Annotated in this window: 57 protein-coding genes, 3 tRNA genes and 1 riboswitch (1 of these 61 running past the window's edge); of the genes, 27 read left to right on the forward strand and 33 right to left on the reverse strand. The window is 72.1% G+C overall.

All coding sequences use genetic code 11. The features are described 5' to 3' along the window. The 3 genes from HG542_RS16530 to HG542_RS16540 form a co-directional block, all read right to left on the reverse strand. On the reverse strand, positions 1–400 hold a 400-nt coding region (locus HG542_RS16530), incomplete at its 3' end, for a TerD family protein (RefSeq protein ID WP_171082121.1). Positions 401–545: 145 nt separating this feature from the next. Further along, entirely contained in the window at positions 546–1004 is a 459-nt protein-coding gene (locus HG542_RS16535; protein ID WP_171082123.1) for a peroxiredoxin, read from the reverse strand. A 214-nt stretch (positions 1005–1218) separates the two neighbouring features. Next, positions 1219–1641 (reverse strand): DUF3052 domain-containing protein, encoded by a 423-nt coding sequence (locus tag HG542_RS16540; protein ID WP_171082124.1) that lies wholly within the window; start codon positions 1639–1641, stop codon positions 1219–1221. A gap of 455 nt (positions 1642–2096) precedes the next feature. On the opposite strand from HG542_RS16540, the gene aceE reads away from it, so the two are divergent. Next, on the forward strand, positions 2097–4829 hold the full coding sequence (aceE, locus tag HG542_RS16545; RefSeq protein WP_171082126.1) for a pyruvate dehydrogenase (acetyl-transferring), homodimeric type: 2733 nt from the start codon (positions 2097–2099) through the stop codon (positions 4827–4829). A 55-nt stretch (positions 4830–4884) separates the two neighbouring features. Here aceE and HG542_RS16550 read toward each other — a convergent pair whose 3' ends face one another. Then, entirely contained in the window at positions 4885–6471 is a 1587-nt protein-coding gene (locus HG542_RS16550; protein ID WP_373313194.1) for an MFS transporter, read from the reverse strand. A gap of 99 nt (positions 6472–6570) precedes the next feature. Here HG542_RS16550 and HG542_RS16555 point away from each other — a divergent pair, with 99 nt between their 5' ends. The 5 genes from HG542_RS16555 to HG542_RS16575 all read left to right on the forward strand — a co-directional run bounded on the left by HG542_RS16555 (position 6571) and on the right by HG542_RS16575 (position 11663). Beyond that, positions 6571–7248, forward strand: coding sequence for a TetR/AcrR family transcriptional regulator (locus HG542_RS16555; protein ID WP_373313193.1), 678 nt, complete (start codon positions 6571–6573; stop codon positions 7246–7248). Between the two features lie 96 nt (positions 7249–7344). Continuing rightward, positions 7345–8592 (forward strand): alpha/beta hydrolase, encoded by a 1248-nt coding sequence (locus tag HG542_RS16560; RefSeq protein WP_227725257.1) that lies wholly within the window; start codon positions 7345–7347, stop codon positions 8590–8592. 64 nt (positions 8593–8656) lie between these two features. Continuing rightward, complete coding sequence (locus HG542_RS16565) at positions 8657–9511, forward strand: DUF4429 domain-containing protein (RefSeq protein WP_171082130.1); 855 nt, start codon at positions 8657–8659, stop codon at positions 9509–9511. Positions 9512–9729: 218 nt separating this feature from the next. Continuing rightward, positions 9730–10989, forward strand: a complete 1260-nt coding sequence (locus tag HG542_RS16570) for a sensor histidine kinase (RefSeq protein WP_171082132.1) — start codon at positions 9730–9732, stop codon at positions 10987–10989. Next, positions 10986–11663, forward strand: coding sequence for a response regulator (locus HG542_RS16575; RefSeq protein WP_171082134.1), 678 nt, complete (start codon positions 10986–10988; stop codon positions 11661–11663). Before HG542_RS16570 ends, HG542_RS16575 begins: the two co-directional genes overlap by 4 nt. Positions 11664–11671: 8 nt before the next feature. Here the strand turns inward: HG542_RS16575 and HG542_RS16580 are convergent, their stop codons facing one another. Then, positions 11672–12688 carry an aldo/keto reductase gene (locus tag HG542_RS16580; RefSeq protein ID WP_171082136.1) on the reverse strand — a complete coding sequence of 339 codons (1017 nt, stop codon included), beginning with the start codon at positions 12686–12688 and terminating at the stop codon, positions 11672–11674. Next, positions 12685–13155 carry a MerR family transcriptional regulator gene (locus HG542_RS16585; RefSeq protein WP_171082138.1) on the reverse strand — a complete coding sequence of 157 codons (471 nt, stop codon included), beginning with the start codon at positions 13153–13155 and terminating at the stop codon, positions 12685–12687. The genes HG542_RS16580 and HG542_RS16585 overlap by 4 nt, the downstream gene beginning before the upstream one ends. 87 nt (positions 13156–13242) lie before the next feature. Here HG542_RS16585 and HG542_RS16590 point away from each other — a divergent pair, with 87 nt between their 5' ends. Next, positions 13243–14052: a serine hydrolase domain-containing protein gene (locus tag HG542_RS16590; protein WP_171082140.1), complete on the forward strand. Its 810-nt coding sequence runs from the start codon at positions 13243–13245 to the stop codon at positions 14050–14052. A 176-nt stretch (positions 14053–14228) separates the two neighbouring features. On the opposite strand, the gene HG542_RS16595 is transcribed toward HG542_RS16590, so the two are convergent. Further along, complete coding sequence (locus HG542_RS16595; RefSeq protein ID WP_227725260.1) at positions 14229–14903, reverse strand: pirin family protein; 675 nt, start codon at positions 14901–14903, stop codon at positions 14229–14231. A gap of 69 nt (positions 14904–14972) precedes the next feature. Here HG542_RS16595 and HG542_RS16600 point away from each other — a divergent pair, with 69 nt between their 5' ends. From HG542_RS16600 to fabF, 5 genes are all read left to right on the forward strand, one after another. Then, positions 14973–16163, forward strand: a complete 1191-nt coding sequence (locus HG542_RS16600; protein WP_171082142.1) for a PucR family transcriptional regulator — start codon at positions 14973–14975, stop codon at positions 16161–16163. Between the two features lie 98 nt (positions 16164–16261). Further along, positions 16262–17221: an ACP S-malonyltransferase gene (locus tag HG542_RS16605; RefSeq protein ID WP_171082144.1), complete on the forward strand. Its 960-nt coding sequence runs from the start codon at positions 16262–16264 to the stop codon at positions 17219–17221. Continuing rightward, complete coding sequence (locus HG542_RS16610) at positions 17218–18222, forward strand: ketoacyl-ACP synthase III (RefSeq protein ID WP_171082146.1); 1005 nt, start codon at positions 17218–17220, stop codon at positions 18220–18222. The genes HG542_RS16605 and HG542_RS16610 overlap by 4 nt, the downstream gene beginning before the upstream one ends. Before the next feature lie 89 nt (positions 18223–18311). Continuing rightward, positions 18312–18560, forward strand: a complete 249-nt coding sequence (locus HG542_RS16615) for an acyl carrier protein (protein WP_171082148.1) — start codon at positions 18312–18314, stop codon at positions 18558–18560. A 65-nt stretch (positions 18561–18625) separates the two neighbouring features. After that, positions 18626–19888 carry a beta-ketoacyl-ACP synthase II gene (fabF, locus tag HG542_RS16620; protein ID WP_171082150.1) on the forward strand — a complete coding sequence of 421 codons (1263 nt, stop codon included), beginning with the start codon at positions 18626–18628 and terminating at the stop codon, positions 19886–19888. 59 nt (positions 19889–19947) lie between these two features. Here the strand turns inward: fabF and HG542_RS35130 are convergent, their stop codons facing one another. From HG542_RS35130 to HG542_RS16635, 3 genes are all read right to left on the reverse strand, one after another. Further along, positions 19948–21372, reverse strand: coding sequence for an outer membrane protein assembly factor BamB family protein (locus HG542_RS35130; protein ID WP_171082152.1), 1425 nt, complete (start codon positions 21370–21372; stop codon positions 19948–19950). Positions 21373–21394: 22 nt separating this feature from the next. Then, on the reverse strand, positions 21395–22273 hold the full coding sequence (locus tag HG542_RS16630; protein WP_171082154.1) for an NAD(P)-dependent oxidoreductase: 879 nt from the start codon (positions 22271–22273) through the stop codon (positions 21395–21397). Positions 22274–22344: 71 nt separating this feature from the next. After that, positions 22345–22839, reverse strand: coding sequence for a DUF3145 domain-containing protein (locus HG542_RS16635; RefSeq protein WP_171082155.1), 495 nt, complete (start codon positions 22837–22839; stop codon positions 22345–22347). A 321-nt stretch (positions 22840–23160) separates the two neighbouring features. Here HG542_RS16635 and HG542_RS16640 point away from each other — a divergent pair, with 321 nt between their 5' ends. Beyond that, positions 23161–24060 (forward strand): SGNH/GDSL hydrolase family protein, encoded by a 900-nt coding sequence (locus HG542_RS16640; RefSeq protein WP_171082157.1) that lies wholly within the window; start codon positions 23161–23163, stop codon positions 24058–24060. A 48-nt stretch (positions 24061–24108) separates the two neighbouring features. On the opposite strand, the gene HG542_RS16645 is transcribed toward HG542_RS16640, so the two are convergent. Both HG542_RS16645 and HG542_RS16650 read right to left on the reverse strand, forming a co-directional pair. Continuing rightward, complete coding sequence (locus tag HG542_RS16645) at positions 24109–26550, reverse strand: beta-glucosidase family protein (protein ID WP_171082159.1); 2442 nt, start codon at positions 26548–26550, stop codon at positions 24109–24111. Positions 26551–26569: 19 nt separating this feature from the next. Beyond that, on the reverse strand, positions 26570–27472 hold the full coding sequence (locus tag HG542_RS16650; RefSeq protein ID WP_171082161.1) for an NAD(P)-dependent oxidoreductase: 903 nt from the start codon (positions 27470–27472) through the stop codon (positions 26570–26572). A 92-nt stretch (positions 27473–27564) separates the two neighbouring features. Here HG542_RS16650 and HG542_RS16655 point away from each other — a divergent pair, with 92 nt between their 5' ends. Further along, a complete protein-coding gene (locus HG542_RS16655) occupies positions 27565–28167 on the forward strand; it encodes a TetR/AcrR family transcriptional regulator (protein ID WP_227725265.1) in 603 nt (200 codons plus the stop codon). A 4-nt stretch (positions 28168–28171) separates the two neighbouring features. Here the strand turns inward: HG542_RS16655 and HG542_RS16660 are convergent, their stop codons facing one another. The 3 genes from HG542_RS16660 to HG542_RS16670 are packed head-to-tail and all read right to left on the reverse strand — an operon-like array spanning position 28172 to position 30733. Beyond that, entirely contained in the window at positions 28172–29629 is a 1458-nt protein-coding gene (locus HG542_RS16660) for an MFS transporter (RefSeq protein ID WP_171082163.1), read from the reverse strand. A 34-nt stretch (positions 29630–29663) separates the two neighbouring features. Beyond that, a complete protein-coding gene (locus HG542_RS16665; RefSeq protein WP_171082165.1) occupies positions 29664–29870 on the reverse strand; it encodes a hypothetical protein in 207 nt (68 codons plus the stop codon). A gap of 11 nt (positions 29871–29881) precedes the next feature. Then, the gene (locus tag HG542_RS16670) at positions 29882–30733 is read right to left on the reverse strand and encodes a helix-turn-helix domain-containing protein (protein ID WP_171082167.1); all 852 of its coding nucleotides are present in this window, start codon (positions 30731–30733) and stop codon (positions 29882–29884) included. 267 nt (positions 30734–31000) lie between these two features. Here HG542_RS16670 and HG542_RS16675 point away from each other — a divergent pair, with 267 nt between their 5' ends. After that, positions 31001–31480, forward strand: a complete 480-nt coding sequence (locus HG542_RS16675) for an ATP-binding protein (protein WP_171082169.1) — start codon at positions 31001–31003, stop codon at positions 31478–31480. 4 nt (positions 31481–31484) lie between these two features. On the opposite strand, the gene HG542_RS16680 is transcribed toward HG542_RS16675, so the two are convergent. After that, on the reverse strand, positions 31485–32249 hold the full coding sequence (locus HG542_RS16680; RefSeq protein ID WP_171082171.1) for an MgtC/SapB family protein: 765 nt from the start codon (positions 32247–32249) through the stop codon (positions 31485–31487). A gap of 91 nt (positions 32250–32340) precedes the next feature. Here HG542_RS16680 and HG542_RS16685 point away from each other — a divergent pair, with 91 nt between their 5' ends. Together HG542_RS16685 and HG542_RS16690 are read left to right on the forward strand one after the other, a co-directional pair. Continuing rightward, a complete protein-coding gene (locus HG542_RS16685; RefSeq protein ID WP_171082173.1) occupies positions 32341–33612 on the forward strand; it encodes a PA0049 family protein in 1272 nt (423 codons plus the stop codon). 7 nt (positions 33613–33619) lie between these two features. Continuing rightward, positions 33620–34345: a carbon-nitrogen hydrolase family protein gene (locus tag HG542_RS16690; protein WP_171082175.1), complete on the forward strand. Its 726-nt coding sequence runs from the start codon at positions 33620–33622 to the stop codon at positions 34343–34345. On the opposite strand, the gene HG542_RS16695 is transcribed toward HG542_RS16690, so the two are convergent. Both HG542_RS16695 and HG542_RS16700 read right to left on the reverse strand, forming a co-directional pair. Next, on the reverse strand, positions 34342–34770 hold the full coding sequence (locus HG542_RS16695; protein WP_171082176.1) for an organic hydroperoxide resistance protein: 429 nt from the start codon (positions 34768–34770) through the stop codon (positions 34342–34344). The two genes, HG542_RS16690 and HG542_RS16695, sit on opposite strands and share 4 nt — an antisense overlap. Before the next feature lie 32 nt (positions 34771–34802). Then, the gene (locus HG542_RS16700) at positions 34803–35819 is read right to left on the reverse strand and encodes an NADP-dependent oxidoreductase (RefSeq protein WP_171082178.1); all 1017 of its coding nucleotides are present in this window, start codon (positions 35817–35819) and stop codon (positions 34803–34805) included. An 86-nt stretch (positions 35820–35905) separates the two neighbouring features. Between HG542_RS16700 and HG542_RS16705 the strand changes: the two genes are divergently transcribed. Continuing rightward, positions 35906–36352 carry a MarR family winged helix-turn-helix transcriptional regulator gene (locus HG542_RS16705; RefSeq protein WP_171082180.1) on the forward strand — a complete coding sequence of 149 codons (447 nt, stop codon included), beginning with the start codon at positions 35906–35908 and terminating at the stop codon, positions 36350–36352. 100 nt (positions 36353–36452) lie between these two features. Here the strand turns inward: HG542_RS16705 and HG542_RS16710 are convergent, their stop codons facing one another. Next, positions 36453–36971 (reverse strand): isochorismatase family protein, encoded by a 519-nt coding sequence (locus HG542_RS16710; protein WP_171082182.1) that lies wholly within the window; start codon positions 36969–36971, stop codon positions 36453–36455. 216 nt (positions 36972–37187) lie between these two features. Here HG542_RS16710 and HG542_RS16715 point away from each other — a divergent pair, with 216 nt between their 5' ends. From HG542_RS16715 to HG542_RS16725, 3 genes are all read left to right on the forward strand, one after another. Next, positions 37188–37775, forward strand: a complete 588-nt coding sequence (locus HG542_RS16715; protein WP_373313189.1) for a hypothetical protein — start codon at positions 37188–37190, stop codon at positions 37773–37775. A 63-nt stretch (positions 37776–37838) separates the two neighbouring features. Further along, positions 37839–38399, forward strand: a complete 561-nt coding sequence (locus HG542_RS16720) for a class F sortase (RefSeq protein ID WP_171082186.1) — start codon at positions 37839–37841, stop codon at positions 38397–38399. Positions 38400–38403: 4 nt separating this feature from the next. Continuing rightward, complete coding sequence (locus HG542_RS16725; protein WP_373313188.1) at positions 38404–39081, forward strand: YoaK family protein; 678 nt, start codon at positions 38404–38406, stop codon at positions 39079–39081. Here the strand turns inward: HG542_RS16725 and HG542_RS16730 are convergent. Further along, positions 39056–39481 (reverse strand): OsmC family protein, encoded by a 426-nt coding sequence (locus HG542_RS16730; RefSeq protein ID WP_171082188.1) that lies wholly within the window; start codon positions 39479–39481, stop codon positions 39056–39058. The two genes, HG542_RS16725 and HG542_RS16730, sit on opposite strands and share 26 nt — an antisense overlap. A gap of 51 nt (positions 39482–39532) precedes the next feature. Next, on the reverse strand, positions 39533–39913 hold the full coding sequence (gene trxA, locus HG542_RS16735) for a thioredoxin (RefSeq protein ID WP_171082190.1): 381 nt from the start codon (positions 39911–39913) through the stop codon (positions 39533–39535). Positions 39914–40053: 140 nt separating this feature from the next. Here trxA and HG542_RS16740 point away from each other — a divergent pair, with 140 nt between their 5' ends. Both HG542_RS16740 and HG542_RS16745 read left to right on the forward strand, forming a co-directional pair. Then, a complete protein-coding gene (locus HG542_RS16740) occupies positions 40054–40512 on the forward strand; it encodes a hypothetical protein (protein ID WP_171082192.1) in 459 nt (152 codons plus the stop codon). Between the two features lie 70 nt (positions 40513–40582). Next, on the forward strand, positions 40583–40981 hold the full coding sequence (locus HG542_RS16745; RefSeq protein ID WP_171082194.1) for an ArsR/SmtB family transcription factor: 399 nt from the start codon (positions 40583–40585) through the stop codon (positions 40979–40981). Positions 40982–41092: 111 nt separating this feature from the next. Here the strand turns inward: HG542_RS16745 and HG542_RS16750 are convergent, their stop codons facing one another. The 8 genes from HG542_RS16750 to HG542_RS16785 all read right to left on the reverse strand — a co-directional run bounded on the left by HG542_RS16750 (position 41093) and on the right by HG542_RS16785 (position 49573). Then, a complete protein-coding gene (locus tag HG542_RS16750) occupies positions 41093–42457 on the reverse strand; it encodes an ABC transporter ATP-binding protein (protein WP_171082195.1) in 1365 nt (454 codons plus the stop codon). Positions 42458–42483: 26 nt separating this feature from the next. Then, on the reverse strand, positions 42484–44238 hold the full coding sequence (locus tag HG542_RS16755; RefSeq protein WP_308699102.1) for an ABC transporter permease: 1755 nt from the start codon (positions 44236–44238) through the stop codon (positions 42484–42486). Positions 44239–44425: 187 nt separating this feature from the next. Next, positions 44426–44872: a hypothetical protein gene (locus HG542_RS16760; protein ID WP_171082199.1), complete on the reverse strand. Its 447-nt coding sequence runs from the start codon at positions 44870–44872 to the stop codon at positions 44426–44428. Further along, positions 44844–45269, reverse strand: a complete 426-nt coding sequence (locus tag HG542_RS16765) for a hypothetical protein (RefSeq protein ID WP_171082201.1) — start codon at positions 45267–45269, stop codon at positions 44844–44846. Before HG542_RS16765 ends, HG542_RS16760 begins: the two co-directional genes overlap by 29 nt. Positions 45270–45301: 32 nt before the next feature. Beyond that, positions 45302–45694 carry a winged helix-turn-helix domain-containing protein gene (locus HG542_RS35810; protein ID WP_171082203.1) on the reverse strand — a complete coding sequence of 131 codons (393 nt, stop codon included), beginning with the start codon at positions 45692–45694 and terminating at the stop codon, positions 45302–45304. A gap of 294 nt (positions 45695–45988) precedes the next feature. Continuing rightward, complete coding sequence (locus tag HG542_RS16775) at positions 45989–46288, reverse strand: hypothetical protein (protein ID WP_227725278.1); 300 nt, start codon at positions 46286–46288, stop codon at positions 45989–45991. Positions 46289–46379: 91 nt separating this feature from the next. Next, positions 46380–48029 (reverse strand): NRAMP family divalent metal transporter, encoded by a 1650-nt coding sequence (locus tag HG542_RS16780; RefSeq protein ID WP_171082205.1) that lies wholly within the window; start codon positions 48027–48029, stop codon positions 46380–46382. Between the two features lie 301 nt (positions 48030–48330). Beyond that, positions 48331–48505: riboswitch (M-box (ykoK) riboswitch) on the reverse strand. A gap of 135 nt (positions 48506–48640) precedes the next feature. Beyond that, complete coding sequence (locus HG542_RS16785; protein ID WP_171082341.1) at positions 48641–49573, reverse strand: NADP-dependent oxidoreductase; 933 nt, start codon at positions 49571–49573, stop codon at positions 48641–48643. Positions 49574–49654: 81 nt separating this feature from the next. Between HG542_RS16785 and HG542_RS16790 the strand changes: the two genes are divergently transcribed. Next, positions 49655–50611 (forward strand): GlxA family transcriptional regulator, encoded by a 957-nt coding sequence (locus tag HG542_RS16790; RefSeq protein WP_171082206.1) that lies wholly within the window; start codon positions 49655–49657, stop codon positions 50609–50611. Here HG542_RS16790 and HG542_RS16795 read toward each other — a convergent pair. Then, positions 50587–52062 (reverse strand): helix-turn-helix domain-containing protein, encoded by a 1476-nt coding sequence (locus HG542_RS16795; protein WP_171082209.1) that lies wholly within the window; start codon positions 52060–52062, stop codon positions 50587–50589. The two genes, HG542_RS16790 and HG542_RS16795, sit on opposite strands and share 25 nt — an antisense overlap. Before the next feature lie 381 nt (positions 52063–52443). Between HG542_RS16795 and HG542_RS16800 the strand changes: the two genes are divergently transcribed. Beyond that, on the forward strand, positions 52444–52794 hold the full coding sequence (locus tag HG542_RS16800) for a hypothetical protein (protein ID WP_171082211.1): 351 nt from the start codon (positions 52444–52446) through the stop codon (positions 52792–52794). 115 nt (positions 52795–52909) lie between these two features. Here HG542_RS16800 and HG542_RS16805 read toward each other — a convergent pair. The 3 genes from HG542_RS16805 to HG542_RS16815 all read right to left on the reverse strand — a co-directional run bounded on the left by HG542_RS16805 (position 52910) and on the right by HG542_RS16815 (position 53326). Further along, positions 52910–52983, reverse strand: a tRNA-Ile gene (locus tag HG542_RS16805). A gap of 192 nt (positions 52984–53175) precedes the next feature. Beyond that, positions 53176–53248: transfer RNA gene (locus tag HG542_RS16810), tRNA-Asn, on the reverse strand. Positions 53249–53253: 5 nt separating this feature from the next. Continuing rightward, positions 53254–53326, reverse strand: a tRNA-Asn gene (locus tag HG542_RS16815). Positions 53327–53517: 191 nt separating this feature from the next. Here HG542_RS16815 and HG542_RS16820 point away from each other — a divergent pair. Then, a complete protein-coding gene (locus tag HG542_RS16820) occupies positions 53518–53811 on the forward strand; it encodes a YtxH domain-containing protein (protein WP_171082214.1) in 294 nt (97 codons plus the stop codon). A 43-nt stretch (positions 53812–53854) separates the two neighbouring features. Next, positions 53855–54422, forward strand: the beginning of a protein-coding gene (locus HG542_RS16825; RefSeq protein ID WP_171082216.1) for an FGGY family carbohydrate kinase. It continues 854 nt past the right edge of the window; only the first 568 of its 1422 coding nucleotides appear in the window; the start codon lies at positions 53855–53857; its stop codon lies off the right edge, out of view.

A 54422-nucleotide genomic window follows, 5' to 3' on the forward strand; every position in this document is an offset into this window, starting at 1 on the left:
GGTTCACCACGCGGATGTAGGCGTTGCGCACCTGGCCGAAGCTCTGCTTGCGGTTTTCCGCGTCGTAGATGGACACGGGGAAGACGATCTTCGCCACGTCACCGGGCACGGCGGCCAGGTTGACCTTGATGACCTCGTCGTCGCCCTCGCCCTCACCCGTGAGGTTGTCGCCCTGGTGCTCGACGGAACCGCAGGGGCTCTTGAGGTTGTTGAAGAAGACGAAGTTCTGGTCGTTGCCGACCTTGCCCTGGTCGTTCGTCAGCAGGGCACTGGCGTCCAGGTCGAAGTCCGTACCGGTGGTGGTACGGGCGTCCCAGCCGAGGCCGACGATCACCGCGGTCAGGTTCGGGGCCGCCTTGGTCAGCGAGACGTTGCCGCCCTTGCTGAGACTGACTCCCACGAGTCCTCCATTGGTTCAGGTTGTGCGATGGCAACCGGATCAACGTACGGAGCGTAGTGCCCGGTTCCCACCGTTTACAGGCTCTTGTCGGCGAAGGACGCAGCGGCCCGGCGCCGGGGTTGCCCGCGTGCGCCGGGAGCGCGGATCAGAGCGCCGCGAGCGCCTTGGTGTACTCGTTCAGGTCACGCGCGTCGGGCAGCCCGTTGACGATCGTCCAGCGGACGACGCCCTCCTTGTCGATGACGAAGGTGCCGCGCAGCGCGCAGCCCTTCTCCTCGTCGAAGACGCCGTAGGCGCGGCTGGCCTCGCCGTGCGGCCAGAAGTCGGACAGCAGCGGGTACTCGAGGCCCTCCTGCTCGGCGAAGACGCGCAGGGAGAAGGGCGAGTCGTTGGAGACGGCGAGGATCTGCACGTCGTCGTTGGCGAACTGCGGCAGGTTGTCGCGCACGGCGCAGAGCTCGCCGGTGCACACGCCGGTGAAGGCGAAGGGGTAGAAGAGCACCACGACGTTCTTCTGCCCGCGGAAGTCGGAGAGCCGGACGGTCTCACCGTGCTGGTTCTTCAGCGCGAAGTCGGGCGCCTTGTCGCCTACGGCGATAGCCATGGGGGTCACACCTCTCTGGTCACGGAGCCTGTCGGCGTGCCCAGTGTGTCACCCACGCCCGACGCCCCCGGCGACAGGGTCACCGGGGGCGTCGGGGATGCGTCAAGGGACCGCGCCCCGTCAGGGGCGCGGGGGGCACCCCCAGCGGTGGCCGGGGGAGGAACTGCGCGAGCGACCACAACGGGCCGCACCCGAAGAACGGTCGTGCCAGGGGCTACCGCTTCGGCGAAGCCATCTTGGTGCCCGACCAGTCCTTGGCGACGCTGATGCTCTTGGTCTGCGAGAGCCCCGCGGTCTGCGCCGCGTCCTGGATGTCGCTCGGCTCGATGTAGCCGTCACGCCCGGTCTTCGGCGTGAGCAGCCAGATCACGCCGCCCTCGTCGAGACAGCCGATGGCATCCACCAACGCGTCCGTGAGGTCGCCGTCCTCGTCCCGGAACCACAGCAGGACGACGTCGGCGACGTCGTCGTAGTCCTCGTCGACGAGTTCCTGGCCGATGACGGACTCGATGCCTTCACGGAGATCATGGTCGACGTCGTCGTCGTAACCGATCTCCTGGACCACCTGTCCCGGCTCGAACCCCAGCCGTCCGGCTGGGTTGGTCCGCTCCTCCGCGTGGTCCGCGGTCGCGCTCACGGATTTCCTCCTGTCATCTTTCGAAAGATACGCCCGCCCCGCGCATACGCGAAGCGATGGGCGTAGTCCACACGTGCCGGGCGGATCGCGCAAGTACCCGGCCACCGAGCCCGCCGAAACGGTGACGAGTCCGGTGGTCTCCGGGCATCTCCCACCATGAGGCAGCAGTGGCGAGTGATTCACACCACAGCGTTCTGCCGAGTTTGCGAAGTTACTCCATGCGGCACCGGATGCGGGTCCGAACGGCCGTACACGGACGACCCCCATAGGGGGCGTAAGGTTGCGATTTGGCCGCCCCGGGCGACCACCCCACGACGATTCGTCTCACCTGCGGCGGTTACCGCCCAGTAGAGATGACGTTTCCGCCGCCGCGGTCCACGATGGGACGGCGCGACAAAAAGCAGAGACAATATTTGACCGCGTGCCCAGCACGACCCGAACAGCGAAGGAACAGCGTGGCTTCCGGATCCGATCGCAACCCGATCATCATTGGCGGCCTTCCCAGCCAGGTCCCGGACTTCGATCCCGAAGAGACCCAGGAATGGCTCGACTCACTCGACGCAGCCGTCGATGAGCGCGGCCGGGAACGTGCCCGCTACCTCATGCTTCGGCTGATCGAGCGGGCGCGCGAGAAGCGCGTCGCCGTGCCCGAGATGCGCAGCACGGACTACGTCAACACCATCGCCACCAAGGACGAGCCGTTCTTCCCCGGCAACGAGGAGATCGAGCGCAAGGTCCTCAACGCGACCCGCTGGAACGCGGCCGTCATGGTCTCGCGCGCCCAGCGCCCGGGCATCGGCGTCGGCGGCCACATCGCCACCTTCGCCTCCTCCGCCTCCCTCTACGACGTGGGCTTCAACCACTTCTTCCGGGGCAAGGACGAGGGCGACGGCGGCGACCAGATCTTCTTCCAGGGCCACGCCTCCCCCGGCGTCTACGCCCGCGCCTTCCTGCTGGACCGACTGTCCGAGCAGCAGCTCGACGCGTTCCGCCAGGAGAAGTCGAAGGCCCCCTACGGCCTGTCGTCGTACCCGCACCCGCGTCTGATGCCGGACTTCTGGGAGTTCCCCACCGTCTCGATGGGCCTCGGCCCGCTCGGTGCGATCTACCAGGCCCGTATGAACCGCTACATGGAGGCCCGCGGCATCGCCGACACCTCCAAGTCGCACGTCTGGGCGTTCCTGGGCGACGGCGAGATGGACGAGCCCGAGTCGCTCGGCCAGCTGTCCCTGGCCGCCCGTGAGGGTCTGGACAACCTGACCTTCGTCGTCAACTGCAACCTGCAGCGCCTCGACGGCCCGGTCCGCGGCAACGGCAAGATCATGCAGGAGCTGGAGTCGCAGTTCCGCGGCGCCGGCTGGAACGTGATCAAGCTGGTGTGGGACCGCTCCTGGGACCCGCTGCTGGCGCAGGACCGGGACGGCATCCTGGTCAACAAGCTCAACAGCACCCCCGACGGCCAGTTCCAGACGTACGCCACCGAGACCGGCGCGTACATCCGCGAGCACTTCTTCGGCGACGACCACCGTCTCCGCAAGATGGTCGAGGGCATGACCGACGACCAGATCCTGCACCTGGGCCGCGGCGGTCACGACCACAAGAAGATCTACGCGGCCTACGCGGCGGCCAAGGCCCACAAGGGCCAGCCGACCGTGATCCTCGCGCAGACGGTCAAGGGCTGGACGCTCGGCCCGAACTTCGAGGGCCGCAACGCGACCCACCAGATGAAGAAGCTGACGGTCGAGGACCTGAAGCGCTTCCGCGACCGTCTCCACATCCCGATCGCGGACAAGGAGCTGGAGTCCGGCCTGCCGCCGTACTACCACCCGGGCAAGGACTCGGAAGAGATCCAGTACATGCACGACCGGCGCAAGGCGCTGGGCGGCTACGTACCGACTCGTGTGGACCGCTCCAAGCCGCTCGTCCTGCCGGGCGAGAAGGCCTACGCACCCACCAAGAAGGGCTCCGGCCAGCAGTCGATCGCCACCACCATGGCCTTCGTCCGCCTGCTCAAGGACCTCATGCGGGACAAGGAGATCGGCAAGCGCTTCGTGCCGATCGCGCCCGACGAGTACCGCACCTTCGGCATGGACTCGCTGTTCCCGTCGGCGAAGATCTACAACCCGCTGGGCCAGCAGTACGAGGCCGTGGACCGCGAGCTGCTGCTCGCGTACAAGGAGTCCCCGACCGGCCAGATGCTGCACGACGGCATCTCCGAGGCGGGCTGCACCGCCTCGCTGATCGCCGCCGGCTCCGCCTACGCCACGCACGGCGAGCCGCTGATCCCGATCTACGTCTTCTACTCGATGTTCGGGTTCCAGCGCACCGGTGACCAGTTCTGGCAGATGGCCGACCAGCTGGCGCGCGGTTTCGTCCTCGGCGCGACCGCCGGCCGCACCACCCTCACGGGTGAGGGCCTGCAGCACGCCGACGGCCACTCGCACCTGCTCGCCTCGACCAACCCGGCCGTCGTCGCGTACGACCCGGCGTTCGGCTTCGAGATCGCGCACATCGTCCAGGACGGTCTGCGCCGTATGTACGGCGAGAACGCAGAGGACATCTTCTACTACCTCACCGTCTACAACGAGCCGATCCAGCACCCGGCCGAGCCGGAGAACGTGGACGCCGAGGGCATCCTCAAGGGTCTGTACCGCTTCAAGGCGGGCGAGAAGGGCGCGATCCCGGCCCAGATCCTCGCCTCCGGTGTGGCCGTGCCGTGGGCGATCGAGGCCCAGCGGATCCTCGCCGAGGAGTGGAACGTCAAGGCGGACGTCTGGTCGGCGACCTCCTGGAACGAGCTGCGCCGCGACGCCATCGCGGTGGAGGAGCACAACCTGCTCCACCCCGAGGAGGAGCAGCGCGTCCCGTACGTGACGCAGAAGCTCACCGGCGCCGAGGGCCCGAAGGTGGCCGTCTCCGACTGGATGCGTGCGGTTCCGGACCAGATCGCGCGCTGGGTGCCCGGCACGTACCAGTCGCTGGGTGCGGACGGCTTCGGCTTCGCCGACACCCGCGGTGCGGCACGTCGTTTCTTCCACATCGACGCCCAGTCGATCGTCCTCGGCGTGCTCACCGAGCTCGCCAAGGAGGGCAAGGTGGATCGCTCCGCGCTGAAGCAGGCGATCGACCGGTACGAGCTGCTGGATGTTGCGGCGGCCGACCCGGGCGCCGCGGGCGGCGACGCGTAAGCGTCAGCCGCAGTACGCGAGTTGGGCCCCGACCTTCGGTCGGGGCCCTTTCGTTTTACAGGGCGCCCACGCCGTCCGTCGTGTGTTGGCCCCGCCTCGTCAGGAGGGCAACTCCCGCCGCGCACACGGCGATACAGCCCGAGACCACGAAGCCCGTGCTCATCGCCGACACGAACGTGTCGTGCGCCACCGAGGAGATGCGCGCCGCCAGCTCCGGCGGGGCCCCCGGCGGGACCGGGGCCACGCCGACCTGGACCGCGCTGTCGGCCTGGGCCATCTGTTCCGGCGTGCCGCGCGGCAGCCCGGCCGCGGCCCAGTTGCCCGGGAGCAGGTGGTTGACCCGCGACGCGACGACCGCGCCCAGCACGGCGGTACCCAGCGAGCCGCCCACCTGCATGGCCGACTGCTGGAGGCCGCCGGCCACCCCGGCGTGCTCCAACGGGGCGTTGCCGACGATGACTTCGGTCGCGCCCACCATGGTCGGCGCGAGGCCGATGCCGAGCAGGACGAACCAGACGGACATCAGCAGCGTGCCCGTGTGCGGTGTCAGGGCGGCGAGCCCGAAGCAGGCCACCGCCGTGGAGGCCATCCCCACGGCCAGCGGGATGCGGGGCCCGATGCGGGTGATGAGCGCGCCGGCCACCGGTGAGGCGACGATCATCATCGCGGTGGTGGGCAGCAGGTGCAGACCGCTGCTGACCGGAGACATCCCGCGTACGTTCTGCAGGTAGAAGGTCACGAAGAACAGCCCGCCGATGAAGGCGAAGGCCATCAGCACCATCAGCACCGTGCCCGCGGAGAGCGGTACGGAGCGGAACAGGCCGAGCGGCAGCAGGGGTTCGCGGGCGCGCAGCTGCCACAGGGCGAACAGCAGGAAGCCGAGCGCCGAGGCGCCGAGGAAGAGCAGCGTCTTCGCGCTGCCCCAGTGCCAGTCGGCGGCGTTGATCAGCGCCCAGACGAGGCAGAACATGGCGGCGGACAGCAGCACGATGCCCGGCAGGTCGAAGCTGCGGGAGGCATGCTCGGCGCGCCGGTCCTTGAGGAACAGCAGGCCGAGGATCACGGCGAGGGCGCCGACGGGCACATTGATGAAGAAGACGGACTGCCAGTTGACGTGCTCGACGAGCAGGCCGCCCACGATCGGCCCGCCGGCCGTCGAGGCGCCGATGACCATGCCCCATACGCCGAGGGCCATGTTCAGCCGCTCGGCGGGGAAGGTCGCGCGCAGCACCCCGAGGGCGGAGGGCATGAGCAGTGCGCCGCACAGGCCCTGCAGGACGCGCAGGCCCACGACCGTCGACACGCCGCCGGAGAGGGCGATGAGTCCGGAGGAGAGGGCGAAACCGGTGGTACCGATAAGGAAGACGAGGCGGTGGCCGAAGCGGTCACCGATCTTGCCGGCGGTGATCAGGGCCACGGCAAGGGCGAGGAGGTAGGCGTTGGTGATCCACTGGACATCGGCGAGCGAGGCGCCCAGGTCCTTCTGGATGGCGGGGTTGGCTATGGAGACGATCGTGCCGTCGAGCGCGACCATCATCACGCCGAAGGCGACGGAGATGAGCGTCAGCCAGGGATGGCCCCGTAATCCTTTCCGGGGCCCGAGAGCCGGCGGCGTCGCGTCGGCGACGGTGGTCCGAGACATCATGAACCGATATTATGGCAGTCGCTGACACTTGACAATCAAAATCATGAGTCGGCGCCTGTCATTTTTCGGCGCGGAGGAGAGACGACAGTGCACGCGATCGAAGGCGCGACGGGAGACGCGGCGCCGCCGTCCGGACTGCGGGAACGCAAGAAGGCGCGCACCCGGGACGCGCTCATCAGGTCCGCCCTGGAACTGATCGCCCACAAGGGCTACGAGGGGACGACGGTCGACGAGATCGCCGCCGCCGCGGACGTCTCGCAGCGGACCTTCTTCCGCTACTTCGCCAACAAGGAGGAAGTCGCCCTCGCCGTGCAGAACATGGTGGAGGCCCAGTTCCTCGCCGCCCTGCGCGCCCGCCCGGCGGGCGAGCCGCCGCTGACCGCGCTCCGCAACGCGGCCCTGGCCTCCTGGGACGGCGTGGGCGAGGCCGTCACCGCCCTGGTCCCCATCGACCTGCACGTCCGCGTCTACCGGATGATCGAGTCGACCCCGCAGCTGCTCGCCGCCCACCTGCGCCGCCTCGCCGAGCTGGAGGAGGGGCTCGCCGAGGAGATCGGCCGCCGCGAGGGCCTGGACGTGCGCACCGACCCCCGGCCGCGGATCCTGGTCGCCGCGTTCAGCGGGGTGATGCGGGTGACGGGCAAGGTCTGGGGCGAGAACCTGGACGGCGACATGGCCTCGCTGCGCCGGATCACCTCGGAGTACCTGGACCAGATCGGTCCGGCGCTTGCCGAAGAGTGGAGTAAATACGGCGGAGTTGATCAGAAGGCATGAGAGCGCGATGAAATATCTCTCAACGGCGCTCATTCAAACGTGAGATGGCTCACCGATTTCGCGAAGGCGCCGGGGTTTCTCCTACTGTGGTCCGCGGTGACTTCTTTCCCGGAGCTCGGCTCTCCCTCCCCCCTGCCGTGGACGACCGCCACCACGGTCTGGCGCGCACTGCTCGCGCTGGCCGTGGTCTTCGTCATGCTCGCCACGACGGGCTGGACGGCCGTCCGCAGTCACAAGCCGGCGGCCGACCCGCGTGCGGCCGCGCTCAGCGCCTGGCTGCACGGCTCCATAGGCGGCCACCCGCTGCCCTCCCCGCAGTCCGCCCCCGACGTCCTGGCGCGCTTCTTCGGCTCGCTCGGCGGGCATGAGCGCGAGAGACTCGCCGAGCGCTATCCGCTCGTCGTCGGCAACCTCAACGGCGCCCCCGTCGAGCTGCGCTACCGCGCCAACCGGATCGCCCTGGAGGCCGCCCGCACGGTCGAGGAGCACCGCACGCACTCCACCGGGCTCACCCCGGCGGGGCGCGACGACGCCGCGCGCCGGATGCACCGCTTCGACTCGCTCGCGGAGGACGACCGGCAGATCCTCGCCTTCGACCCCAACGGCGACGGGCGCGTGGCCGAGGTCTTCGGCGACCTGGACCGGGCCGAGCGGGTCTCCGTGATCGTCCCGGGCGTCGACACCAACGTGCTGACGTTCGAGAAGAGCCAGCGCTCCTACAGCGCCCCGGTCGGCATGGCACAGTCGCTGTACGCCGCCGAGCAGGCGGCGAGCCCGGACACCCGGACCGCCGTGATCGCCTGGGCCGACTACACGTCCCCGGTCGGCGTCGGCGTGGAGGCGGCCACCGGCAAGCTCGCCACCGAGGGGGCCCTGCGGCTGCGCGCCCTGGTACGGGCGCTGCCCGGCAGCTCGCAGGTCTCGCTGGTCTGCCACAGCTACGGCTCGGTGGTGTGCGGCGTCGCGGCCCGCGACCTCTCGCCCCGGGTCACCGACGTGGCCGTGGCCGGCAGCCCCGGCATGCGCGCCGAGCACGCCTCCGACCTGCGCACCAGCGCCCGGATATGGGCCATGCGCGACGAGGACGACTGGATCCAGGGCGTCCCGCACATGGAGGTCGGCGGCCTCGGCCACGGCGCCGACCCCGTCTCCGAGGGCTTCGGGGCCCGGGTGCTGTCCGCCGCGGGCGCCCGCGGGCACGCCGGCTACTTCGCGCCCGGCACCACCAGCCTCGCCAACTTCGCGGACATCGGCGTCGGCCGCCCGGCGAGCGTGCGGTGCGCCGCGGCCGGCAGCACCTGCACCGGCAATCTGGGCCCGATGGCGAACAGCAGCGCGGTCTGAGGGGTTCCACGCGCGTAGCGACCGGAAGGGGGACGGCCGCACGGCTGCCGCATACGATGAGCCCATGGGTGATGTGCTGACGGGTTTCCACACCGTCTGGGAGTTCGACACCGACTCCGTGCTCATCCGCTTCGAACGGGGGATCCGCACACCGAAGCTGCTCCAGGTGCTCGGCGAGCGGCGCGTCCCGTACGAGGCGCTCGCGGCCGTCGAGCAGGCCCCGGGGAAGCATGGGACGGTGGTGCTGCGTGCGGTGCCCAGACCGGGGGCCGACCCGCTGATCGAGGCCGCCGACGGCCGGCTCAAGGAGGGCAGCGACCCCTACCGGCTGGTGCTTCCCGCCGAACGCGAGCCGCTCGCCGCCTACTACGCCGACGAGATACGGTCCGCCCTCGGCCCCGCGGCCGGCGAGCCCGCCGAGCGGCATCTGGTGGCGGCCCCCGCGCCGCCGCTGTCCTTCAAGGCCTACGACGGCAAGGCGTCCTTCGACGGCTCGGCCGTGCACTTCCGCTGGTTCTGGACCGGCGCCTCCTCCACCAAGTGGAAGGCCGGCGACCAGCGCTTCCCCGTCGCCGCACTGGCGGGCGTCCGGTGGTGCTCCCCGGACTCCCCGGAGGGCGGGCACCTGCGGCTGCTGCCCCGCGGCGACACGGACCGGCCTGCGGCCGAGCCGGACCAGGACCTGGCGTCCGTCGTCTTCGGCCGCGGCTACGGCCTCGTCCACGAGTCCCTGCCCTTCGCGGCCGCGGTCCTCGCGGCGGTCCGGGCCGCGACGGCCGCCCCACCCGTCTCGTCCGCCCGGCCCGACCCGGGAGGCATCGCCGACCGCATCCGGCACCTGGGGGCGCTGCACGAGGCGGGGCTGCTGACCGATGACGAGTTCAGCTCCAAGAAGGCGGAGCTCCTGGCGGAGCTTTAGGTGCCCCGTGGGCGGTGCGCCCCGGACCCCTGGGCGTGGTGCGTCGCCTGCGGGCCGGTGGGGGCTGGTCGCGCAGTTCCTCCCCCAGCTACCTCCCCCAGCTACCGCTGGGGGGACCCCCAGAGGTACCCCCAGCGCCCCTGACGGGGCCCTTGGTCAGCGCCCACGCGGCGGAGCCGCATGTCGGCAAGCCCCGCGCCGTTAGGCTGGCGTGCGTCATGATCCAGTTCCTGCGCAGCCTCGTCACCCCCGCCGGCCCCCCGGAACCCCTCCTCGGCCGGTCGTCGCGGCCGGCCGTGCGGTTTCTGCCGTACGCCGTCGCCTGGCTGTTCGTGGTGATCCTGCTGCCGACCACGGCGATGGTGCTCCCGAAGAACTACGGGATGGCCCCGGGCCTCGCCTTCGGCCTCGCCGTCCTGCAGACCGCGCCGCTGCCGATCGCCGTCCGGCGCCCGCTGCTCGCCTGGGCCGTCGCCTTCCTCGCGGACCTCGCGGGCACGCTCGCCCTGCTGGCCGTGCCGCCCGCGGCCGCGGAGCCGTGGCCCTGGCCGCCGATGGAGATCATCGGCATGCTGGTGCTGACGTTCGCCCTCGGGCTGCGCGAGAAGGTCCGCACGCTCGTCGCGGCCTGGCTGCTGCTCTCGGGCACCACCCTGGTGCTGCACGACATCGCGCCGCAGCGCGGCACGGCCTGGGCCGTGCTGATCCCGCTCACCGGGGTGCTGCTCCTGCTCGCCTCCGCCCTGCGCGCCCGCGGCGACGCACGGCGCGCCCTCGCCGAGCAGGAGACCATCAGCGAGGCGGAGCGCGCCCGGCGCACCCTGCTGGAGGAACGGGCCCGTATCGCACGGGAGTTGCACGACGTCGTGGCCCACCACATGTCCGTGATCACCGTGCAGGCCGACAGCGCCCCGTACCGCATCACCGGCCTGCCGGCCGAGGCGAGTGCCGAGTTCGGTGCCATTGCGGCGACGGCGCGGGAATCCCTCACCGAGATGCGCCGGCTGCTGGGCGTGCTGCGCAACGAGGAGACGGCGCACACCGAGCGGGTGCCGCAGCCCGGGGCCGAGCGGGTGCCGCAGCTGGTCGAGGCGACCGTACGGGCCGGGCTGCCCGTGGAGTTGACGATCGGGGACGGGGTCGCGGAGCTGCCGCAGGCGGTCGACCTGTCCGCGTACCGCATCGTGCAGGAGGCCCTCGCCAACGTGGTCCGGCACGCGCCGGGCGCCGCGACCCGGGTGTCGCTGACCGTCGACCCCGGCCGTACGGCGCTGACGGTGCTCGTCGTCAACGCGGCCGCCGACCGCCCGGAGACCCCGCTGGAGTCCACCGGCACCGGCCACGGCCTGGTCGGCATGCGGGAGCGGGTACGTCTGGTGGGAGGCTCACTGGACACGGGCCCGCTGCCGGAAGGAGGCTTCAGGGTGGCCGCCCGGCTGCCCCTCACGGACACCGCAAAGGAACCCCGCCCCGCATGACCATCAAGGTGCTCATCGTCGACGATCAGGCCATGGTGCGGGCGGGCTTCGCCGCGCTGCTGGCCGCGCAGCCGGACATCGACGTCGTCGGCGACGCGGCGGACGGCCGCCAGGGCGTCGCCCTGGCCCGGGAACGGCGCCCGGACGTGGTGCTGATGGACGTCCGCATGCCGGAGCTGGACGGCCTGGAGGCCGCCCGGCAGATCCTCGATCTGCCGGAGGACGCGGCGCACCGGCCGAAGGTGCTGATGCTCACGACGTTCGACGTGGACGACTACGTCTACGAGGCGCTGCGCGCCGGCGCGTCCGGCTTCCTCCTCAAGGACGCGCCGCCGGCGGACCTCATCTCGGCGGTGCGGGTGGTGGCGGCCGGTGAGGCGCTGCTGGCACCGTCGGTGACGCGCCGTCTGATCGCCGACTTCGCCGCCCAGCGCCCCGCCCGGCGCCGGGCTCCCGCGCTGCGGCCGAACCGGCTGACGCCGCGCGAGACGGAAGTCCTCGGGCTGATCGCCCGAGGACTGTCGAACCAGGAGATCGCGGCCTCGCTCGTACTGGCCGAGCAGACGGTGAAGACCCATATCGGCCGTATCCTGGCCAAGTTGGGCCTGCGGGACCGTGCGCAGGCGGTGGTCTTCGCGTACGAGTCGGGGCTGGTGACGCCCGGGGAGGGGTGAGCCCGGGGCTACTCCCGCCCCACCGACGTGAACGTCATGTCCGCGTACCGGTTCCCGGCGACCTTGCCGGCGATCGGCTCCAGCGCCGCCAACTCGTCGGCGTTCAGGGTGATCCGGGTGGCCGCCAGGTTCTCCTCCAGGCGGGAGCGCTTGCGCGTGCCGGGGATCGGGATCACCGTCAGGCCGTGGACGGCCGACCGCTGCTGCACCCATGCCAGGGCGACCTGGGCGAGCGAGACGCCGTGCGCGGCCGCGATCTCGCGGACCGGCTCCAGCAGTGCCGCGTTCGCCGCCGCGTTGTCACCGGTGAAGCGCGGCTGCGTGCGCCGCCAGTCGTCCTGCCCGAGCTCCTTGTCCGCGCTCACGAAAGCACCCGTCAGGAAGCCGCGGCCGAGCGGGGAGTACGGCACGAAGGCCACGCCCAGCTCCTTCGCCGCCGCCACGACGCCGTTCTCCACATCGCGGCTGAACAGCGACCACTCCGACTGCACCGCCGCGATCGGGTGCACCGCGTGCGCCGCCCGCAGCTCGCCCGGCGAGACCTCGCTCAGGCCGAGGTGCCGGACCTTGCCCTCCTGCACCAACTCGGCCATGGCGCCGACGCTTTCCTCCATGGGAACGTCCACGTTGCGGCGGTGCATGTAGTAGAGGTCGATGTGGTCGACGCCGAGGCGGCGCAGGCTGCCCTCGACGGACTGGCGGATGTACGCACGGTCGTTGCGGATCTCCTGGTACGAGGGGTCGTCCTCGCGCCGCACGATGGCGAACTTGCTGGCCAGCGTGATCCGGTCGCGGTTGGCCCGCACGAACGGGGAGATGAACTCCTCGTTGCGCCCGAAACCGTAGATGTCGGCGGTGTCGAAGAGCGTCACGCCCAGTTCGAGGGCGCGCTCCAGGGTGGCGCGGGCCTCGTCCGTGTCGGTCGGGCCGTAGGCGTGGGTCATGCCCATGCAGCCGAGGCCCTGGATGCCGACCTCGGGGCCCGCGGTGCCGAGCGGTGCGGTGGGGATGGTCTCGTTGCTCATCGTGCGTCAGCCCTTTCGGACGCCCGGCGGCGGGCGTCGGCATAGCGGTCGATCTTGTAGTCGAGGACTTCGAGCGTGCTGTTCAGTTCGGCGATGCGCTGCCGCACGGACTCGCGGTGCGTGCTGAGCAGTTCCTCGCGTTCGGCGACGGTGTGCTCGCCCTCGCGGACGAGTTCGGCGTAGCGGACCATGTCGGCGACCGGCATGCCGGTCAGCCGCAGCCGGCCCACCAGGTCCAGCCAGTCGAGATCGCGGTCGGTGTAGCGGCGCTGGCCCGAGTGGGAGCGGTCGACGTGGGGCATCAGCCCGATCCGCTCGTACCACCGCAGCGTGTGCGCCGACAGCCCGGCGTAGACGGCCACTTCGGTGATCGTGTAGCGGTCCCGGCCCTCGGGACGGCGGGCGCGGTGCCGGTCGAGTTCGAAGCACCGGGCCACCTGCACCGGTGCACTGTCGATTACGGTCATGCCGCTCCCCCACGTCGCATCAGTGTCGTTGCGTTGGCCTCAACGCTAGAGACTTCGAGTGCACTCCAAGCAAGTAGGCTCACTGTCATGGAGAGCCTGCAGTTGATCAAGAGCTGGCCGGTGCCGGCAGCGGCCGCCGCCGTCGTCCGGGCGGACGGCACCCTGGCGGGGTCGTACGGGCCGGTGGAGCAGCGCTTCGCCCTCGCGTCGGTCACCAAGCCGCTCGCCGCGTACGCCGCGCTGGTCGCCGTCGAGGAGGGCGCGGTCGAGCTGGACGAGCCGGCGGGGCCCGAGGGTTCCACGGTCCGCCACCTCCTGGCGCACACCTCCGGGCTGGCCTTCGACGAGCAGCGGACGATGGCCGCGCCGGGCACGCGGCGGCTGTACTCCAACGCGGGTTTCGACGTGCTGGGCGACCACATCGCGAAGGCGACGGACATCCCGTTCGCCGAGTACCTGCGGCAGGCGGTGCTGGAGCCGCTGGGGATGACGTCGACGGACCTGCCGGGCTCCCCGGCGAAGGACGGCGTCTCGACGGTGTCGGACCTGGCCCGCTTCGCGGCCGAGCTGCAGGCGCCGCGGCTGCTGGCCGCGGAGACCGTGGCGGAGGCGACGCGGGTGGCGTTCCCCGGGCTGACGGGCGTGCTGCCGGGGTACGGGCACCAGCGCCCGAACGACTGGGGCCTCGGCTTCGAGATCCGCGACGCCAAGTCCCCGCACTGGACGGGCGGTTCGTCCTCGCCCCGCACCTACGGCCACTTCGGCCAGTCGGGCACGTTCCTGTGGGTGGACCCGCAGGCCGGGGCCGCCTGCGTCGCCCTGACGAACCGGGCGTTCGGCCCGTGGGCGATCGAGGTGTGGCCGCAACTGACGGACGCGGTCCTGGCCGAACTGTAGGGCTGCGCCCCGTCCGCGCCCCGTAAGGGGCGCGGGGAACTGCGCGAGCAACCACGACGCACCCGCAGTCGAGGCACCCGGGGCTTCGCCCCGGACCCCTGGGGTGGTGCGTCCATCTGCGGGCCGGTGGGGGCTGGTCGCGCAGTTCCCCGCGCCCCTTACGGGGCGCCCAGGCCTCAGGGAAAGCGCGGCTCCGCGTGCATCTCCCACAGCAGCAGCTCCGCACCGGTCTCGCCGGCCACGGCATCCAGCTCCGCCGCGTCCGAGATCCGCGCCGCATCCCCCTCCCGCAGCGTCGTGCCCGTGAGGTGCACGACGCCGCGGACCACGTGCACGTACAGCCACTGCGCCCCCGGCAGCGCACACCGCTGCCCGGGGGCCGGGCGCCGCACGTGCAGCACGGCCTCGGCCCGGCCCAGCGCGTACGGCGCGTCGTCGCCGGCGCCCCGCACCACCTCGTAGAAGGGCTCCCCGCCGGAGTCGGACGGGGTCAGCCACATCTGCACGAACCGCAGCGGAGCGGCGCCCTCGTTGCGCTCGGAGTGGTGGACCCCCTCCCCCGCGCTCAGCCGCTGCAGGTCGCCGGGGCGTACGACCTCCACGTGACCGGTGGAATCCTCATGGGTGAGTTCGCCCTCGACGACCCAGGTGACGATCTCCACGTCCCGGTGCGGATGCGCCGCGAAGCCCGCGCCCGGCGCGAGCCGCTCCTCGTTGCAGGCGGCGAGGGGGCCGAAGCGCACGTTGTCGGGGTCGTAGAAGCCGGAGAACGAGAAGGCGTGCCAGGTCTCGATCCCGGCGTCGGGGTCGCCGCCCCGGAAGCGCTCCGCGGCCCGCTGCACATACGTCACAACCCCACCGTAGCCCCGCCGTGCCCCCGGCAGCCCCGGACCCGACCCGGATAAGGCAGGCTTGTCCCCGTGCCTGAACCAGTCGCTGACACCCCGCCCCAGGAGCATCCGCATCCGCACGCCGCAACGCTGCGCCGTCTGGAGCAGTCGTCCGGAACGCTGGCCGCGGCGGCCATCGCCCGCATGGACGCCCAGCTGCCCTGGTACAGGGCGATGCCGCCGGAGAACCGCTCGTGGATCGGCCTGGTCGCCCAGGCCGGCATCGCGGCCTTCACGGAGTGGTTCCGGCATCCGGAGACCCCGCAGGCGATCAGCACCGACGTCTTCGGCACCGCGCCGCGCGAACTGACCCGGGCGATCACGCTGCGCCAGACCGTGGAGATGGTGCGCACCACCATCGAGGTCATGGAGGCGGCCATCGACGAGGTGGCCGCACCGGGCGACGAGTCGGCGCTGCGCGAGGCGCTGCTGGTGTACGCCCGCGAGATCGCCTTCGCCACCGCCCAGGTCTACGCCCAGGCCGCCGAGGCACGCGGCGCATGGGACGCCCGGCTGGAGTCGCTGGTGGTCAACGCCGTGCTGTCGGGGGAGGCCGACGAGGGCGCGCTGTCCCGGGCAGCGGCGCTCGGCTGGAACTCGCCCTCGCATGTGTCCGTGGTGCTGGGCACGGCGCCGAACGGCGACAGCGAACTGACGGTCGAGGCGATCCGCCGGGCCGCCCGGCACGCCAAGGTCCAGGTGCTGACAGGGGTGCTCGGCGACCGCCTGGTCGTGATCGTGGGCGGTTCGGAGAACCCGCTGCAGGCGGCGAAGTCGCTGATCGGACCGTTCGCCCCGGGCCCCGTGGTGGCGGGTCCGGTGGTGGCCGACCTGCTGGCCGCGACCAAGTCCGCGCAGGCCGCGGCGGCCGGGCTGAAGGCATGTGCGGCCTGGCCGGACGCGCCCCGGCCGGTGCTGGCGGACGACCTGCTGCCGGAGCGTGCGATGGCAGGGGATCCGGCGGCCCGCGAGCAGCTGGTGGAGGAGATCTACAGACCGCTGGAGGAGGCGGGCTCGGCGCTCCTGGAGACGCTCAGCGTGTACCTGGAGCAGGCGAGCAGCCTGGAGGGGGCGGCCAGGATGTTGTTCGTCCACCCCAACACCGTGCGGTACCGCCTCCGACGTGTGACGGACGTCACCGGATGGTCACCGTCGGACGTCCGCTCCGCCTTCACGCTGCGGATCGCACTGATCCTCGGACGCCTGGCCGACACGGAGTGACAGCCGTAGGCTTTTGTTGAACGTCAACAATTCCCCCGACGGTTATTCGTCCCTGTCCCCACGGGTGGGCGGTGCCGTCCCCGAGAGAGAGTGTGAGGGTGCTCGTACTCGTCGCTCCCGGCCAGGGCGCTCAGACGCCCGGCTTCCTGACCCCCTGGCTCGACCTCCCCGGCGTGGAAGACCGCCTCCGGGAGTGGTCGTCCGCCATCGACCTGGACCTGCTCCACTACGGCACGAACGCCGACGCGGACGAGATCCGCGACACCGCCGTGGCCCAGCCGCTGCTGGTCGCGGCCGCCCTGGTCTCCGCAGGGCAGCTCTTCCCCACGGCGGAGGACTTCTCCCGCCTGGTGGGTGCCGCCGCCGGCCACAGCGTCGGTGAGCTCGCCGCCGCCGCGCTGACCGGCGTGCTGCCGGACGAGGCCGCCATGAAGCTGGTCCGCACGCGCGGCCTGGCCATGGCCGAGGCCGCCTCCGTCACCGAGACCGGCATGTCCGCGCTGCTCGGCGGCGAGCCCGAGGCCGTCCTCCCGCACCTGGAGAAGCTCGGCCTCACCCCCGCGAACGTCAACGGCGCGGGCCAGATCGTCGCCGCCGGCACCATGCAGCAGCTGGCGGCGCTCGCCGAGGACAAGCCGGAGGGCACCCGCCGGGTGGTCCCGCTGAAGGTGGCCGGTGCGTTCCACACCGTCCACATGGCACCGGCCGTCTCGGCCCTCGATGCCGCCGTCCAGGAGCTGGACGCGGCCGATCCTCTCACCCGTTACGTCTCCAACAAGGACGGCCGGGTCGTCACCGGCGGCCGCGAGGTCGTGCAGCGACTCGTCGGCCAGGTGGCCAACCCGGTCCGCTGGGACCTGTGCATGGAGACGTTCAAGGAGCTGGGTGTCACGGCCCTGATCGAGGTGGCCCCCGGCGGCACCCTCGTGGGCCTGGCCAAGCGCGCCCTCCCGGGCGTCGCCACCCTCGCGCTCAAGACCCCGGACGACCTCGACGCCGCCCGTGCCCTGATCGCCGAGCACGCCACCCCGGCCGACGAAGGAGTCCGAGAAGCATGACCTCGAAGATCAAGCCCGCGAAGGGCGCCCCCTACGCCCGCATCATGGGCGTCGGCGGCTACCGCCCGGTCCGGGTGGTGCCGAACGAGGAGATCCTCAAGCGCATCGACTCCTCCGACGAGTGGATCCGGTCGCGCTCGGGCATCGCCACCCGGCACTGGGCCGGCCCGGAGGAGACCGTGGCCGCCATGTCCGTGGAAGCGGCCGGCAAGGCGATCGCCGACGCGGGGATCGACCCCTCGCAGATCGGTGCCGTCCTCGTCTCGACGGTCTCGCACTTCAAGCAGACCCCGGCCATCGCCACCGAGATCGCCCACCGGATCGGTGCGGGCAACCCGGCCGCCTTCGACATCTCGGCCGGCTGCGCCGGCTTCGGCTACGGCCTGACCATGGCCAAGGGCCTGGTCGTCGAGGGGTCGGCGGAGTACGTCCTGGTCATCGGTGTCGAGCGGCTCTCGGACCTGACGGACCTGGACGACCGTTCCACCGCCTTCCTGTTCGGCGACGGCGCGGGCGCCGTGGTCGTCGGCCCGTCCGACGAGCCCGCCATGGGCCCGACGGTCTGGGGCTCGGAGGGCGACAAGGCCGAGACCATCAAGCAGACCATCGCCTGGGACGTGTACCGCGAGGAGACCGACGTCCGGTTCCCCGCGATCACCCAGGAGGGTCAGGCGGTGTTCCGCTGGGCCGTCTTCGAAATGGCGAAGATCGCCCAGCAGGCGCTCGACCAGGCCGGGATCACCGCGGAGGACCTGGACGTCTTCGTCCCGCACCAGGCGAACATGCGGATCATCGACTCGATGGTCAAGACCCTCAAGCTGCCGGAGAGCGTCGTGGTCGCCCGGGACGTGGAGACCACCGGCAACACCTCGGCGGCGTCCATCCCGCTGGCCATGGAGCGCCTGCTGGCGACCGGGGCGGCCAAGAGCGGGGACACCGCGCTGCTGATCGGTTTCGGGGCGGGTCTCGTCTACGCCGCGACGGTCGTTACCCTCCCCTAGGCGAGATCCGGTCCCCCGGCCCTCTCCCGCAGAGCATTTCCCTTAATCCAGTTCCACCGCACACCGCATTGCATAGAAGGAGCGCCACCATGGCTCACACCCAGGAGCAGATCCTCGAGGGTCTCGCCGAGATCGTCAACGAGATCGCCGGCATCCCGACCGAAGAGGTCAAGCTCGACAAGTCCTTCACCGACGACCTGGACGTCGACTCGCTCTCCATGGTCGAGGTCGTCGTCGCCGCCGAGGAGCGCTTCGAGGTCAAGATCCCGGACGAGGACGTCAAGAACCTGAAGACCGTCGGTGACGCTGCCGACTACATCCTGAAGCACCAGGCCTGATCCAGCGTTCGTCGCCACCCCGGCGGTGGCGTTCCAGCACCTCTACACGTGGAGACAGAATTCCTGTGAACTCGACCAATCGCACCGTGGTCGTCACCGGTATCGGCGCAACCACACCGCTGGGTGGCGACAGCGCATCGACCTGGGAAGGGCTGCTCGCCGGGCGTTCCGGCGTGAAGCGCCTGGAAGGCGAGCGGTTCGCGGAACTGCCCGTCCGGATCGCCGCTCCCGCGGCGGTCGACCCCGAGGACGTCCTCCCCCGTCCCCTCGCCCGCAAGCTGGACCGCTCGGCGCAGCTCGCGCTGATCGCGGCCCGCGAGGCGTGGGCGGACGCGGGCTACACGGCGAAGGCCGGCGAGGACGCCGCGATCGCCCCCGAGCGGCTGGGCACCGTCATCGCGTCCGGCATCGGCGGCGTGCACACCCTGCTCGACCAGTACGACGTGCTCAAGGAGAAGGGCGCCCGCCGCGTCTCCCCGCACACCGTGCCGATGCTGATGCCCAACAGCCCGTCCGCGAACGTCGGCCTGGAGGTGAACGCCCAGGCGGGTGTGCACACCCCGGTCAGCGCCTGCGCGTCCGGCGCCGAGGCCATCGGCTACGCCGTCGAGATGATCCGCACCGGCCGTGCCGACGTGGTCGTCGCCGGCGGCACCGAGGCGGCCATCCACCCGCTGCCCGTCGCGGCCTTCGCCAGCATGATGGCGATGTCCAAGAACAACGAGCACCCGGAGCAGGCCTCCCGCCCGTACGACAAGGACCGTGACGGTTTCGTCCTCGGCGAGGGCGCCGGCGTCGTGATCCTGGAGTCGGCCGAGCACGCCGCGCAGCGCGGCGCCCGTGTCTACTGCGAGGTGCTGGGCCAGGGCCTGTCCGCGGACAGCCACCACATCGCCCAGCCGGAGCCCACGGGCCGCGGCATCGCCGCCGCGCTGCAGAACCTGCTGGACTCGAGCGACCTCAAGCCGTCGGAGCTCGTGCACCTCAACGCGCACGCCACGTCGACCCCGCAGGGCGACCTCGCGGAGATCAAGGCGCTGCGCAAGGTCCTCGGCGACGACCTCGACCACGTCGCGGTCTCCGCGACCAAGTCGATGACGGGCCACCTGCTGGGCGGCGCGGGCGGCGTGGAGACGGTCGCCACCGTGCTGGCCCTGTACCACCGGATGGCCCCGCCGACCGTCAACGTCGACGAGCTCGACGAGGGCATCGACGCGGACATCGTCCGCAACGAGCCGCGGCCCCTCCCGGAGGGCTCGATCGCCGCGATCAACAACTCCTTCGGTTTCGGCGGCCACAACGTGGTGCTGGCGCTCCGGTCCGTCTGACGGAATCAACCCCTGTGAAGGGCGGGCGGGCTGACATTGCGTCAGCCCGCCCGCCCTTTTCACCTCCGCGCCCCCAGCGCCGGCGGATAGTCCCCCGTCAGCGACCGGTTGGCGATCACATACCCGTGCGGATCGGGGAACAGCTCCACGGACCAGGGTCCGATGAGCGAGTCCTCTCCCGTCAACGGCTCGATCCCGCCTGCCGATTGCCCCGTGCGCACGTCCAGCGGCCGTATCGTGCCGTCCCCGCCCCCGTCGCGGGTCAGCACCGCCAGCCGCCCGTCGGGCCGCAGCGCGAGAGCGCTCACCTCGTCGTCGAAGTGCTGCGTCCACACCTGGTGTCCGTCGGAGAGGGCGTACGCACCGACCGAGCGCGGCGCGGGGTTCCAGTCCGGCGTCACGGCGGTGACGAGGACGTCCCCGGTGATGACGGCCCGCGTCACGGGCCGCGCCGCGAAGCCGATGTAGTCCCGCGGGAGCGCCAGCGGAATCGCCGCCCGGCCGTGCCCTCGGCCGTCGAACGGCAGCGCCTTCCCGTCCACCACGACGACGGCGGGCTCGGCGGACAGCACATGGACCTCCTTGCCGGAGGGGAGCGCACTGTTCCAGCTCTCCTCCCCCGTGCGGGCGTCCAAGGAGCTCAGCCGGAAGGCATCGGTACCGCACCGGTCGACGACCAGCGCCCGCGCCGCCGACGCACCGACCGCCGCGACCCGGCATCCCTCCGCCTCGGTGCGCTTCCACCGTTCCGCGCCGTCACCGGCGGCGAGGCCGCGCACGGCCCCGTTCTCGGCGACCACGGCCGTGCCGTCGGCCAGCGCGATGCGCGCGTCCGCCGCCTTGATGACCGCCGGATCGCCGTCCGTCTTCTGCTGCCAGACCGGCTGCCCTGTGGAGAGGTTCACCAGCGCCACGGTGTCGCACGGCTTCAGGTAGCCGCCGAAGGCGACCAGCCCGGTGCCCCCGCTCGTCCGGTCGCTCATGGCGCACACGGACTCGCCCGCGGGCGCGGGCCGTTGCCAGCGCTGTGCGCCGTCGCGGGCCGCGTAGGCGGTGAGGCCGTTGCCGCGGGCCTGGACGAGCGTGCTGCCGACGGACCAGTTGCCCAGGGCTTCCGCGGTGTCCGGCCGGTCGCGGGCGGCGGACCACTGCAGGTCCAGCCGTCCGCCGGTCAGGCCGTCGTAGAGCAGCCAGCCCGGCAGCAGGCCGGCGAGCAGCCCGGCCGGGGCGAGGACGCCCCACACCTGCCGCTTGGGCCAGCAGCCTTTGCCGATGGCCCAGTTGACCGCGCCGAACAGGCCGAGGACGCCGACGGCGGCGAACAGGAACGCCAGGCCCGTCCGCGCGCCCGAGCCGGTCGGGCAGGCGCCGCCGGCGCAGCGCCCGCTCCCGGCGTAGTTGCGGACGATGAAGAGCACGGCCCAGCCGATGACGGCGGCCGTCGCCGCCACCATGACCGCTTTGAGCACTCGTATGGGTTGCACAGCGGTGAATGTATACGGAGCCTCAGTCCTCGAAGCTGGCGAAGTAGGAGGCCGCCATGTCCTCCTGCCCGTGCCCCTGTTCGGCGGCGCGACGGAACCGCTCGGCACCGGCCGCGGCCACGTCCAGGCGCACCCCGGCCGCCTCGCCGGCCGCCACGATCAGGCGGGCGTCCTTCTCGGCGGTGACGGTCGTGAAGCTGGCCGGGGTGAGCCGGCCGTCGAGCAGGAGGCCCGCCTTGGCCCGCAGGTAGCCCATGTCGAGCGGGCCGCCCTCCAGGGCCCCGAGGAAGCGCTGCGGGTCAACGCCGAGCCCCTTGGCCAGGGCGAGCGCCTCGGCGGTGCCGTGGGTGACCGCCAGGACCCAGCTGTTGAGCACGAGCTTGAGCCGGCTGGCGGCGCCGATGTCGGCGTCCTCGCCGACCCAGAGGGTGCGGGCGCCGATGGCCTCGAAGACGGGCGTGAGCGTGCCGCGCACCGCTTCGGGCCCCGCGGCGAGCACGGTCAGCTGTGCGTCCTCGGCGGGCTGCCTGCTGCCCAGGACCGGGGAGTCGACGAGGACGAGGCCGTGTTCGCGGGCGAAGGCGGCGAGGCCGTCCAGCGCGTCGAGCCCGGCGGTGCCGGCCTGGGCCCACACGGTCCCGGGGGTCAGCCCCGGGGCGGCGGCGCGCATGACGTCGAGCGCGGTGGGCCCGTCGTACAGCATGGTGAGGACGACGCCGGCGCCGCGGACGGCGTCGGCGGGACTGTCGGCGACGGTCACACCGTCGGCGGCGAGGGGCTCGGCCTTGCCCCGGGAACGGTTCCAGGCACGCACGTCCAGCCCGGCACGGGCGAGATTACGGGCCATGGGCCCGCCCATGATGCCGGTACCGAGCACGGCGACGGTGATCTGAGGAGACATGCCCTCAAACTAGGCGTTGGAGCACGCTCCACCGCAAGACGGCGCCCCGGGACGCGCCCCGACGAGCGGCGTCACACCACCTGGTGCAGCCACCTCACCGGCGCCCCCTCGCCGGCATGGCGAAACGGCTCCAGCTCGTCGTCCCACGGCTTCCCCAGCAGCTTGGCGATCTCCGCGTCGAGCTCCGTCTCCCCCCGCCCGGCCCGCGCCAGCGCCGCCCGCAGCCGGTCCTCGGGGATGAGGATGTCGCCGTGGATGCCGGTGACGGCGTGGAAGATGCCCAGTCCGGGGGTGGAGCTGTAGCGCTCGCCCTCGGCGGTGGCGCAGGGCTCCGAGGTGACCTCGAAGCGCAGCAGGTGCCAGCCGCGCAGGGCGGAGGCGAGCTTGGAGGCGGTGCCGGCCTGGCCCTGCCAGGAGAGTTCGGAGCGCCAGGTGCCGGGGGCGGCGGGCTGCCGGATCCAGTCGAGCGTGACACGCACGCCGAGGACGCCCGCGACGGCCCACTCGACGTGCGGGCACAGCGCTCGGGGTGCGGAGTGCACGTACAGGACTCCACGTGTCGTCACCGGGACCTCCAGTGCGGTTCGAGGTTCGCCTTTCCCAGCGGCCTCGCACCCGGAGCGGTCCCGCCCGGAGCGGCATCAGGCATTCTGCCCCAATCGCCACTCCCGCACCAGCTCGCGAGGTTACCAACAGTAAACACCATCGGGAGCAAATCTCCTGAAAAGGGACAGGATGTGACGTGTTGTGACACGTTGCCGCAAGTGGGTGAACATCCCGGACACGCCCGGCCACCCACCCGGGGGAAAAGCTACCGTGCGCACCCCACTCCCGGGTGACGTACCGTCGGTCCCGGACAGATATCACCCGGCCGGAGGGGAACGACCATGCCGCCCACCTGGGGCCGAAGCCGGACCATGGCCCTGCGGGCAGCTTCGGCGGCCGTCTCCGCGGCCCTGCTGCTGCCCGTTCTCGCAGGCTGCGACAGCGGCGGCGGGGACAAGGAGAAGAGCAGCCGCGCGGCGGCGAAGCCCGAGCCGAAGCCCCGGCCGGTCTGGAACACCCGGCCCGCGTCGATCGCCTCGCTCGGCGACTCCATCACACGCGGCTTCGACGCCTGCTCGGTGCTCGCCGACTGCCCCGAGGTCTCCTGGGCCACCGGCACCCAGGTCGACAGCCTGGCCCGGCGGCTGCTGCCCTCGCCCGGGACCAGCAGCTGGAACTTCGCGAAGACCGGCGCCCGGATGGCCGACCTGCCGCGCCAGATGGAGGCCGCGATCGCGCAGAAGCCGGAACTCGTCACCGTGCTGATGGGCGCCAACGACGCCTGCCGGCCCAGCGTGACCGCCATGACCACCCCCGAGCAGTTCCGCACCCAGTTCGAAACCGCGGTGAAAGAACTGCGTCGCTCCCTGCCCAGGAGCCAGCTGTACGTGGCCGGGATCCCGGACCTGAAGCGGCTGTGGTCGGAGGGGCGCAAGGACCCGCTCGGCAAGCAGGTGTGGCAGCTCGCCTCCGTCTGCCCGTCGATGCTCCACGACGCCGACGCGCAGGATGCGGCCTCCGACGAACGGCGGGCCCAGGTCGACCAGCGCGTCGGCGAGTACAACGCCGTGCTCGAGGACGTGTGCAGCCGCGACGAGCTCTGCCGCTACGACGGCTCGGTGCACGGGTACGCCTTCACCGGCGAACAGCTCAGCCAGTGGGACTGGTTCCACCCCAGCCGGCAGGGCCAGCAGACGCTGGCGGACATGGCCTACCAGGCCGTCACGGCCGACCGGCGATGAGGGGATGAAGAGGGGCGGGGCCTGTCAGGGCGGCCCCGCCCCCGTCCGTCAGCGCACCCGCCACGGTGCGCTCAGGCGGCGGTCGGCGACGCTGCGGCCCGCCTCGACCGTGCAGGCCCCGGGGACGGTCCGCCAGGCGGACGCCTCCTCGTCCCACACCGTGAAGGCGCGGGGGTCCAGCGCGACCACCGCCTCCGCCGTGCCGCCCGGCTCCGCCTCCACCGAGGCGAAACCGGCCAGGCGGCAGGCCGGGCGTTCCACCTCACCACCCGGCGGGACGGCGAGATAGACCTGGACCACCTCACGGCCCGGGCGGTCGCCGACATTGCGGACGCGTACGGTGGCGCGGACGTCCGTACCCTCGCTGCTTTCGCCTTGGACGTCCAACGCCTCGTACGACCAGTCGGTGTAGCCCAGGCCGTGGCCGAAGGCGTACGCGGGAGCCGTGTGCGCCTTCTGCCATGCACGGTAGCCGATGAACACGCCCTCGGCATAAGCGAGTTCACCCTTGTCGGGGACAACGCGCGTGACGGGGGCGTCCGCGAGGGCCGCGGGCCATGTGGTGGGCAGCCGGCCGCCCGGTTCATGGGTGCCGAGGAGCACGTCGGCGAGGGCCGCCCCGCCCTCCTGGCCGGGGAACCAGCACAGCAGGACGGCCGCCACATCGTCGCGCCAGGGCAGTTCCACGGGGGCGCCCGCGGTGACGGCCACGACGGTGCGGGGGTTGGCGGCGGCGACGCGGGACACGAGCTCGTCCTGGCGGCCGGGGAGGGCGAGGGACGTCCGGTCGAAGCCCTCGCTCTCGACGCGCTCGGTGGTGCCGACGACCACGACGGCGACGTCCGCGCGGGCGGCGGCGTCGACGGCCTCCTGCAGCAACTCCTCGGCGTCCCGCAGGGGTTCGCGGTGCAGGAGGGAGAAGGCGAGGGGGCCGCCGACGGTGTGGACGAGGCGGACGCCGACCGGTTCGCCCGCCTCCAGGACGACGCGGCCGCGCTCGGCCGGGTCGCCGAGAAACGCCTCGAAGGGGTCGCCGCCCTCGGCGGGGCGCTGCTCGCCGTCGAAGAGGACGGCGTCCCCGACGGTGAGCCGGTACCTGCCCGTGCCCCGGGTGCCGAAGAGGTGCGTGCCGCTCCCGCGCGGGGTGAAGGTGCCGGTGATCTCGACGGTGTGCAGGGCGGCACGGTCCACGCCGGCGGGGAGTTCGTCCGCCCACAGGAGCATGCCGTCGGGCAGCCGCACCTCGCCCAGGACCCGTCCGGCCGCGTCGCGGCAGACCGCCCGCAGGGTGAAGCCGTGGGCGGCCGGGGCGAGTTCGTCACCGGTCTCCGCGCCGACGGCGTAGGTGAGCGCGCCCTCCGGCAGCGCGGCGCGCAGCCCGTCGAGCGGGGAGACGACCCGCTCGGGGGCGACCTGCGCCGAACCGCCGCCCATGATGCGGGCGTCGCGGGCCGCGGCGCCGAGGAGGGCGACGCGGGGAGCGCCCCGGAGGGGAAGGGTGCCGTCGTTCCGCACGAGGACGAAGGAGCGGCGGGCGATCTCGCGGGCGAGTGCGGGGCCGTCGTCCTCGGGGCCGGCCGGCGCCGGCCGCGGTATGCCGTCGAGGGCGCCGGTGCGGGCGGCGAGCAGCAGGACCCGGCGGACGGCGGCGTCGACGGCCGCCTCGGGCACGGCGTTCGCGCGGACGGCGGCGGCGAGGGCGGGCCCGTAGACCGTGTCCGGTCCCGGCATGGCCACGTCGAGCCCGCCGAGCAGGGCGCGGGCGGTGTCGCGGGCGGCGAGCCAGTCGGAGACGGTGACGCCGTCGAAGTGCCAGGCGTCGCGCAGGACTTCGTGCAGGAGGTGCCGGTGCTCGGTCATGGTGGTGCCGTTGACCATGTTGTAGGCGGCCATGAGGCACCAGGGGCGGGCGTTCTTCACGATCGCCTCGAACGGGGCGAGGTACAGCTCGTGCAGCGCGCGGGCGGGGACCTTGTTGTCGACCGTGAAGCGGTCGGTCTCGGCGTCGTTGGCGACGAAGTGCTTGACGGTGGCGGCGACTCCGCCGGCCTGGACGCCGCGGACGTAGGCGGTGCCGATCTCGCCGGTGAGATAGGGGTCCTCGCTGTACGCCTCGAAGTGGCGGCCGCCGAGCGGGGAACGGTGGAGGTTGACGGTCGGCGCGAGGAGGACGTGCACGCCCTTGCGCCGGGCCTCCCCCGCCAGCACCCGGCCCGCGCGGCGCGCCAGTTCCGGCGACCAGGCGGCGGCGAGGGCGGTGGGGCCGGGGAGGGCGAGGGAGGGGTCGTCCGCGGTCCAGCGGGTGCCGCGGACGCCGACGGGCCCGTCGGACATCACCAGGGAGCGCAGCCCGATCGCCGGGACGGCGGGCAGCGTCCACAGGTCCTGCCCGGCCAGGAGCCGGGCCTTGGTGTCGAGGTCGAGGGAGCGGAGGGCTTCCTGAAGGACGGATTCGATGACGTCGTCGTCGTTCGTGTCCTCGTTCGTCATGGGCCCATCGTGACGCCGGTCAGCCGGAGTTGCTCCCCTTGAAGACCTCGATCAGGCTGGTGAAGCTGTCGCCGGAACGGCCGTCCGCGAGGCCGCGCCGGAAGGCGTCCTGCACGGCGGCGGGGAGCGTGGCGTCGGTCCCGGAGTCCCGGGCGGTGTGGACGATGTGGTCGACGCCCGCCGCACACATGGCGAGCCTGTCGACGTCGCCGGGGTGCTCGCCCTTGTCGATCCGCGGGGTGTAGAACGCGAGGAACCCGGGCAGCGAGGCCACGGTGGACGTGGCGTAGGGCAGGAACTCCCCGGCGGAGATGCCGTTCGCCCCGGCCACGGCGAGGGCGTGGAGCCAGCCCGTCATGGAGGTCCAGAAGATGTCCATCTGGAGCTGGTAGTACAGCGCCGCAAGGCCCGGGTCCTCGCCGCGGTAGTCGGTGGCGGTCAGTACCTGCAGGGTGGCCGCGTGGGTCTCGAAGACCTCCCTGGGGCCGCTGTAGAAGGTCGCGGACTCCTCCGGCCTGCCGATGCCGGAGGGCGGGACCTGGACCCCGCCGGTGAGGTGCCGGGCGCCGTGCCCGTCCGCCCACACGGCCGCTTCGCGGGCCTTCGCGGGCGTGTCAGAGCTGAGGTTGACGAGGACGCGGCCGGCGAGGGCGGACGCGGCGGGCTCCAGGACGGCGTACATCGCGTCGTAGTCGGTGAGGCTGAGGATCACCAACTCGTCGGCGGCCAGGGCCGCTTCGACGGTGGCGGCGCGGGTGGCGCCCTCCGCGGCCAGCTCCTCGGCCCGGGCGGCGGTGCGGTTCCACACGGTCACGGGGTGGCCGGCGGCCAGGAAGGCGCGCGTCATGGCCTGCCCCATGGGGCCGAGACCGATGACGGTGACGGACTGCTTGCTCGTGGTGCTGTTGCTCGTGGTGCTCACGAAAACCCCCTCTAGAACGAACGCTCTATCCAGGGATGAAGCTAGCACAGCTCTAGAACGAACGCTCTACTCAATTCCGATAGGCTTGCGCCGTGAAGACGAACGCAGAGCAGGAGGACACCGCCCTCAGCACCCGCGAGCGGGTGGTCCGGGCGGCCTCACGCCTGATGCAGCGCCAGGGCTACGACGGCACCGGCATCAAGCAGATCGCCCAGGAGGCCGGCGCCACGCTCGGCTCCGTCTACCACTTCTTCCCGGGCGGGAAGCAGGAGTTGGCCGTCGCGGCCGTGCACTACGGCGACGTGGAGTTCGCGGACATCCTGCGCGAGGTGCTGTACAGCGACGAGGACCCGGCACAGGCGGTCGTCACCTGCACACAGGTCCTCGCGGAGGGGCTGCGCGCCTCCGACTGGGCCGACGGCTGCCCCGTCACGGCCACCGCCCTCGGCTCGGCGGGCCGCGCCCCCGACATCCAGCGGGCCGCGGCCGACGCGTTCGCCAACTGGCGGGACATCGTGGCGCAGGCGCTGCACCGGGCGGGCATCGGCGAGGCCGACGCCCGCGACCTGGGGTGGACGGTCATCAACACGCTGGAGGGTGCGGAGTTCGCCGCGCAGGCGGCGCAGAGCGACGAGCCGCTGCGGATCGCCGGGGAGCATCTGGCGCGGCTGATCGGGTCGTACCGGGCGGCCTGACCGGTCACCGCGACGCCGGGCGGCCGGAGTTGGCCCCTCCGAGGAGGGCGGCGGCGAGGACGGCCGTGCCGAGCAGCACGCCCACCACGCACCACAGGGCCACCGAGAAACCGTGCACCGTGGCCTCGGCGGGGGTGCCCGCGAACGCGGCGGCGCTCGTGGCGGCCACGGTGTTGAGCACGGACGCGCCGAGGGCTCCGCCGGTCTGCTGTGCCGTGCTCACCATGGCCGAGGTGACCCCGGCGTCCCGGGGCGCGACGCCCGCGGTGGCGGTGGCCATCGCCGTCATGTTGGCGGCGCCCATGCCCAGCCCGGTGAGGACGAGCCCGGGCAGCACCCCGGTGACGTACGACGAGTCGACGCGCAGCTGCGCCAGTACGCACATGCCCGCCGCGGCCACCAGCAGGCCCGGCACCACGATCAGCCGGGGCGCGACGCGCGGCACCAGCCGGGCGGCGATCTGCGTGGAGCTCAGGATCATCGACGCCGTGAGGGGGAGGAAGGCCAGGCCGGTGCGCACCGCGGAGAAGCCGAGGACGACCTGGAGGTAGTAGGTCATGAAGAGGAACATGCCGAACATGGCGACCGGCGAAAGCCAGGATGTCAGGAAGGCACCGGCCCGCTGACGGTGCATCACGATCCGCAGCGGCAGCAGCGGTTCGGGGATACGGGCCTGCCGGACGACGAACGCGGCCAGCAGGACGGCACCGCCGCCGAACAGCCCGAGCACCGCCCCGTCACCCCAGCCCCGGGACTCGGCCTCGGCGGCGGCGTACACCACCGCGGCCATGCCGCCTGCGCCGAGCACGGCCCCGGCCACGTCGAGCCGGCCCCGGTCCACGCTCGGGGTGGCCGGTTCGTCCAGCACCGTCAGCGCCCCGGCCAGCACGAGGAGGACGACCGGCACGCCGACGTACATGCACCAGCGCCACTCCAGGTACTCGGTGAGCACGCCGCCCGCTATCAGCCCGCAGGCCGAGCCCGCCCCGGCGATGGCACCGAAGATGCCGAACGCCTTGCCGCGCTCCTTCGGGTCGGTGAACGTCGTGGTCAGCAGCGACATCGCGGCGGGCGTGAGCAGCGCGGCGCACGCGCCCTGCAGGGCGCGCCCCGCGAACAGCATGCCGGGCGCGGTGGCGGCCCCGCCGACGGCGGAGGCCAGACCGAAACCGGCCACTCCGGCGACGAACGCGCGCTTGCGGCCGAGGAGATCGGCGATCCGGCCGCCGAGGAGGAGCAGTCCGCCGTAGGCGAGGGAGTAGGAGGTGATGACCCACTGCCTGCTGCCGTCGCCCATGTGCAGGGCCTTCTGCGCGGTGGGGAGGGCGATGTTGACGACGGTGCCGTCGAGGAGGATCAGCAGCTGGGCCAACCCGACAACGGCCAGGCCCCACCAGCGCCTGGAGGAGGTGGGCGGGGCCTGCTGCGCCGTGACGGTTGTTGTGGTTGTTGCCTGGGTCATGACGGGAACCGTAGGACCTCAAGCTTGCTTGAGGTCAATGGCGGAACGGTTCGAGCAAGTGGTCGGCCTTGCCGGCCTTGATGTCGCGGATGAGGTTGCGGAGCGCTTCGCGGGTGTCGGTGACGTAGTGGTCCTCGGCACCGGCGACGGCGATGTAGGCGTTGCCGGCCGGGTCGGTGCCTATTCGGAAGCAGTTGTTGCCGGCGCCGCAGAACGGCTCTTCCCAGGTGATCTGGTTCATGACTGCCTTCCTCAGAGTTCTCGCGCAATGGCCTGGATGAAATCGCGGGAGCGACCCTGATCGAGGGCAGCGCGCTCCATCCAGTCCAAGTGCGCCCGGTACCGGGCGAGCTGGGATTCCGCGTGCTCGAATCGCGGACCGCCTGCCGAATCCAGCTCGACGGTGTCGAGTTGGGGCACGATCCCCTCGGCGTACAACGTCGCGTGCCCTGCGCCGGGAAACCCTCCCGCCTCGTACGGCAGCGCCCGCAGCACGACGTTCTCGCGTTCGGACATGAGCAGAAGGTGGTTCAGCTGCTCCAGCAGCACCTTGCGGCCCCCGAACTGCATACGGAGCGCCGCCTCGTGCATGTATCCGACGTACTCCAGCGGGTTGTTCCGCTCCAGGACCTGCTGGCGCTGCATGCGGTGCGCCACATGCAGTTCGACTTCCAGCCTGGGCAGGGCCGGAAGCACTGCGTCGAAGATCGCACGGGCGTAGCTCTCCGTCTGGAAGAGCCCGGGCAGGTGCATGATCTGTGACGTGCGCACCCGGACCGCATGCCACTCCAGCTCCGCGATGTCCAGCATTCCCGCGGGCACCGAGCCACGGAACCTCTCCCACCAGCCACGGGCCCGCTCCGACGCCATGGCCATGAGTGCCGCGATGTAATCCTCGTCGGTGCAGGCATAGTTCGTCGCCAGGGTGCGGACGCGTTCGGGGGTGATGGCGCGTACGCCCGACTCGATGTTGGAGATCTTCGTACGGTCGATGCCGAGCAGCCGGGCCGCGTAGTCGGCCGAAACACCGGCAGCCATACGCATTTTGCGCAGCTCGGCTCCCAGCCGCTTCTGCCGTTCGGTGGGCGTCGTCCTGGGTGGCATGCGCTCTTCCTACAGTTTCCGGACCGACCGCTCCCGTCCAGGAAGCCACACCTCACCCGTTCGAGGCAATGGCCCCCCAGCGGGTGGCAATAGTGCCCCCAGCGTGACTACCTTCAATGGCGCACCGCCAACGCAACCGCGCAGCCGGAAGTGCATCGCGCAGGCACGCCCGTACCCTCCTGCCCTGGGAGCGGCGTGCCCGCGCCAGGGAGACGAGCCACCGGTCACGCGAGCCCCAACACACCCCACCGCGCCGGGAGTCGCCGTATGCCCGCACGCCTCTGCCCCCTCTTCACGCCGCATCGCGAGCCCTCCCGGCTCGCGTACAGCTTCACCGTCCCCGGTGAACCCCGTTCCGCCGCCGTCGCGCGCGGCAGCGTGCGCACCGCGCTCCGCGCCCACGAGCTCGCCGACATCGAGGAACCGGCGGTCCAGGTCGTCAGCGAACTCGTCGCGTGCGCAGCCCTGTTCGCTCCGGACCAGAACCTCTACGTCTCCCTCGGCTGGCACGCCGAGACCCTGCGGATCGTCTCGTGGGATCCGCATCCACCGGGGCACCGCGACCGCGCGCTCGGCGCCGTCTGCACGGCCCGGCGGCGGCGCCGGCTGCTGCTCGCGATCGGCGTCGTCCGCGAGTGCCGCGGCACCTGGGGCGCCGCGAAGCCCGCCCCGGCCACCGAGGGGACCACGGTGTGGGCCAACCTCCCCCGCACCGGGGCGGCCGCGTACGCCGCACGACGCTGCTGAGGCGTCACTCCGTGCTGTCCCCCTGCGACCGCAGCCCGACACCCAGGATGCCCTCCCATTCGGTGAGTTCCTCGACCAGCGGGTGCGCCGGGCCCCTGCCCTCCAGGGAGAGGACCACCCCGGCCTCCTTGACCTTGCCGTGGCCGGTCCGGTCCTGGGAGTCGGCGTCGATCTGGACGTCCGTGACCCGGAAGCCGTTCCTGGTGCACAGCTCCAGCACCCGGCCCAGCAGCCCGCGGCGCGTCCGGTAGCACAGGCGGAGTTCGACGCGCTGGGTCACCGGGACGCCGGTCGCCATGCGGCGGGTCACCAGGGGGAAGCCGCGCACCACCAGGAAGTGGACGAGGGTCGCGGCGGCGCCGAGGAGCGGCAGGCCGCCGCCGCAGGACATGCCGACGGCGCACGTCAGCCATATCGTCGCGGCCGTGGTCAGGCCGCGCACCGCGTCGCGGCGGACGAAGATGAGCCCGCCGCCGATGAAGCCGATACCGGAGACGATCTGTGCGGCGACCCGCGAGGGGTCCACACTGAAGCCGTCGAGGCCGACCACGGCACCGAAGCCGTGGATGGAGACCTCCATGAACAGCGCACTGCCCACCCCGACGAGGGTGTGCGTGCGCAGCCCCGCGCTCTTCTGGTGTAACTCCCGTTCCAGGCCGATCAGCGAGGAGAGCAGCAGGGCTATCGCCAACTCGGTGAACTGACGGGCTCCTTGTCCGGTACCGAGGTCGAAGAGAGGGGCGGGGCCATGCGCGGCGGTGAGAAGCATGACGTCGATTGTGGCCGGAAACCCACTGGCCGAAAAGGGGAGTTGGCTGCCCACTACCGCCCATGCGCCCACGGTGGTTTCCTCCTGCACCATGAGACGCACAGAGAAGACCCTCATAGCCCTGCTGGCCTGCGCCCCGCTGGCCCTGTCCGCACTGTCCGTCCCGGCCGCCGCCGCGCAGCGGGCCCCCGTCCCGCCCACCGTCGAGGAACAGCGCCTCGACGGGCCGGTCCCGCAGGAGATCCTGCGCCGCAGCGGCTTCGACGACGTCGCCCCCGCCTTCGCCCGTGCCCTGGCGCGCACCCGCACCGCCGCCCAGGCGGACCGGCTCGCCGCCGCCGACGGCCGGCGGCTGTGGCGCCGGGCCGTCGACCGCGTCCAGGGCCGCGGCCCGGCCCGCGGGGACCTGAGCCGGGACGACGACCGCCCGCTGTACTGGGCCCGGCTGGGGATGACGCGCGCGCTGCGCGAGTGGCGGCCGGCGTTCCCGCTGGCGGAGCGGGAACGGAACGTGCTGATAGACAAGGTGGAGCGCGGCTCGCGCGGCCAGGACTCGATCGACCTGCCGGCGGGGCAGCACGTGAAGCGCGTGCTGATCACGGGCTTCGACCCGTTCCAGCTCGACGCGGACGTGCGCCGCTCGAACCCGTCGGGCGCGGCGGCCCTGGCCCTGGACGGCACGACCCTCGACACCCCGTCCGGCCCCGCCCGCATCGAGGCGGCCCTCTTCCCCGTGCGCTGGGACGACTTCGCGGACGGGGTCGTGGAACGGACCCTGCTCCCGTACTTCCGCCCGGGACCGCACCAGGTCGACTACTTCACCACGATCAGCCAGGGCCGCCCGGGCCGCTTCGACGTGGAGCGCACCAACGGGGCGTGGCGCGGCGGCTATCCGGACAACGTCCGCGTCTCCCGCACGGAGCCGGTCCCCGTCCCGTCCGGCGTGCCGACCGTGCACCCGCAGCCGCAGTGGACGTCCACCACGCTCCCGTACGCGGCGATCACGGCCGCGAGGACGGGTCCGTTCCCGGTGTACGACCACACGGCCGTGACCGAGATCCCGGCCGGCGGGACGGCCCCCGTCGACCGCCCGGACGGCCCGACCCCGGGGTCGGCGGCCCGCGCGGGCGGCGGTGGCGACTACCTCTCGAACGAGATCGCCTACCGGGCGACGCTGCTGCGGGACGCGCTGCACCTGCGGGTGCCGGGCGGCCATCTGCACACGCCGGTGCTGGAGTTCGGGAAGGACAACACGGACAAGGTGACCGATCCCGACTTCGTCCGGAACCGGACGGCGATCACGGCCCAGGTGAGGGAGGTCATCAGGGCGGGCCTGGCAGCGGCGGACCCGCCTCGGTCATGATGGGTGGATGATCATCGCAGCAGCGCAGTTCACGGCCCGGCCGTGCGACATCGGGGCCAACACGGCCCGTATGGCCGGTTTTGTGACGGAGGCCGGGGAACAGAGCGCATCGCTCGTCGTCTTCGGCGAACTCGCCGTCACGGGCTACGAACTGGAGGCGGTCGCCGCCGACCCCGGGCGGCTGACCCTGGGCCCGGACGACCCGCGGCTCGCGCCGGTGCGGGATGCATGCCGGGCCGCGGGCGTCGCGGCGGTCGTCAACTGCCCCGGCCCGGGGCTCACGATCAGCTCGTACGTGTACGGGCCGGACGGCGCGCTCCTCGCGCACTACGACAAGCAGCACGTGACGGAGACCGAGCTCGCGGCCGGCTTCGTGGCGGGGAAGGTCGACGGACGCTTCGTCCTGGACGGCGTCCGGTTCGGCCTGGCGACCTGCTACGACGCCCACTTCCCGGACCTGGCGGAACGGGCCGCGGCCGACAAGTGCCGGGTGCTGCTGGCCAGTTCCCTGTACGGGAAGGGCGGGGGCGTCACCGAGCGGATGACCGTCTTCCCGGCCCTGGCCGCGGACAACGGCCTGTCCGTCCTGCTGGCCAACCACACGGGCCCCGCCGGCCCGTACGACGCGTGCGGGCTCAGCGGGGTGTGGGGGCCGGACGGGGCGGTCCTGGCGGAGCTGGGGGGCGGGGAGGGCCTGGTGCGGGCCGGGATCCGCCCCGCCCCGCGTGCCTAGCGCACGGACAGGGTGACCTCGATGTTGCCGCGCGTCGCGTTCGAGTACGGGCACACCTGGTGCGCCTTCTCCACCAGCGCGAGCGCAGTCGCCTCGTCCACGTTCGGGATGTGCGCCGAGATGGCGACCTTCAGGCCGAAGCCGCCGTCCGGCGTCTTGCCGATGCCGACCTCGGCCGTGACGGTCGAGCCGGAGATGTCGGCCTTGTCCTGGCGGGCCACGACACCCAGCGCGCCCTGGAAGCAGGCGCTGTAGCCGGCGGCGAACAGCTGCTCCGGATTGGTGCCGTTGCCGCTGCCGCCGAGCTCCTTCGGCGGATTGACGACGACGTCGAGCTTGCCGTCGTCGCTGGCGACACGGCCGTCGCGGCCGTTCTCGGCGGTGGCGACGGCGGTGTAGGCGACGTCCACGGGCTGAACAGACATAGCAGAAACCTTTCTTGGCTTTGGTGGCAGGCTCAGAGGCTGACGATCATCTTGCCGGTGTTGTCGCCGCGCAGCAGGCCGAGGAAGGCGTCGCCCATGTTCTCGATGCCCTCCACGACCGTCGCCCGGGCCGTGAGCTCGCCGGAGCGCACCCAGCCGCCGACCTCCTTGAAGAACTGCGGGCGCAGTGCGTCGTGGTCGGAGACGATCATGCCCTGCAGGCGCAGCCGCTTGCCGATGATCTGGACCATGTTGCGCGGGCCCGGGGCCGCCTGCGTGTCGTTGTACTGGGAGATCGCGCCGCACAGCACGGCGCGCCCGTGCTGCTTGAGGACGGAGATCGCGGCCTCGAGGTGCTCGCCGCCGACGTTGTCGAAGTAGACATCGATGCCGTCGGGGGCGGCCTCCTTCAGCTGCTCCAGGACCGGGCCGTCCTTGTAGTTGAAAGCGGCGTCGAAGCCGAGCTCCTCGGTGAGGTGGCGGACCTTCTCCGCGGAACCGGCGCTGCCGATCACCCGCGAGGCGCCCTTGAGCTTCGCGATCTGGCCGACCATGCTGCCGACCGCGCCGGCCGCGCCGGAGACGAAGACCGCGTCGCCCTCCTTGAACGAGCCGACCTCCAGCAGGCCCGCGTAGGCGGTCATGCCGGGCATGCCCATCACACCCAGGTAGGTGGCGAGCGGGGCCGCCTCCTCGTCGACCTTGACGGCGTGACGCGCGTCGACCAGCGCGTACTCGCGCCAGCCCAGGCCGTGCAGCACATGATCGCCGGGGGCGAAGCCGTCGGCACGCGAGGCGACGACCTCGCCGACCGCGCCGCCGTCCATGGGGTGGTCGAGCTTGAAGGGCGGAACGTACGACTTGACGTCGTTCATCCGGCCGCGCATGTACGGGTCGACCGAGAGGTGCAGGTTGCGGACGACGAGCTGGCCCTCGCCGGGCTCGGGTACCGTCGCCTCGCGCAGGGCGAAGTCCTCGGGCTTCGGCCAGCCCTGCGGGCGGGCGACGAGGTGCCATTCACGGCTGGTGGCGGGCAGTGCGGACGACATGGACTGAGCCTCCTAAAGCTTCACTTCCTGAAACAACCATGCTCCTCGATATTTCATGTTGTCAAGCAAAGGGGTAGCCTGTCCTCATGACGCAGCACAGCCACGACCCCGCCGCACCCGCCGATGCCCTCACCGTCGAGGTGGTCGAACTCATCGGGACCGTCGTGGCGCGCTACCACGAAGAGTACGAGCACGCCGCCGCCCGGCACGCGCTGACCGGCGCCCAGGCGCGTGTCCTGGCCCTGCTCTCCCGCGAGCCGATGCCCATGCGGCGCATCGCCCAGCAGCTGAAGTGCGAGCCGTCCAACGTCACCGGCATCGTGGACCGGCTGGAGGCGCGCGGCCTGGTGGAGCGGCGGCCCGACCCCGACGACCGCCGGGTGAAACTGGCCGCCGTCACGGACGAGGGGATGGGCACCGCGGGGCGGCTGCGGGCGTCCCTGAACTTTGCGCGCGAACCGCTGGCCGCCCTCTCGGCGGAGGACCGGGGGGTTCTCCGGGACCTGCTGCGCAGGATGCTCGGTACCGCGTAAGCGGTGCGCCGGCTCTCGGGTGCGGGTCCGCTGTGGCTGGTCGCGCAGTTCCTCCCCCAGCTACCGCTGGGGGGACCCCCAGAGGTGCCCCCAGCGCCCCTTACGGGGCGCCCATGCTCAGGGACTCCGTCTTGACCACCGTTCCCAACCGCGGCATGTCCAGCGTCACCGACGCCCGGTGCTCCTCCGCCGTCATCGCGCTCATCGCGTCCTCGACGAAGACCAGTTCGTAGCCGTGGTCGGCGGCGGCCCGCGCCGTCGACTCCACCCCGAGGTTGGTGGCGATCCCGGCGAGGACCAGGGTGCGCACACCCAGGCCGCGCAACCTCTCGTCCAGGTCGGTGCCGTGGAAGGCACCGACCGCCCGCTTCACGATCTCGATGTCGCCCGGCTCGGCGACCCCGGGGAGCAGCCCGCTGCCGGGCGGCTGTTCGGCCGGCCCGGGCCGCTCGACCCGCACGGCCACCACCGGCGCCCCCGCCTTGCGGAACGCGCGCGCCAACTCCATCGCCCTTCCGGCCACTTCGTCACCGCTGTGCGGTGCGAGAGGCAACGCCACGATGCGTTCCATGAGGTCGACGAGGACGAGGGCAGAGCGCTGGGGGTCGATTTCCGTCATGGCCAGACCGTACCCGGCGGGCACCCGGCCCGGGCGGCCTCCCGGCCAGCTCCCGGCCGACGGCAGGTAAAGGTTGCGCGAAACGGCGTGCGGGCGAGGGGACTTCAGGCTCCTTGCCCCACAACTCCCCGATCCATGGGGATCCTTACGATTCCGGCCACCGGGCCCGTCCGGACCGGGTGCCCGAGGGGCTGGTGGTGCGCCACCATGAACACCATGAGCACAGTCCCCGAGCCCTTCGGCCCGCTGGAGTTCCAGCTCGTCCTGCTGCGCCGGATGGCCGACCACCAGCCGGAACTGGTCGAGGACGCCCTGCGCGAACTGGGCGTCGACCGGTCCGCGATGCGCGAGGCCAACCGCCGCTGGCAGGCCATGCTGCACTCCCCGCGGCGCCGCGCGGCCGGCCCCCGCTACCGCTCGGTGCTCGGCCCGCCCGAGACCGCGACCACGCGTACCGTCGGCGACCTGGCCTTCGAGGCCCTGACCTGGCCGGTGCCGCTCTGGCCCGACCTGCGCTTCGAGGTGCTGGCCGCACCCGGCGGCGCGGTCTGGAACGAGTGGCTGGTCCGCGCCCCGGCCTCGCGCGGCCCCGCCCTGCGCACCGTCGAGGACCTGGTGCCCTGGTCGTGCACGGTGGACGAGGTCGCCCGCGCCTTCGCGCCCGCGCGCCCGATGGAGGGCACCGCCCCCACCCGCTGGCGGCTGTCCTTCACGGCAGCGGACGCGGACGGGGAGGAGAAGGAGTACGTCGCGGAGTTCACCTGGGGGCTGTTCCAGCGGCTCGTTCCCCAGCTCCTTCTTTAGGCGGAGCCGAAGATGGCCGATCGTCCGAGGCGAACGCACCCGGCCGCTCCCTACGGTGAGCCCATGCCCCGCACACGACTCTCCCCCCTCGCCCTGCTGCTGGTGCTGCCGGCCCTGCTGGTGGCCGGCTGCGCTCTGGGCAGCGGCACGGACAAGGCGATCGGCGGGCCGGCGCGGGACGAGGAGCCGGCGCGGGTCTCCATACCGTCCATCGGCGTGGACAGCCCGCTGATCCGGCTGGGCCCGGGCAAGGACGGCAAAGCGCAGCTCCCGCCGCCCGAGAAGGGCATGACCGCCGGCTGGTACACGGGCGGCGCCGTGCCCGGCGACACCGGGGCGGCCGTGATCATCGGGCACGACGCCGCCCGCACCGGCAAGGCCGTCTTCCGCGATCTGAAGAAGGTCCGCGAGGGCACGGTCGTCGACGTGCGGCGCGGCGACGGCCGGGTGCTGCACTTCACCGTCACCGGCACGGAGACCGTCCGGAAGGACGCCTTCCCCACCCGGAAGGTCTACGGCGGCACGATCGAGAAGGCCCTGCGCCTGGTCACCTGCGCAGGCGACCAGGACGCCGGCGGGCACCCCGTGGACAACCTCATCGTCTACGCATCCCTGCAATCATGACCCGGTGACCGCACGCCCGTCGTGGCAGCCGACCCTGCTGATGGCGCTGACCGTCGTCAGCGGCATCGTCGACGCCGTCAGCTACCTCGGGCTCGGACACGTCTTCACCGCGAACATGACCGGCAACGTGGTGGTCCTCGGCTTCGCGGCCGGCGGCGCCCCGGGCTTCTCGGCCGCCGGCTCGCTGATCTCGCTCGCCGGCTTCGGGGCCGGGGCCGTGCTCGCCGGCCGGTTCGCGAACGCCCTGGCCGCACATCCGGCGCGGTGGCGGACGGGCTGGGCACTCCTGGCCGAGGCGGTCCTGATGGCCGGGGCGGCCGCGGCGGCGGGCGCCTCGCGGTACGCGGGGATCGGCGTGCTGGCGGTCGCGATGGGGGTGCGCAATGCGACGGTGCGGCGGATGGCGGTGCCGGACATGACCACGACCGTGCTGACGATGGCCCTCACCGGGCTGGCCTCCGAGTCCCGGCTCGCCGGCGGCCGGGGCCCCCGGTCCCTGCGCCGGGGCGGGGCCGCACTGGCGATGGCCGCGGGCGCCTGCGCGGGTGCAGCACTGGTGCTGCGGCACGGCGCCGCCCCGCCCCTGTGGGCGACGGCGGCGTGCGTGGGGGTGCTGGCGGGGGCGTGTCTGGCCCCCGCCCCCTGGAACCGTCCCCCTACGCCAGCTCGGCCGCCAGCGTGATCGTCGTCCCGGCGAGCGCCTGGCTCACCGGGCAGTTCTTCTTGGCCTCCTCCGCCGCGGCGGCGAACCCCTCCTCGTCCAGGCCCGGCACCTCGCCGCGCACCGTCAGGTGGATGCCCGTGATGCCCTCGCCCGGCTGGAAGGTGACCTCCGCCTTGGTCTCCAGCCGGGTGGGCGGGGTGCCCGCGCCCGCCAGGCCGTGCGACAGGGCCATGGAGAAGCAGCTGGAGTGGGCGCCGGCGATCAACTCCTCAGGGCTCGTCTTGCCGTTGGCCTGCTCGGACCGCGACGGCCAGGACACCGGCTGGTCGGAGATGCCGGACGAGTCGAAGCTGACGACCCCGCTGCCCTTGAGCAGGTCGCCGGTCCATACGGTGTGCGCAATACGGTTCGTGGCCATGCCGGTTCCTCCTGGTGAACGATCTCGTACGTATCGTGCCGTATCCCGCCCTCACGCGTCGTCAGGCCGCTCCGCCTTCGCGATGGAGGCCCGGACCTCGTCCATGTCCAGCGCCCGCGCCTGGCGGATGACGTCCTCCAGCGCGGCCTCGGGCAGCGCACCCGGCTGGGCGAACACCGCGATGTTCTCCCGCACGATCATCAGCGTCGGAATCGACCGGATCTCGAAGGCGGCCGCCAGCTCCGGCTGCGCCTCGGTGTCCACCTTCCCGAACACCAGGTCCCCGTGCCGCTCGGCGGCCTTCTCGTAGACCGGCGCGAACGACCGGCACGGCCCGCACCAGGCGGCCCAGAAGTCGATGAGCACGAACCCGCTGCCGGAGACGATCGCGTCGAAGTTGTCCTTGGTGAGCTCCACCGTGCTGCTGCCCATGAGCGCTTCCCGCTTCCCGTGGCCGTTACGTTGCTCCGCGACCGTAACGGGTCCGTACGGCCGCGTATTCCGGGCAGACGATCGAGTAGCCTGACGCCTCGTAGCCCCGCACTGCAGGGGGCTGTACTCGGGAGGGTCCGATGAACTGTTTCTTTGATCCGTCGCACGGCCAGGGCATGCAGAACGTCATGTGGGCGCCGCAGTGGGGCGTCGTGCGCAACGTGATGGCGTGCACCGCGTGCGCCCAGCGCTGGGCGACGATGCAGCAGCAGGCGGCGCAGGGCAACAACGCCGGTTACGCCGCCCAGGGTTACGCGCAGGCGCCCCAGCAGGGTTACGCCGCGCCCCAGGGCCGCCCCGGCTACGCGCCGCAGGGCCAGCCCGGTTACGCCGCCCCGGCCCAGCCGGGCTACGCCCAGCCGCAGCGCCAGGGTCCCGGCTGGGGCGGCGTGGCGGCCGGTGTCGCGGCGGGTGCGATCGGCGGTGCGCTGCTCAACGAGATGATGGACGAGGACGAGCCGCGGGTCGTCAACAACTACATCGACAACAGCGAGTACGTCGAGGTCGACGGCGACGGTGACGGCGACAGCTGGTTCTGAGGCCGTGTCCCCGGGAGTGAGGCCGTGCGGGTCACGGGAGGATCCACCCCGCACGACCTAGACTCCTGTCATGGATGCGCAAGCCCACAGGGTGGAACAGGCCGTCGCCGTGCTGAAGGCGGTGGCCGACCCCACGCGGTTCCAGGTGCTCTGGGCGCTGACCCGGCGCGAGCACTCCGTGGGCCAGCTCGCGGACATGGTCGGCGCGCATGTCGCCGCCGTCTCCCAGCACCTTGCGCGGCTGCGGACCGCCGGCCTTGTCGCCTCGCGGCGTGAGGGGACGCGGATCTATTACCGGGCGGCCGGGGAGCAGGTGCGTGCGCTCCTGGAGGGTGCCGTGCTTGCTGCGCAGGGCGAAGCGGCTCCGCCTGAGGAGGCGGGGGCGACCGAGTCGCTGCCGGCCGCGGACATAGCCGCTGCTCGGGGGCGGGCTCGCCTGCGGCGGTCGCGGCCGCAAACCAGCGGCTGAGCATCTTCGGCGGCTGCGGGCCGTCTGTGGTTGCTCGCGCAGTTCCTCCCCCAGCTACCGCTGGGGGGACCCCCAGCGCCCCTTCGGGGCGCGGCTGACCGGGGCGCAACCCTACGAGGCGGCCGCCTCGTCCAGGGCGTATTCCTCCGGGCCCGCGTCGTACGCGTACAGCTCCGCGTAGCGGCCCCAGTCCGTGGCCGTTTCCAGTTGTTCCGTCACCTGTTCGCTCGTGTAGTGGTGGGCCAGCAGGTCGCGGAAGAAGCCCGCGCGTACCGGGCCCGCCGTGCGGCGCAGAGTGGTGACGACCAGCCTGACCAGGGGGGCCGCCTCCAGGACCGCGTCCGCGAAGATCCTCTTGGACTCCTGCACATCCGCGCGCGCGAAGGCGGTGCCGCGCGGGGTCAGCAGCAGGTCGCCCTCGCGGACGAAGGAGAAGCCCAGCAGGTCCAGCGCGTCGACCTGGGGCAGCAGGTCGTCCACCTCCAGGCCGAGTTCCTCGGCGAGGTCCGCCAGGTCGCAGTGGTCGCCGTGCTGCGCGACGATCTCGGCGAGGCCGGAGAGGCCGTCGACGCTGGCCCGCGGCAGCGGTGTGTTGGCCAGGGTGCGCCGGTCCGGTTCCGTGGGCCCGGCGGCGGTGCGGCCGGGCAGGTGCGGGGCGGTGTCCTTCTCGCGGCCGGTCATGACCTGGTAGACCGCGTCGATGAGCGCGTCGAACGCGGGCGAGTTGCGGTCGCGGGGACGTTCCAGGGGGACGTCGAAGGTGGCCCTGAGGGTGCCGGGGCGCGAGCCGAGGAGGACGACGCGGTCGGCCATCAGCACCGCCTCCTCGATGTTGTGGGTGACCAACACGACGGCGCGGGTGGGGAATTGGCCGGACTCCCACAGCTCCATCAGCTCGCCGCGCAGGTTCTCCGCGGTGAGCACGTCGAGTGCGGAGAACGGCTCGTCCATCATCAGCACGTCGGGTTCGACGACCAGGGCGCGGGCGAAGCCGACGCGCTGGCGCATGCCGCCGGAGAGCTCCTTGGGGTAGGCGGACTCGAAGCCGTCGAGGCCGATGAGGTCGATGGCCTGGAGTGCCGCCTCGGCGCGCTCGCGGGCGGGCACCCCCCGTGCCTCCAGGCCGAGTTCGACGTTCTGCTGGACGGTCAGCCAGGGCAGCAGCGCAAAGGTCTGGAAGACCATGGCGGTGCCGGGGTTGGCGCCGTCGAGGGGCTTGCCGCGGTAGGCGACCGTGCCGGAGCTCGCGGGGATCAGGCCGGCCAGGCAGCGCAGCAGCGTGGACTTGCCGGAGCCCGAGCGGCCGAGCAGGGCGACGATCTCCCCGGCGCGTATCTCCAGGTCTATCCCGGCCAGGACGGGCAGTTCGGCGTCGGCGCCGGCATAGGTCTTCGTGACCGCCTCGGCGGCGAGCAGGACCTCGCCGTCGGCCGGGCGGGGGCGGGCCGTCCCGTCGGCGGCGGGGCTCGTGGCCATGGCGGGGCTCCTTCCAGCAGAGCGGTTCACAGCGAGTACCGGGTCTCGGCGAGGCGGTAGAGCCTGCGCCACACAAGGCGGTTGAGGCCGACGACGTAGACGGCCATGACGGCGATCCCCGCGATCAGGTGCGGGTAGTCGCCGCGGGCGGTGGCGCGGGCGATGTAGGCGCCCAGGCCGGTGGCGGTCAGGGTGGTGCCGCCGAAGGTGACGACCTCGGAGACGATCGAGGCGTTCCAGGCGCCGCCGGAGGCGGTGATGCCGCCGGTGACGTAGGCGGGGAAGATGCCGGGGATGATCAGCCGCTTCCAGCGCTGCCGGCCGCGCACGCCCAGGTCGTCCATGGCCTCGCGCAGGTCGGAGGGGACGGCCGCGGCGCCGGCGATGGTGTTGAAGAGGATGTACCACTGGGCGCCCAGCGCCATCAGCACGATGCCGCCGATGTTCAGCGACAGCCCGGTCCTCAGGAAGAACCAGGTGGCCAGCGGGAAGAGGAAGTTGGCGGGGAAGCTGGCGAGGATCTGGACGAACGGCTGGGCGATGCGGGCCAGTCGGGGCGAGAAGCCGATGCGCACCCCGATGGGCACCCAGACGACGGTGGCGACGGCGACGAGCACGACGACGCGGGCGAGGGTGGCCAGGCCCAGCAGCAGCGGTTCCCCGAAGACTCCGAGCCCGGTGCGGTACCGCAGGTAGCCGAGCAGGTCGAACAGGCCCCAGGCGACGAGCCCGCCGGACGTCAGCCCGAAGACGAGGTCGCCGGCCCGGCGGCGGCCGGGGCGGACGGCGAACGGCCGGTCGTCGGTGCCGAGGAGCCGTCCGGCGCGGCCCAGCGCCTCCCCCACGGGCCGGGCCGCCCGGCCGAGCAGGCGGGGCCAGGAGGAGCGCCGCAGGAAGTCCAGGACCAGCGAGCGGTGCACGGCGGCGGCCTCGGACTGCTCGTTCTTGAAGCGTTCGGCCCAGGCGGTCAGCGGCCGCCAGAAGAAGAAGTTGACGCCGACGACCATGACGGTCATGGTGCCGACCGCCCAGCCGACCTTGCCCAGGTCGCCCGCGGCGATGGCGGTGCCCGCGAAGGAACCGACGCCGGGCAGCGCGTACTTGTGGCCGGAGACGCTGATCGCCTCGGACGCGACGAGGAAGAACCAGCCGCCGCCGAAGCTCATCATCCCGTTCCAGACGAGCCCGATGGCCCCGGCGGGCAGTTCGACCTTCCAGAACCGCATCCAGCGGGTGAAGCGGAACGAGCGGGAGACCTCGTCCAGTTCGCGGGGCAGGGTGATGAGCGAGTGGTAGAAGCCGAACGTCATGTTCCACGCCTGCGAGGTGAAGATCGCGAAGATGGACGCGCATTCGAGGCCGAGCATCGAGCCGGGGAAGAGCGAGAGGAAGCCCGTCACCGCGACCGAGAGGAAGCCGAGCACGGGGACGGACTGCAGGATGTCCAGGGCGGGGACGAGGATCCGCTCCAGCCGCCTGCTGCGGGCGGCCGCGTAGCCGTAGACGAGGGTGAAGGCGACGGAGGCGGCCAGGGCGGTGAACATCCGCAGCAGGCTGCGCGCCGCGTAGTACGGCAGATCGGCGGGATCCGTGTCCACGCGGGCGACGTGCGCCGGGTCGAAGGAGACGGTCGCCCCCTTGCCGACCCGCAGCAGCAGGTAGAGGCCCACCAGCACCGCTGCGGCCACGACCGCGTCCACCCACGACAGGCGGGACAGCCGCCCCGTCACCCGGGAGGGCAGGGACGCCCGCGAGGCGGCGGATCGCGACGGGAAGGACACGGGACTTACCCCCAGCACACGGCGGCCTGTGTACCGATGATCCGGCATCGGTCCGGCCGCGTCGAGAAAAGGCGGTGCACGGCGGGTGGCCGTCGGGCATCGGGCAGTTTGCCGACATTCGCATCTGTATGCAAAACGGGGGTACGGAAGGGCCGGCCCTCCGGCCCGTACCCGGAGAACCGGCCCGTCAGTCCCGCTGCAGAGCGGCCTCCACGAGCACCCGGGCCACCTCCGGGGGAAGATCCAGGTGGCCCGTGATCCAGTCGGCGTCATGGCCGTGCGTGGCGAGCACCCACGCCGTGCACACCTCGCTGCGGCTCGGGGAGCCCGGCCGCTCCAGCAGGGGCCGGACGGCCTCCGCGGGGAACCCCTCGAAGGTCGGTCCGGTGAACCAGTCGTCGTCCACCCGCTCCGGCAGCCGGGCGCCCGCCGGGCGGGCGGCGGCGCGGCGGCGGCCGTGCAGGACGCCCACGACCAGGGCGAGGGCCACGGCACCGGAGGCCGTCCAGGCGGCTGCGGCGAAGGACATGTCGTCGCCCAGGGCCGCGTCGAACCCGGCGACGAGCAGCAGGCCCATCGCGAGGGCCGCCAGGGCCCCTGCACCCTCACCGACGTGCAGGCGGGGCACCTTCATGCCGTACCTCCACCTCCTCGGCCTCTCCCCTCCATCCTTGCTCACCCGGCAGGGACCGGCCAGTGCCGGCCCCATCGGACACGGCCTGGTGCAGCCGCCAGTGCAGGTCGCGCACGCCGGGCTCGCGGGACAGCTGGTCGACCAGCCGCTCCAGGGCGACGCCGGCGGGGCCGGCCAGGGTGAGGGTGATACGGACGACGACGGTGACGCTGTCGTCCGGCTCGATGATGTGCAGGCTGTTCAGCCGCGCCCCGGTACCCGCGAAGGCGAGTACGCACAGGGCCCGGACCTTGGCCTCGACGCGCCGCTCGCAACGGGCGCTGATCGTGCCGTGGGTGGGGGCTGCGGGCGGCGGAGGGGCGGGGCGGCGGAACAGCGGGCGGGTGAGGAGTCGCATGGGTGGCACACCTCCTGGGCGATGGGTGGGAGTCAGTCGGCCATGGCCTTCGACGGGTCGAGCGCGTAGCCGACCTGCCGCACGGTCTTGATCAGCGCCTGGTACTCCGGCCCGAGCTTGCGGCGCAGCCGGGCGACGTGGACGTCGATGGTGCGGGCACCGCTCGAGTTGCCGGGCCCCCAGATGACGGTCAGCAGCTGGCGGCGGGTGTGCACCCGCCGGGGGTTGGCGACGAGATGGGTGAGGAGCTCGAACTCCATGAAGGTCAGGGGGAATTCCCGCTCCCCCGCGGTCGCGATGCGCGCCTCGGGGTCGACGGTCAGCCCGCCCAGCCGGTGCGGCAGCTGCGGCTTCCGCGCCTTCGGCTCGACGGCCGCGGGGCGTTCCTGACGGGTGCGGGTGATGCGGGGGTAACGCAGGGACATGTCTGCTCCTGACGGACTTGGTCGCGCCCCGTCAGGGGCGCGGGGCAGCGACATATGCGGCTCTGCTGCGTGGGCGCGGCCAGGTGCGCCCCTTACGGGGCGCTCGGTGCGGGCCCGTCAGGGCCGGTGACGGCGTGCCAGTGGGCGCGGAGCCGCCGGGGCGCGGGCGCGTAACGGGTGGGGACGACGGGCAGGACGGACATACGGTCACCTCCGCGGGGCAGCGCGACGGCATGCCGGAAAACGGCATGGCGCAGCCGGTGAGTTGGGGAAGTTGCGGGGAGAACGAGCCGCTCAGGCGGCGGCCGGAGACGCTGCGGCCTCGGCGATGCGGTGCGCGGCCGGCAACGGCAGATCGGCGAACCGGGCGAGCCAGCGGGCGTCGTGGCCCTGGCGGGCCAGGATGTAGGCGAGGTGGACGCGCGGTTCGTAGGCGGCGCGCGGGCCGTCCTCGGGGCTCGGATCGCTGCCGGGGTCGTCGAGCAGGTACGGGCGCTCGGTGCCGTCCTGCAGGGTCAGGCTGACGCGCGGGCAGTCGACGCGGGCGTGGGCCTCGGGGGCCGTGAGCTTGGAGAGGTGCTGGAGGAGGCGCATGGACGTGCCCTCCCTGTCGGGGAGACGGTCGGGTGGAAGTGGCCCCCGGGGCGGCGGAACTGGGGAGGACACGCCGCCCCGGGGACGTCTGTCAGTGGCCGAGGGCGAGCTGCACGATGCGGACGATCACCAGGATCATCGCGGCCAGCAGATACGTCCGCAGGGCGGTCAGGCCCACCTTGCGCCCGGTGGAGATGATGGGCTTGGGGAGCTCCTCCAGCGGGGGCATCCGCCAGTTCTCCTTGCCGGCGCGGTCGACGGGGGCGGCCATCGCCCACCCCTTCTTGCGGCGCCGGGTCTCCGCGTAGCCGAGGGCCAGCAGGCCGGCGACGCCGCAGACGGCCATGATGTCGAGGATCGCGCCGGTGGTGATGTCGGGGAAGAGCACCGCGGCGGTGAGGATGATCGACAGGCAGACCAGGACGGCGACGACGAGCGAGGTGAACATGTTCGTCCAGCGGCCGTTGACCCACGGGCCGAGGACGGCCTTGTCGTTGCAGAGCAGGAGCAGGAAGACCGAGGCGGAGGGCAGCAGCACGCCGGCCAGGGTCTGCACGCCCTCGGTGATCAGGCCGAGCGGCGAGCCGGGGACGATGACGATGACCGCGGCGAGCAGCACCACGCCCGCGAAGATCGCGTAGAAGGCCTTGGCGCCGCCGATGCCCCGGTGCAGGGAGTGCTTGAGGCCGAGGACGTCGCCGAGCGCGTAGGCGGTGGAGAGCGAGACGGCGGAGGCGCCGATGATCGAGGCGTCGAGCAGGGCGATGGCGAACAGCACGCCGGCGACCCGGCCCGCGTTGGCCTCCAGGCCGTGGGCGATGCCGATGGCGTCGTCGAAGTTGCCGAACTCCTTGGTGCCCGTGAAGGCGGCGGCGGTGAAGCCCATGATGGCGGCGGCGCCGATGACGACGACCACGATGCCGAGCCACAGGTCGGCCTTCTCGTACTTCATGAAGCGCGGGGTGATGCGCTTGTCGATGACGTAGGACTGCTGGAAGAACAGCTGCCAGGGCGCCACGGTGGTGCCGACGATGCCGATGATCAGCAGCATGACGTCGGAGAGCTTGGAGTCCTTGGGCATGCCGGGGACGACGAAGTCGTGCGCCATGGTGCCGGTGCTCGGGTGGATCATGAAGTAGATCGGGACGAGCAGCAGCGAGCCGAGGCACAGTGCGATGGCGGTGCGCTCGAAGCGCCGGAAGGACCCGGTGGAGGCGGCCAGGATGACCACGGCCGCGGCGACCAGCACGCTCGCCGTCTTGGGCAGTCCGAGGTAGCCGACGGCGAGGGCGACACCGATGAACTCGGTGACGATCGTCAGGGCGTTGAGCAGGAAGAGGTCGATGACGGAGAACGCGCCCCAGAACTTGCCGAACCGCTCCAGGATCAGCCGCGCGTGGCCGACGCCGGTGACGGCGCCGAGGCGCAGCACCATCTCCTGGTTGACGTAGAGGACGGGGACGAGCAGCAGCAGCGTCCACAGCAGCCGGGTGCCGTAGTTCTGGCCGGCCTGGCCGTACGTGGCGAAGGCGCCTGCGTCGTTGTCGCCCACCATCACGATCAGGCCGGGGCCGACGATCGCGAGCAGGGTCTTGAGCTTGGCGGAAAGCCCCTTGCGGGGAGCCGTGTCGTCGAGCTTGATGGTGCCGAGTGCACCGCGGATGTCTCCGACGTGTGCGTCGTCGAGCACAGCGGCGCGGGGCGCCGGTGCCGGCGAGGGGTTGATCATCGTGTCGGTCATGACGGGCCTCCCTTGCCCCCGATGGGGGAGGTAGCGGGGCACGCAGCAGCTATCCCCCCTGCGAGCGCGCAGCACGGCGGCCCGGCACGGCAGTTGGCCGCACGGGTGCAGGGCAAGGCGCAATGGAGCGCGCAGGGAAGGTGGTTACCGCGTACCGGAGGTCAGCGAGGACGTGCGGATACGGGGCCGACTGTGGCCCGGACTACTGCAACTGCTGCCATCCATGTCTCTCGCCTCCTCCCGGCCGGGGCGCACGCGGGCGCCGGACGACACGGCAAGGAGCGGACCGGTCCTCATGACCGGTTCACCCCAACTCGTCAGAGCTTTGGCACTCCACGGCGTATTCCCCTTCAGCGGGGCAGCCACTTGGGGTCACCCCTTAGGCCGGGGAGACCTGTCCTGACCCTGGGCGTCTCTCGACGTCGTGGGGTCAGTGGCCTGTGTCCGTGAAGACGCCTCACCGAACGAGGTGCCTGATGCTTTCGAACGCTCAGCAGCATAGCCCCTTACTTGCGCATGAACGCAACTACTTGACACAAGCTTGACCCTCTGCCCAAGAATGCGGGCCGCTCCCCGGGGGAAAGAACGGCCCGCACGACCCGTGCCTCCGCCTACGGGAGGGTGAGCACGACCTTGCCGGTGACGCGGCCCGTGTCACCCAACTCATGGCCCTTGGCGGCCTGTTCGAGCGGGAACGCGGCCTCCACGACGGCCCGGAGCCGGCCCGCGGCGACCAGGTCCGCGATGGCGCGCATGCCTCCCTGGTCGGCCTCGACGAGCAGCGGCCGGGCGCGGACGCCGAGGGCGGCGGCCTGCTCGGCGAAGTCCCCGGGGAGGTCGGTGAAGGCGATGGACAGCAATTGGCCGCCGGGCTTCAGAACCTTGAGCGAGCGGACGGCCGTCTCGCCGCCGAGCGCGTCGAGGACCACGTCGACCGGCTCGATCGCGGTGAAGTCCGCGGTGCGGTAGTCGACCAGTTCGTCGGCGCCGAGCTCGCGCAGGAGCGCGTGCTTGGGCGCGCTGGCCGTGCCGATCACGTATGCGCCGCGCTCCTTGGCGATCTGCACGGCGAGGTGCCCGACCCCGCCCGCCGCGGCGTGGATCAGCACCCGCTGCCCCGGCTGCACGTCCGCCGCGTCCACCAGGACCTGCCAGGCGGTCAGGGCGGCGAGCGGGATCGCGCCCGCCTGGACGTGGTCGACGTTCGCCGGCTTGCGCACCAGCGCGCGGGCCGGGGCGACCACGTACTCGGCGAAGGAGCCCACCCCGTGCGGATAGGGCAGCATGCCGAACACCTCGTCGCCCGGCTCGTGCAGCGTGACGCCCAGGCCCGCTTCCTCGACGACGCCGGAGACGTCCCAGCCGAGCACCAGCGGGAGGCGGTCGAGGAACCCGGGGCGCTGCCGGTGCTTCCAGTCGGTCGGGTTCATGCCCGCCGCGCGGACGCGGACGAGAACTTCGGAGGGGCCGGGTACGGGACGCTCGACGACGGTCTCGCGCACGGCCTCCGGGCCGCCGTAGATGTTCTGGCTCATTGCTTTCATGGTGGTCATGTTCTCCAGGGTGCGGTCCGCTCCACCTGCGAGGACAGTGGCCCAAAGGTCAGGATGTGCAAGGATCGGGCCATGCATCGTGTTGTCGTACTGGCCCTCGACGGGGTCATTCCGTTCGAGCTGAGCCTCGCGTCCCGGCTGTTCGGCACGGCCACCGGGCCGGACGGGCAGCGGCTCTACGAGGTGGTCACCTGCTCCGTGGACGGCCGGCCGGTCCGCACCGCGGCGGACTTCACCATCGCCGTCGGGCACGACGCGTCGGCGCTGGCGGAGGCGGACACCGTGGTGATCCCCGCCTCGGAGGAGTTCGTCGGCGTCACCGGCCCGGACGCGCTGCCGGCGCGCACCGCGGCGGCCCTGGCGACGATCGGGCCGGACACCCGGATCGTGGGGATCTGCGTCGCCACCTTCGTGCTGGCCGCGGCGGGCCTCCTCGACGGCTGCCCCGCGGCCACGCACTGGCACTACACGGCCCGCTTCCGGCAGCTGTACCCGCAGGTGCAGCTCGAACCCGACGTGCTCTTCGCGGACGCGGGCCGGGTGCTGACCTCGGCCGGCGCCGCCTCCGGCATCGACCTGATCCTGCACGTCATCCGGCGCGACCACGGCAGCGGCGTCGCCAACCAGGTGGCCCGGCGCTGCGTCGTGCCGCCGCAGCGCGAGGGAGGGCAGGCGCAGTACGTGGAACGGCCCGTGCCGCCGAGCCCGGACGCCGGGACGTCCGCGACCCGCGCGTGGGCCCTCGGCCGGCTGCACGAGCCGCTCGGCCTGGACGACCTGGCCCGGCACGCGGGCATGAGCCGCCGCACGTTCACCCGGCGCTTCCGGGCCGAGGTGGGCCAGAGCCCCGGGCAGTGGATCGTCCAGCAGCGCGTCGACCTGGCGCGGCACCTGCTGGAGAGCAGCGACCTGCCGATGACCCGGATCGCGGAGCGCGCGGGGTTCGGCACGGATGCGTCCTTGCGGCAGCACTTGCGGACGGCGCTGGGGGTTTCGCCGGGTGCCTACCGGCGGACTTTCCGGGAGTGAGGGGGCGCCGTAAGGGGCGGACCCCCGTCGAGTTCCATGGACCGGTGGGCCAGCCACAGGTCGTGCTGTGCGCTCGGCTTCTGGAGCAAGGATCTTTCGAAGGCCGCCTCGAGCCTCACCAGCCGCTTCCGGGCCCCCGGCACGGAGATGCCCAGGGCGGCAGCAGTCGCCCTGAGCTGTCCGTCGTGCTCCAGCCAGACGCGAAGTGTCTCCGACGCGCCGGCCGGTGCGGCAGCCGAGGTCACAGGGCGCAGGAAGTGCCCTGCCCACTGCCTGACGGAAGGCCGGGCGAGGACTCCGTCGAGTGTCCGAGGCGCGTGCGCCGCGGCTTCCTGATGAGCCGGGGCGAGGCGCAGGGCCAGGGACAGTGCCGCCTGACCTGGCAGCGCCCCGAGGTCCAGGTCCAGCAACTCCTCTATGCGACGCAGCCGCATGGCCACGGTGTTCCGGTGAACCCTCAGGTATCGCGCGGCCCCCGATCCGAAGTTCAGCCACGACTGCGCGGTGACCGCCAGTTCGCGGCTGTCCGGGTCCTGCGGCCGTCCGGGCGCGTACGCACGCAGGGGGGCCAGCAGGGTCTCGGCCCAGACGGCACCGTCCGCGTGGGCGACCAGGGCGAGCTCCTGGCCGGTCCCGAAACGGGCGTACCGGTCCGCGCGTCCCCGGGCCACGGCGAGGGCGTGGACCGCCTGCGCGTACCCTGCGGCCGTTTCCCTGAGGGGCATCTCCTCGCTGACGCCGACGAAGCAGCCGGGCCCCGGCGGCATGACGACGGGAGGCAGCGGTCCGGTGTGCCCACCGGTGGAGGCCGGAACGGGTGGCGTCAGCACGATCACGTGCCTGGAGTAGACCGGGCACGGGACGATCCACGCCCGCCTGCCGAGGGTTCCGGCGCACAGCCTGGCGGCCTCGTCGGCACGCAGGCCGGCCGGGTACTCGACCACGCACACATGGACCGGGTCCGGCAGTGACGGGCGCAGCACCGACGCTATCTGGTGCGCGGCCGGCACCTGGCCGGCCGACAGCAGATGCAGGACCGCTTCCCGCACCCGGGCGTCGGCGAGTTCCACCCGGCGGCGTTCGCGTGCGGCTTCGTCCGCCTTCCAGCAGAGCGACAGGGGCACCACCGCATCGGCGAGCAGAGTGGACAGCCCGGCGTCGTGGCGGTCCCCGATCGCGACGAGGGCCGGACCGTCCGAGGCCGACGGCGCTCCCAGCGCGTAGACCAGCGCGATGCTCCCTCCACCGTCCAGGACGACCGACCGCACTCCACGGGACGTCAGTTCCGCGGCGCCGAGCACCGCCAACTCGGCGGCCGTGCTGGTGAAGTGCCGTCGGCAGGCGGTCAGTACGGACCCGGCGGCGTCGACGACGGCCGTCCAGGTGCCGCTGCGGACCGACAGCCAGTGCAGCAGCGCCTCGGTCCCGCCGGTGTACGCGAGGCGGTGCATCTTCAGAACGTCGTCGGTCCTGCACCCGCGGAGAGTGCGCCGCGGCTCGCTCAACAACCCGTTCAGAGTGGGCCGTTCCCCTTCTCACGGCTGACGGGCGGAGCCGCCCGTGCACGTGCGCCTGGACAGAAGGCCGAGGGTATATCCGGTATATGACGAACTGGAGCCGGTGTTCAACCGACCACTGTGCAGCCTGTTACCCGTGAGCCCTTCCGACAGGGCAGAACGAACCCTTACACGGCACTTCCGCAGACCTACTGTTGAGCCCGCCGGTCCAGGGGGGACCGGAGCGGGACCGCCCTCCACCGGGCCACGCCCAGGAGGGCAGCGAAAGGATCTGCGTTGTTCAAGCGTTTGACCACCACGACAACCCTCGCCTCCATGGCCACTGTTCTGGCCCTGTCGGCGGCACCGGCGTACGCGAGCCCGTCCCGGGCGGAGGTCCCCATGGGAGGCGGGGCCCCGACCTGGTGCAACAACCTCACGATCAACGGACAGAGAGCCAACTGGGAGCTGCACTACGACCAGGTGGACCACTCGTTCAAGGTCTGGGCGAGCGGCATCCACCGGTACGTCTACTGCAAGGACCCGGCGTACAACGACTACACCTGCCTCGCGTCGGTCGAAGGCATGGTCTTCACCCTCCTGGGCGCCGGAGGAGCGGCGCGGGCCGTCATATCCCTCGCAGGCTCGGGCGCACTGGGCGCCGTGGCGATCTGGGACGCCTGCTGACACTCCTGGACATGCCCGGCAGAATCCCGGACGACGGGGTCCTGTCGGGCTTCGCGGCGTGCTCCCGAGCTGGGACGCCCGCAGGTCAGAACGTTTCTGCACGGCTGCCGCGAAGTGGGGCGGGTGGGACTCGAACCCACGGCCGACGGATTATGAGTCCGCTGCTCTAACCGGCTGAGCTACCGCCCCGTTCACGGCGCGTCGCGCACATCTGTGCGCGCCGTCTGCCGCAGCATAGCCGTTCATACGATCTGCTGCCCCGGCGGGGCCGCATCGTGTGACCAGCCTGACCTTGAGGACTTCGGCCACGCCGGAACGGTTCCCGCAGGGCGGGAACCGGGACATGAAAAAAGGGCCCCCTCGGGGACCCTCGTTCCACAGCTCCCCCGACTGGACTCGAACCAGTAACCTGCCGATTAACAGTCGGCTGCTCTGCCAATTGAGCTACAGGGGACCGCGCTCCCCCGACTGGACTCGAACCAGTAACCTGCCGGTTAACAGCCGGCTGCTCTGCCAATTGAGCTACAGGGGATTGTGGCGTTTGCTTCGAATGCACCTTCGTCCGGACGTCCGGGCGGCGTGCGCTCGCTGCGGGACATACATTAGCGCAAGCAGGGGGGTGCTCCGCCAATCGGTACCCCCGGAGTGACCTCGGTCCCTGCCGGGTAGGCGAGGGCGAAGGCTGCGAGAGGCACAGCGGATCCAACGGAAGGACGGTGCGCGATGCGCTACCGGGTGACGTTCTTCGCCGGGCTGGCCGTCGGCTACGTGCTCGGTGCACGGGCCGGCCGGGAGCGCTACGAGGAGCTGCGCAAGGGCGCGCAGCGCATCGCGCAGAACCCGGCGGTCCGCAACACCGCCGAATCGGCCGCGCAGAACGGCCGGGCCATGGCCTCGCGCGCGTTCGAACGGATCGGCAGCAGCATGCCGGGGACCGGATCCCTGTCCGACCGGATCCGGTCGCTCCGCGAGCAGCGCGGGTCCGACGAGGACGACTGGGGCACCAGCAACACCTGACCTGTGGCGCGACGGACGCCCGGGATTTGGCATCATCCTTGACATGGGGATAGTCGCCGGGCTGGACAGTTCTGCCCAGAGCACACAGATCGTCGTCTGCGACACCGACACCGGTGCCGTGCTCAGGCAGGGGTATGCCCCGCATCCGGCGACGGCCGAGGGCGATCCCCAGGCCTGGCTGATGTCGCTGGGCGACGCCGCGGCCGGGGGCGTGCTGGAGGGCGTGCAGGCCATCGGCGTCTCCGCGCAGCAGAACGGTCTGCTCGTGCTGGACGCCGGCGGGGTGCTGGTCCGTCCCGCCCTGCTGGGCAACGACAAGCGCATGCAGTCCTGTGCGACCGAGCTGACCGATGCGCTGGGCGGCAAGGCCGCCTGGGCGCAGGCGGTCGGGTCGGTGCCGCAGGCCGGGCAGGCCCTGGCGAAGCTGCGCTGGCTGGCCCGCAACGAGCCGGAGTCGGCCGCCCGCGCCGCCGCCCTCCTGCAGCCGCACGACTGGCTGGTCTGGCAGCTGCTGGGCAGGCCCCTGCGCCGGACGACGGACCGCGGGGACGCGTCCGGCACCGGTTTCTGGTCGGCCGCGACGGGCGAATGGCGGCCGGATCTCGTGGAGC

The sequence above is a fragment of the Streptomyces morookaense genome (assembly GCF_013030945.1).
Classification (GTDB): Bacteria; Actinomycetota; Actinomycetes; order Streptomycetales; family Streptomycetaceae; genus Streptomyces; species Streptomyces morookaensis.

Bases quoted from the DNA above. Each gene is read 5' to 3' on its own strand.
- HG542_RS16665 (WP_171082165.1), bottom strand. From the start codon at position 29,870: ATGAACCAGATCACCTGGGAAGAGCCGTTCTGCGGCGCCGGCAACAAC.
- HG542_RS16780 (WP_171082205.1), bottom strand. From the start codon at position 48,029: ATGACCGACACGATGATCAACCCCTCGCCGGCACCGGCGCCCCGCGCC.
- HG542_RS16785 (WP_171082341.1), bottom strand. From the start codon at position 49,573: ATGAAAGCAATGAGCCAGAACATCTACGGCGGCCCGGAGGCCGTGCGC.
- HG542_RS16750 (WP_171082195.1), bottom strand. From the start codon at position 42,457: ATGGCCACGAGCCCCGCCGCCGACGGGACGGCCCGCCCCCGCCCGGCC.
- HG542_RS16685 (WP_171082173.1), top strand. From the start codon at position 32,341: ATGAGACGCACAGAGAAGACCCTCATAGCCCTGCTGGCCTGCGCCCCG.
- trxA (WP_171082190.1), bottom strand. From the start codon at position 39,913: ATGGGCAGCAGCACGGTGGAGCTCACCAAGGACAACTTCGACGCGATC.
- HG542_RS16765 (WP_171082201.1), bottom strand. From the start codon at position 45,269: ATGCGACTCCTCACCCGCCCGCTGTTCCGCCGCCCCGCCCCTCCGCCG.
- HG542_RS16745 (WP_171082194.1), top strand. From the start codon at position 40,583: ATGGATGCGCAAGCCCACAGGGTGGAACAGGCCGTCGCCGTGCTGAAG.
- HG542_RS16670 (WP_171082167.1), bottom strand. From the start codon at position 30,733: ATGCCACCCAGGACGACGCCCACCGAACGGCAGAAGCGGCTGGGAGCC.
- HG542_RS16640 (WP_171082157.1), top strand. From the start codon at position 23,161: ATGCCGCCCACCTGGGGCCGAAGCCGGACCATGGCCCTGCGGGCAGCT.
- HG542_RS16610 (WP_171082146.1), top strand. From the start codon at position 17,218: ATGACCTCGAAGATCAAGCCCGCGAAGGGCGCCCCCTACGCCCGCATC.
- HG542_RS16705 (WP_171082180.1), top strand. From the start codon at position 35,906: ATGACGCAGCACAGCCACGACCCCGCCGCACCCGCCGATGCCCTCACC.
- HG542_RS16615 (WP_171082148.1), top strand. From the start codon at position 18,312: ATGGCTCACACCCAGGAGCAGATCCTCGAGGGTCTCGCCGAGATCGTC.
- HG542_RS16695 (WP_171082176.1), bottom strand. From the start codon at position 34,770: ATGTCTGTTCAGCCCGTGGACGTCGCCTACACCGCCGTCGCCACCGCC.
- HG542_RS16795 (WP_171082209.1), bottom strand. From the start codon at position 52,062: ATGCACCGCCTCGCGTACACCGGCGGGACCGAGGCGCTGCTGCACTGG.
- HG542_RS16820 (WP_171082214.1), top strand. From the start codon at position 53,518: ATGCGCTACCGGGTGACGTTCTTCGCCGGGCTGGCCGTCGGCTACGTG.
- HG542_RS16715 (WP_373313189.1), top strand. From the start codon at position 37,188: ATGAGCACAGTCCCCGAGCCCTTCGGCCCGCTGGAGTTCCAGCTCGTC.
- HG542_RS16660 (WP_171082163.1), bottom strand. From the start codon at position 29,629: ATGACCCAGGCAACAACCACAACAACCGTCACGGCGCAGCAGGCCCCG.
- HG542_RS16565 (WP_171082130.1), top strand. From the start codon at position 8,657: ATGGGTGATGTGCTGACGGGTTTCCACACCGTCTGGGAGTTCGACACC.
- HG542_RS16645 (WP_171082159.1), bottom strand. From the start codon at position 26,550: ATGACGAACGAGGACACGAACGACGACGACGTCATCGAATCCGTCCTT.
- HG542_RS35810 (WP_171082203.1), bottom strand. From the start codon at position 45,694: ATGTCCCTGCGTTACCCCCGCATCACCCGCACCCGTCAGGAACGCCCC.
- HG542_RS16575 (WP_171082134.1), top strand. From the start codon at position 10,986: ATGACCATCAAGGTGCTCATCGTCGACGATCAGGCCATGGTGCGGGCG.
- HG542_RS16580 (WP_171082136.1), bottom strand. From the start codon at position 12,688: ATGAGCAACGAGACCATCCCCACCGCACCGCTCGGCACCGCGGGCCCC.
- HG542_RS16675 (WP_171082169.1), top strand. From the start codon at position 31,001: ATGCCCGCACGCCTCTGCCCCCTCTTCACGCCGCATCGCGAGCCCTCC.
- HG542_RS16700 (WP_171082178.1), bottom strand. From the start codon at position 35,819: ATGTCGTCCGCACTGCCCGCCACCAGCCGTGAATGGCACCTCGTCGCC.
- HG542_RS16730 (WP_171082188.1), bottom strand. From the start codon at position 39,481: ATGGCCACGAACCGTATTGCGCACACCGTATGGACCGGCGACCTGCTC.
- HG542_RS16680 (WP_171082171.1), bottom strand. From the start codon at position 32,249: ATGCTTCTCACCGCCGCGCATGGCCCCGCCCCTCTCTTCGACCTCGGT.
- HG542_RS16585 (WP_171082138.1), bottom strand. From the start codon at position 13,155: ATGACCGTAATCGACAGTGCACCGGTGCAGGTGGCCCGGTGCTTCGAA.
- HG542_RS16590 (WP_171082140.1), top strand. From the start codon at position 13,243: ATGGAGAGCCTGCAGTTGATCAAGAGCTGGCCGGTGCCGGCAGCGGCC.
- HG542_RS16800 (WP_171082211.1), top strand. From the start codon at position 52,444: ATGGCCACTGTTCTGGCCCTGTCGGCGGCACCGGCGTACGCGAGCCCG.
- HG542_RS16550 (WP_373313194.1), bottom strand. From the start codon at position 6,471: ATGTCTCGGACCACCGTCGCCGACGCGACGCCGCCGGCTCTCGGGCCC.
- HG542_RS16775 (WP_227725278.1), bottom strand. From the start codon at position 46,288: ATGCGCCTCCTCCAGCACCTCTCCAAGCTCACGGCCCCCGAGGCCCAC.
- HG542_RS16720 (WP_171082186.1), top strand. From the start codon at position 37,839: ATGCCCCGCACACGACTCTCCCCCCTCGCCCTGCTGCTGGTGCTGCCG.
- HG542_RS16710 (WP_171082182.1), bottom strand. From the start codon at position 36,971: ATGACGGAAATCGACCCCCAGCGCTCTGCCCTCGTCCTCGTCGACCTC.
- HG542_RS16535 (WP_171082123.1), bottom strand. From the start codon at position 1,004: ATGGCTATCGCCGTAGGCGACAAGGCGCCCGACTTCGCGCTGAAGAAC.
- HG542_RS16690 (WP_171082175.1), top strand. From the start codon at position 33,620: ATGATCATCGCAGCAGCGCAGTTCACGGCCCGGCCGTGCGACATCGGG.
- HG542_RS16630 (WP_171082154.1), bottom strand. From the start codon at position 22,273: ATGTCTCCTCAGATCACCGTCGCCGTGCTCGGTACCGGCATCATGGGC.
- HG542_RS16570 (WP_171082132.1), top strand. From the start codon at position 9,730: ATGATCCAGTTCCTGCGCAGCCTCGTCACCCCCGCCGGCCCCCCGGAA.
- HG542_RS16760 (WP_171082199.1), bottom strand. From the start codon at position 44,872: ATGAAGGTGCCCCGCCTGCACGTCGGTGAGGGTGCAGGGGCCCTGGCG.
- HG542_RS16790 (WP_171082206.1), top strand. From the start codon at position 49,655: ATGCATCGTGTTGTCGTACTGGCCCTCGACGGGGTCATTCCGTTCGAG.
- HG542_RS16740 (WP_171082192.1), top strand. From the start codon at position 40,054: ATGAACTGTTTCTTTGATCCGTCGCACGGCCAGGGCATGCAGAACGTC.